This window comes from Streptomyces sp. M41, from assembly GCF_043673425.1.
GTDB lineage: Bacteria > Actinomycetota > Actinomycetes > Streptomycetales > Streptomycetaceae > Streptomyces.
This window is the reverse complement of the sequence record NZ_JBIMKE010000013.1, coordinates 115,344-172,034: the sequence shown is the minus strand read 5'-3', so window position 1 is coordinate 172,034 and position 56,691 is coordinate 115,344. Positions and strand designations below refer to the sequence as shown.

Genomic DNA, 56,691 nt, shown 5'->3' with positions numbered 1-56,691 from the left:
AACAGATCATCCGGACCCCCGCACCGGCCGAGCCGTACGACCTGGTCTTCCTGGACCCGCCGTACGCCGTCTCGGACGACGATCTTCGCGAGATTCTCCTCACACTCCGCTCAGGGGGCTGGCTCGCGCCTGACGCACTCGTCACCGTGGAGCGCAGCACCAGGGGCGGGGAATTCCGGTGGCCCGACGGTTTCGAGGGGCTCCGGGCCCGTCGTTACGGCGAGGGAACGTTTTGGTACGGTCGCGCCGCCGCTACGTGCGACAACGCCTCCGCGTGCGAAGACGCACGATGACCGGACCCGAGAGCGAGGGATCACAAGTGCGCCGCGCCGTCTGTCCCGGGTCGTTCGACCCGATCCACAACGGACACCTCGACATCATTTCCCGCGCCTCCAAGCTGTACGACGAGGTCTATGTCGCCGTCATGATCAACAAGGCCAAGAAGGGCCTGTTCGAGGTCGACGAGCGGCTCGATCTGATCCGTCAGGTCACGGCCGAGTACGGCAACGTCCGCGTCGAGGCCTTCCACGGCCTTCTCGTCGACTTCTGCAAGCAGCGCGACATCCCGGCCATCGTCAAGGGCCTGCGCGCCGTCAGCGACTTCGACTACGAGCTGCAGATGGCGCAGATGAACAACGGCCTGTCGGGCGTCGAGACGCTTTTCGTGCCGACCAATCCCACTTACAGCTTCATGTCCTCCTCCCTGGTCAAGGAGGTGGCCACCTGGGGCGGCGACGTTGCGCACCTGGTGCCGCCGGTGGTTTTGGAGGCCCTCAACAAGCGTCTGCGCCAAAGCTGAACGGGCGGCTACAGTCGTCCCGTCCGTCTCCATCACAGCTGTAGAGAGTGGCGAGCACACGGTGGACGTGCAGAAGAAGCTCGACGAGATCGTCGCGTCGATCTCAGGTGCCCGGTCGATGCCCATGTCGGCCTCGTGCGTGGTCAACCGCGCCGAACTGCTCTCGATGCTGGAAGAGGTCCGTGCGGCCCTGCCCGGTTCCCTCGCCCAGGCCCAGGAGCTGATCGGCGGCCGTGAGCAGATGGTCGAACAGGCCCGCCAGGAGGCCGAGCGGATCATCCAGGGCGCGCACGCCGAGCGCGGCTCGCTGATCTCCGACACCGAGGTCGCCCGCCGCTCCCGGGCCGAGGCCGACCGCATCCTCGGCGAGGCCCGCCAGGAGGCCGAGGAGATCCGCGCGGAGGCCGACGACTACGTCGACTCCAAGCTCGCCAACTTCGAGGTCGTCCTCACCAAGACCCTCGGCTCCGTCGGCCGGGGCCGCGAGAAGCTCCTCGGCACCGGCCCCGGCACCGACGAGAACGGCTACGAGGACGAGGACGCCCCCGAGCGCAGCCACGACCCGCAGACCCTGCGCCGCAGCGCCGACGAATACGTCGACGTCAAGCTGGGCGCCTTCGAGGCGGTCCTGGCCAAGACCCTGGAGGCGGTCGGCCGCGGCCGGCAGAAGCTGCACGGCCGGATCGCCTCCGACGACCTCGGCTCCCTCTCCGACGACCCGAGCACCCTGCAGCACTCCAGCGACGCCGACTACCTCGCCGACCTCGCCGCCCTAGCGGAACGGGACGCCCCGGCGGCCCCGGCCGAGCCGCCGGCCGTACCGGAGCAGCAGCGCTACGACCATCAGGCCGTGCAGCCGGCGTACGGGTACCAGCAGCAGGGCGCGGACCCGTACGGCTACCAGCAGGGCTACGGCGGCCAGCAGGACCCGTACGGCTACCAGCAGGCCGACCCCTACGCCTACCAGGGCTACGCCCCCCAGCAGGCCGCCTACGACCCGAACCAGGCCCAGCAGGCTCAACAGACCCAGCAGGCCCAACAGGCCCAGCCGTCCGGTCAGGGCTACGCCCTCGACGAGACCAGCCTCTTCGACACCAGCATGATCAGTGCCGAGCAGCTGAGGGCGTACGAGCAGGGCCGCGGCCAGTAGGGGAGCCACCGGATTGGGCCGTGAGCGCAAGGTCCAGTATCCTGGCTCTTCGGTCGCGCGTACGTCCGCGATCACCGCTGCCCGCAAAGCACCGATGGGCAGTGAACCCCCTGAGCTCAGCAGATCGAAAGCAGGAATGGCGTGACAGCCCGCCTCGACCACCGCAACCCTCTCGTGTTCGACACACACGAGCTGGGCCGGCGGCCCGGTGCGCTGCAGCGCCTGACCCGCGAGGTCGACGCTCCCAAGGACCTCGGTATCCAGGGAGTCGTCGGAGTGCCGGAAGGCGCCCCGGTGGAGCTCGAACTCCGGCTCGAGTCGGTCATGGAAGGGGTGCTTGTCACAGGCACCGCCCGTGCACAGGCCGAGGGGGAGTGCGTAAGGTGTCTGGAGCCGCTTCAGCTCGACGTCGAAGCGGAATTCCAGGAGATGTTCTCGTACCCTGACGCCGACGACCGGGGCCGCCATCACAGCGCGGAACCCGGCGACGACGCCGAGGACGACGAGGACAGGCTCTTTCTCGAGGACGGCCTGTTCGACCTCGAACCCGTGCTGCGCGATGCGGTGGTGCTCGCACTGCCGATGCAGCCGGTGTGCCAGGAAGACTGCCCTGGACTGTGCGCCGAGTGCGGAGCACGTCTCGCGGACGACCCGGACCACCATCATGACGCCGTCGACATCCGTTGGGCGGCACTGCAGGGACTCGCCGGTTCACTCGGAGACGGCGAGAAGGACGAGATGAGCGGCGCCGAACCGGGCGTCGACGAGAAGCAGGAGAAGTAGCCGTGGCTGTTCCGAAGCGGAAGATGTCGCGCAGCAACACGCGCCACCGCCGGTCGCAGTGGAAGGCTGCGGTCCCCACCCTGGTTGCGTGCGAGCGCTGCCACGAGCCCAAGCAGCAGCACATCGCGTGCCCGTCTTGCGGCACCTACAACAAGCGCCAGGTCCTCGAGGTCTGAGCGGCTGGTGAGAGGCACTGTGTCCACGCCGAAGAAGAACGCAACGGACAACCAGGCCTCGTCCCACACGCTGTTGGAAGGGCGGCTCGGGTACAAGCTCGAGTCCGCCCTTCTGGTGCGTGCGCTGACCCACCGCTCCTACGCGTACGAGAACGGCGGTCTGCCCACCAATGAGCGCCTGGAGTTCCTCGGGGACTCCGTGCTCGGCCTGGTGGTCACGGACACGCTGTACCGCACCCACCCCGACCTGCCCGAAGGCCAGCTGGCCAAGCTGCGGGCCGCGGTGGTCAACTCGCGTGCGCTGGCGGAGGTCGGCCGTGGACTCGACCTGGGCGCCTTCATCCGGCTCGGCCGTGGTGAAGAGGGCACGGGCGGCCGGGACAAGGCATCCATCCTCGCCGACACCCTGGAAGCGGTGATCGGCGCGGTCTATCTCGACCAGGGACTGGACTCGGCGGCGGAGCTGGTGCACCGCCTCTTCGACCCCCTGATCGAGAAGTCCTCGAACCTCGGAGCCGGCCTGGACTGGAAGACCAGTCTCCAGGAGCTCACCGCGACCGAGGGGCTCGGCGTGCCCGAGTACCTGGTCACGGAGACCGGCCCCGACCACGAGAAGACCTTCACTGCTGCCGCCCGCGTCGGAGGCGTCTCGTACGGCACCGGCACCGGCCGCAGCAAGAAGGAGGCGGAGCAGCAGGCAGCCGAATCCGCGTGGCGGGCCATCAAGGCCGCCGCGGAGGAGCGCGCCAAGAAGGCGGCTGCGAACGCCGTCGGGCCCGACGCGGACGCGTCGGCCTCCGCCTGACCGAACAGCGCGATCCGAGCGCCCGTCCCGGCCATGGGGCGGGCGCTCGGGCCATACCCGCAAGGTGTGTACGGGGGATCCGATGCCTGAGTTGCCCGAGGTCGAGGTCGTACGGCGCGGCCTGGAGCGGTGGGTCGCCCACCGTACGGTCGCCGACGTCGAAGTGCTGCACCCGCGTGCCGTACGCCGGCACATCGCGGGCTCGGACGACTTCGCGCACCGCCTCCAAGGGCACCGGATCGGCACGCCGAGCAGGCGAGGCAAGTACCTGTGGCTGCCGCTGGCGGACACCGGCCAGTCGATCCTCGCGCACCTCGGCATGAGCGGTCAGCTGCTGGTCCAGCCGCACTCCGCACCGGACGAGAAGCATCTGCGGATCCGCGTGCGCTTCGCGGACTCCCTCGCCACCGAACTGCGCTTCGTCGACCAACGCACCTTCGGCGGGCTGTCGTTGCACGACAACGCCCCCGACGGCCTGCCCGACGTCATCGCACACATCGCCCGCGACCCCCTGGACCCGCTCTTCGACGACGAGGCGTTCCACCAGGCACTGCGCCGCAAGCGCAGCACCATCAAACGGGCCCTGCTCGACCAGTCGTTGATCAGCGGTGTCGGCAACATCTATGCGGACGAGGCCCTTTGGCGCGCCCGCCTCCACTACGACCGTCCCACGGCCGGCTTCACCCGCCCGCGCACCCTCGAACTCCTGGGCCATGTACGGGACGTGATGAACGCGGCCCTCTCGGTGGGCGGGACCAGCTTCGACAGCCTCTACGTCAACGTCAACGGCGAGTCGGGCTACTTCGACCGCTCGCTGGACGCGTACGGCCGTGAAGGGCTGCCCTGCAAGCGGTGCGGTACGCCGATGCGCCGGCGGCCCTGGATGAACCGGTCCAGCTACTTCTGTCCGAAGTGTCAGCGGGCGCCGCGCGTCTCGTCGTAACGCTCCCGCGCCGCCAGCACGTCGTCCATCTGCCCCTCCACGAAGTGGATCAGGTTCAGCAGCCGCTCGGCGACGCCGCGTCCCAGGGGCGTCAGCTCGTAGTCCACCCGGGGCGGGTTGGTCGGCTGGGCGTCGCGGTGCACCAGGCCGTCGCGCTCCAGGGCGTGCAGGGTCTGGGACAGCATCTTCTCGCTGACACCGTCGACGCGGCGGCGCAGCTCGTTGAAGCGCAGCGAGCCCTCGTACAGCGCGCCGAGCGTGAGTCCGCCCCAGCGCCCCGTGACATGCTCCAGCGTGCCGCGTGACGGGCACGCCTTCGCGAACACGTTGTACGGCAGGTCCTGTGCCTCCGAGCGCTCCTGCGTGGTGTCCATGGCTGAAGCCTACTCGAACACAGCGCTAACTGACAGGTTGCACTAACCAGTAGTTAGCGCAGTGCAATCGCCCTCCAGGGCCGAGTGGCCGCTTGAAGGGCGCCGAAATGAACGAGCGCAAGCCGCCGCCCCCGCAGTAGCCTGCCGCTCGAGCCGGCCGCGGGGGGACGGCGCCTTGGGGGGAACATGTGGGATGGCCCGTTCTACCGGGTGCGCAGGGACGCATACGAGATCTGCTTCGTCCCCGACGCGGGAGAGGACCCCGAAGACGTCTGCAACGTCGACATGTGGGTGACGTTCACCGACGGGCAGCGGTGGACCGGGACCGTCTTCACCATCGACGAGGCGCGCCGCCTCATGGACCACCACGCGAACACCGGCGAGTGCCTCGGCGGGCGCTACTTCTACTGCTGGGACAACCTCATCGTCCGCGACCCCGGCATCCCCGCCATGGTCGAGGTCATCGACCAGCTCGTCACCACCGGCGACTACAGATCGGCACTGCGTCCCGTGGGCCTCGCCGAGGACTGACGACCGAGGGCCCGAAGCGCGCGGACGCGCCCGGGCCCCGGGCTGTGTTCGGTGGTGGCTCAATAGCCGAAGTCCTGCGTCCACCAAGGCCCGCCGGCGCCGAGGTGCACACCTACGCCCAGGGTCTTGAAGTCGCAGTTCAGGATGTTTGCCTTGTGGCCCGGGCTGTTCATCCAGGCTTTCATCACCGCGGCGGCGTCGGCCTGGCCGCGGGCTATGTTCTCGCCGCCCAGGTCGGTGATGCCGGCCTTCGCGGCCCGGTCCCAGGGGGACGCCCCGCTCGGATCGGTGTGGTCGAAGAAGTCCCGCTTCGCCATGTCCTCGCTGAAGTCCTGGGCCAGGTCGGCGAGCGAACTGTTGGCGGCGACCGGGCTGCATCCCACCTGGGCGCGCTCGGCGTTGACCAGCTTCAGCACCTCGGCCGCGGCAGCCGCCTCGGCGGACACGGTCACGGGCGCTTCGGCCGTCTTCTCCACCGGCTTCTGCGGCTTCTCTGGGGTCTTCGTGGCCGTACGCGAAGGAGTGTTCTCCTTGGGCTTCTCGCTGGGCGTGGCCGACGGCGTCTTCGACGGGGTCTTCGTCGGCGCGGCCGAGGAGGTCGACGGGGCCGGCGAGGCGGGCCGCTGGACGTCGCGGCTCGCCGGGGCGCCGCCCTCCTGGCGCTCGGCGCTGCCGGACGTGCCGCCCTGCTCGCTGGGGGAGTTGGTGGGCGAGTCGGCGGCCCGCACCCTGTCCGGGCTGGAGCCCCCGCCGAGCTGGTAGTTGTCGATGCCGGGCACCACACCCGTGGCCACCGCGACCGTGCCGATCGCGACCGCGGCGGAGACGCCGAGCAGCCCGGTCTTCACCGGCGCGGCGGCCTTCTTCTTGCGGCGGCGCGAGCGGCCCCCGGGGTGCCCGGACCCGCCGTCGGGCCGGAAGCCCTCGCTGCGGAAGGACGCGGTCACCGCCGTGTCGTCGCCGGGGAACGTCGTCGGGCCGGTGATCCGGTCGTAGCCCTCGTCCTCGGCGAAGAGGTAGGCGTCGCTCTTCGCGTAGGCCTCCGCGTACGCCTCGGGGTTGAGGTAGGGAGCGATGCCCATGGTCGGGCGCTCGTTCGGGTACGAGTTCAGAGGGTCGTGGCGCTCCGTGGAGGAGCCGTCCGTATGTGTGACCCCCGTGGCGCGGCCCGTGGCGGCGCGTCCGGCGGCGGAGCGTCGGTGGCGTCCCATGTCCTGGCCTTCCTCGTCCGTGCAGTCTCAACGTCCTCACAGAACTCACACGATCGAGTGAGTTTCATATGAGATTCATTGGGTGGGGACGGTACCGCATGGCGCGAGGGGAGGAAGTGTCCCGAGAGACATTGGCCCGTTAGGTTGCACTCATGAGCGAGGATGTGCGGTTGGTCGCCTGGGTGCGTGGACGCGTCCAAGGTGTGGGTTTTCGCTGGTTCACGCGGGCCAAGGCGCTCGAGATCGGCGGCCTGAGTGGTTTTGCTCTCAATTTGGCGGACGGCCGGGTCCAGGTGGTCGCGGAGGGTCCTCGAAAGGGCTGCGAAGGACTCCTCGACTGGCTCCAGGGAGCCGACACGCCCGGGCGTGTGGACGGTGTCACCGAGATCTGGGACACACCACGCGGGGGTTACGACGGCTTTGCCATCCGGTGAGCCGGTTCGGTGAACCCGCCCCGGTGTGAGCGCGGGAATCTGCCACCGGCAACCGCCGGGAGCAGAAATGGGCAGGTGGTTGCCAAGAAGCGCGCGTAGTGGCAGGCTCCGCACCTAAGAATGATCGCCACGCCCCGAGGGGCCCGCAGGAGTCGTCGCACCGCCGCTCGTAGGCCGTGTGCCCCCGGGTTTCCCGCCGATACGGGGCGTGATCGTGTTGACCGTCAAACTTTTTGGTGAGACGCTGAAAGCCCCGCGCACCTTAGCTGTTTGGCGTGGCTGAACGGCAGCACAACTCCAGGCCTGCCAAGCAACCGCGGGTGCGAATCCCTCACGACCCACACCGCATCGGTCGGTCACTCATTGTGGAGGACCATCCATCATGGCAAAGGCGCTTCTCGGTTACGTCGGCGGCTCCGACCCTCGACTCCTCGCCGAGATGCGACGGCTCCAGCAGCGCGTCCAGGACCTGGAATCCGAGCTCGGACGGATCCAGGCGGAGAACGACGCGCTGACGGCTGCCGCTTCTCACGACAGGATCATGGAGAGCATCGACGCACACCAGGCGGAGCCTGCGCTCACCTGATCACTGCATCGCTCCACGACAGCACCAGCAGTGGTTGCGCTGCCCGTATCAAAGGTTGAGTTCAACCGCTAAGTTGTCAGACGGCCGCCGTATTCAGCCGTCAGAGTTGCAAGGGACGCTTCGGCGTCCCTTCTTTCTTGCCCCCGGCTCCGGGCTTACTGGCCCGCGCATCCTTTCACCCTCTTCAACGTCTGATGTGCCCTGCGCGTTCACCGGCGAAACCGTGCGTTCATGGAGCGAGACATCGGCGGAAGGTAGAGTCCAGCGGCGTGCACCTCAAGGCCCTGACCCTCCGAGGGTTCAAGTCGTTCGCCTCGGCGACCACGCTCCGCTTCGAGCCGGGCATCACGTGCGTCGTCGGACCGAACGGTTCGGGGAAGTCCAACGTCGTGGACGCGCTCAGCTGGGTCATGGGTGAGCAGGGCGCCAAGTCGCTGCGCGGCGGCAAGATGGAGGACGTCATCTTCGCCGGCACCACCGGCCGCCCGCCGCTGGGCCGGGCCGAGGTGTCGCTGACCATCGACAACTCCGACGGGGCGCTGCCCATCGAGTACGCCGAGGTCACCATCACGCGCATCATGTTCCGCAACGGTGGCAGCGAGTACCAGATCAACGGCGACACCTGCCGGCTGCTCGACATCCAGGAACTGCTGTCCGACTCCGGCATCGGCCGCGAGATGCACGTGATCGTCGGCCAGGGCCAGCTCGACTCCGTCCTGCACGCCGATCCCATGGGCCGCCGCGCCTTCATCGAGGAGGCCGCGGGCGTCCTCAAGCACCGCAAGCGCAAGGAGAAGGCCCTTCGCAAGCTGGACGCGATGCAGGCCAATCTCGCGAGGGTGCAGGACCTCACCGACGAGCTCAGAAGGCAGCTCAAGCCGCTCGGCCGGCAGGCCGCGGTCGCGCGCCGGGCCGCGGTCATCCAGGCCGACCTCCGCGACGCCCGGCTCCGCCTGCTCGCCGACGACCTCGTAACGCTGCGGGAGGCGCTGCAGGCCGAGGTCGCCGACGAGGCCGCGCTGAAGGAGCGCAAGGAGGGCACCGAGCAGGAGCTGAAGAAGGCTCTCCAGCGTGAGGCCCTCCTGGAGGACGAAGTACGGCAGCTCTCGCCGCGCCTCCAGCGGGGCCGGCAGACCTGGTACGAGCTGTCCCAGCTCGCCGAGCGGGTGCGCGGCACCATCTCGCTGGCCGACGCGCGCGTGAAGAGCGCGACGTCCGCGCCGCCGGAGGAGCGCCGGGGCCGCGACCCCGAGGACATGGAGCGAGAGGCCGCCCGGATCCGCGAGCAGGAGGCCGAGCTGGCAGCGGCCCTGGAGGCGGCCGAGCGTGCCTTGGAGGACACGGTCGCCCACCGTGCCGAACTGGAACGCGAGCTCGTACAGGAAGAGCGGCGCCTGAAGGATGTCGCCCGCGCGATCGCCGACCGCCGCGAGGGCCTGGCGCGGCTGAACGGGCAGGTCAACGCGGCTCGTTCGCGCGCGGCCTCCGCCCAGGCAGAGATCGACCGGCTGGCCGCCGCCCGCGACGAGGCCCAGGAGCGGGCCGTCGCCGCACAGGAGGAGTACGAGGCCCTCAAGGCCGAGGTCGACGGCCTGGACGCCGGCGACGCCGAGCTCGCCGAGCAGCACGAGGCGGCCAAGCAGCGGCTCACCGAGGCCGAGGCAGCCCTTACGGCGGCCCGTGAGGCCGCCACCGCGGCGGAACGGGGCCGCGCGGCCACGCAAGCCCGCCACGAGGCGCTGGCGCTCGGGCTGCGGCGCAAGGACGGCAGTGGGGCGCTGCTCGGGGCGAAGGACCGGCTCACAGGGGTGCTGGGTCCGGCGGCGGAGCTGCTGACGGTGCAGCCGGGCTACGAGGTGCCGCTGGCGGCGGCCTTCGGAGCGGCGGCGGATGCGATCGCTGTGACATCGCCGTCGGCAGCGGCGGAGGCGATCCGGTTGCTGCGCAAGCAGGACGGGGGAAGGGCGGCCCTGCTGCTGGCGAGTGAGTTCGAAGGCGCGCGGACCGCAACGCCGGACAGGGGCGCGGGGAACCGCGCGCCCAGCCACGATGAGCACGCGGACGCCGGACTTCAGGGATCGGCGCCACCCGCGGCGAACTTCGTCCACGGCCCCACCGACCTCATGCCCGCAGTACGTCGTCTCCTCCACGGCATCGTCGTCGTAGGCACCCTTGAGGATGCCGAAGACCTCGTCTACGCCCACCCCCACCTCACCGCCGTGACCGCCGAGGGCGACCTCCTCGGCGCGCATTTCGCGCATGGCGGGTCCGCCGGAGCGCCGAGCCTCCTCGAAGTTCAGGCCTCCGTCGACGAGGCCGCCGCAGAGTCGGCGGAGCTGGCGGTGCGTTGCGAGGAGCTGGCTCAGGCTCAACAAGCGGCGGCCGACCGACGCAAGGAGTGCGCCGTACACGTCGAGGAGCTGGGGGAGCGGCGCCGGGCGGCCGACCGGGAGAAGTCATCCGTGGCCCAGCAGCTCGGTCGGCTCGCGGGCCAGGCGAGGGGCGCGGCGGGCGAAGCGGAGCGTTCCGTGGCCGCCGCCGCACGGGCGCAGGAGGCGCTCGACAAGGCCCTCCAGGACGCCGAGGAACTCGCCGAGCGGCTCGCCGTGGCCGAGGAGATGCCGGTCGAGGAGGAGCCCGACACCTCGGTACGGGACCGTCTCGCCGCCGACGGTGCCAACGCACGGCAGACCGAGATGGAGGCCCGGCTCCAGGCGCGCACGCACGAGGAGCGGGTCAAGGGGCTCGCCGGACGTGCCGACTCCCTCGACCGGGCCGCCCGTGCCGAACGCGAGGCACGCGCGCGTGCCGACCAGCGGCGGGCCCGGCTGCGCCACGAGGCGGCTGTCGCGGAGGCCGTGGCCGCCGGCGCCCGCCAGCTGCTCGCGCACGTCGAGGTCTCCCTCGCCCGGGCCGACGAGGAGCGCACCGCCGCCGAGGCCGCCAAGGCCCGCCGCGAGCAGGAGTTGGCCCGGGCCCGTGACGCGGGCCGCGATCTCAAGGCCGAGCTCGACAAGCTGACCGACTCCGTCCACCGCGGGGAGGTCCTCGGCGCCGAGAAGCGGATGCGGATCGAGCAGCTGGAGACCAAGGCGCTGGAGGAGCTGGGCGTGGAACCCGCCGGGCTCGTCTCCGAGTACGGGCCCCACCAGCTCGTACCGCCGTCCCTGGCCGCCGAGGGCGAGCAGCTCCCCGAGGACCCGGAGCACCCGCGCAACCAGCCGAGGCCGTTTCGGCGGGGCGAGCAGGAGAAGCGGCTCAAGGCCGCCGAGCGGGCCTACCAGCAGCTCGGCAAGGTCAACCCGCTGGCGTTGGAGGAGTTCGCGGCGCTGGAGGAACGGCACAAGTTCCTCAGCGAGCAGCTGGAGGACCTGAAGAAGACCCGCGCCGATCTGCTCCAGGTCGTCAAGGAGGTCGACGAGCGCGTCGAGCAGGTCTTCACCGAGGCCTACCGGGACACGGCCCGGGAGTTCGAGGGCGTCTTCAGCCGGCTGTTCCCCGGGGGTGAGGGACGGCTGATCCTGACCGATCCCGACAACATGCTCACCACCGGCGTGGACGTCGAGGCCCGCCCGCCGGGCAAGAAGGTGAAGCGGCTCAGCCTGCTGTCCGGCGGCGAGCGGTCGCTGACGGCCGTGGCGATGCTGGTGTCGATCTTCAAGGCCAGGCCGAGCCCGTTCTATGTCATGGACGAGGTCGAGGCCGCGCTCGACGACACCAATCTCCAGCGGCTGATCCGGATCATGCAGGAGTTGCAGGAAGCCTCGCAGCTGATCGTGATCACGCATCAGAAGCGCACGATGGAGGTCGCCGACGCGTTGTACGGCGTCTCCATGCAGGGCGACGGTGTCTCCAAGGTGATCAGCCAGCGGCTTCGCTGACGTCGTTCCGCCGGCACTGCCTCGCACTTCACGTTCTCTTCAAGAAGTGAACACACGTCACCTCGTCGCGTCTCCAAACTCACAGCACTTCACCTATTGACTTCGATACTTGAAGGCATAGTCTCTGCAACGTTGCTTTTACCTTCAGGTATCACCACTTGGAGGGGCTGACCCCCCACCCGGCAGCGTTGCCGGCGCCCGAGGAGTACACGTGACCAGCACAGCGCAGGCACCCACGCCAGGAGCCAGGACGGCTCATCCCGAGCATCTCGGGCACGTCGTCTTCATCACCGCGGCTGCCGCCATGGGCGGCTTCCTGTTCGGCTACGACAGCTCGGTGATCAACGGAGCGAACGGCGGCATCCAGGCCCGGTTCGACCTCAGCTCCGGCGCGACCGGAACCGTCGCCGCCTGCGCCCTGCTCGGCAGCGCCGTGGGAGCGGCCGTCGCCGGCCGCATAGCCGACCGCATCGGCCGTATCCGCGTCATGCAGATCGCGGCCGTGCTGTTCGCCGTGAGCGCCGTCGGCTCCGGCCTGCCCTTCGCCGCGTGGGACCTCGCGGCCTGGCGGGTCCTCGGCGGCATCGCCATCGGCATGGCCTCCGTCATCGGCCCGGCCTACATCGCCGAAGTCGCCCCTCCCGCCTACCGCGGCCGGCTCGCCTCGTTCCAGCAAGCCGCCATCGTCATCGGCATCGCCGTCTCCCAGCTCGTGAACTGGGCCATCCTGAACATGGCCGACGGCGAGGAGCGAGGCACGGTCGCGGGCCTGGAAGCCTGGCAGTGGATGCTCGGCGTGATGCTCGTGCCCGCGATCGTCTACGGGCTGCTCTCCTTCGCCATCCCCGAGTCCCCGCGCTATCTGATCAGCGTCGGCCGTATCACCGACGCCAAGAAGGTGCTCGCCGACGTCGAGGGCGACATCGACCTGGACAGCCGTGTCGCTGAGATCGACCAGGCCATGCGCAGCGACCACAAGTCCACCTTCAAGGACCTGCTGGGCGGCAGGTCCGGCCTCCTGCCGATCGTGTGGATCGGTATCGGCCTCTCCGTCTTCCAGCAGCTGGTCGGCATCAACGTCATCTTCTACTACTCGAACCTGCTGTGGCAGTCCGTCGGCGTCGACCCGTCGAGCTCGTTCTTCTACTCGTTCGAGACCTCGATCATCAACATCATCGGCACCGTGATCGCGATGATCTTCGTCGACCGCATCGGCCGCAAGCCGCTCGCCCTCATCGGCTCCATCGGCATGGGCATCGCCCTCGCGGCGGCGGCCTGGGCGTTCTCCTTCCAGAGCGGCAACGACCCGCTGCCGACCGCGCAGGGCTATGTGGCGCTGATCGCCGCCAACGCCTTCGTCCTCTTCTTCGCCCTGTCCTGGGGCGTGGTCGTCTGGGTCATGCTCGGCGAGGTCTTCCCGAACAAGATCCGCGCCGCCGCCCTGGGCGTGGCCGCGTCGGCCCAGTGGATCGCCAACTGGCTGATCACGATCACCTTCCCGGACCTGGCGGACTGGAACCTGTCGCTCACCTACGTCATGTACGCGGTGTTCGCCTTCCTCTCCATCCCCTTCATCCTCAAGTTCGTGCCCGAGACCAAGGGCAAGAAGCTGGAGGAGATGGGCTGACCGGCCCCCGGACCCGGGGGGAAGGGCCAAGTCCCCGCTGCCCCTCTCCCCGTAACCACGCCGCCGCCCCGGCTCGGCCACTGCCGGAGCCGGGGCGGCGGTGTCGTGTACGGCCGGTCAGTCGCCGAGCCCTGGCAGCACCCGCTCGCAGAACAGCCTGAGGCTCCGCCACCCCTCTTCCACCGGCATCCCGCCCGACAGCGGGTGCAGGACGTAGTTGTCGAACCCCAGGGCCACGCACTCGTCGGGCGTGACGATCCGGTACACGCCCTCGGCGCGCAGCTCCGGCACGCTCGTGGCCGCCGACTTCACCGCCGAGCGGATCTCGCCGGACTGCCAGGAGGCGTACGTCCGTGCCTCGTGCAGGAAGTGCCGGCCGTACTGCGCCCAGGCCCGGTCGGGGTCCTCGGCGATGTGCAGCAGCGGTGTCTCGGCGGCCGGCATCATCGTCCAGCCCTCGGTGCCGTACTCCACCAGCCGCTCCTTGTAGTACGCCTCCAGCTCCGGCAGATGCGCGCTGGGGAAGAACGGCAGGCCGAGCCGGGCGGCCCGGCGCGCGGCGGCCTTCGAGGAGCCGCCGACCAGCAGCAGGGGGTGCGGGTCGGTGAACGGGCGCGGAGTGATCCGTACCGTACGGCCCCGGTACTCGAAGGGCTCGCCCGTCCACGCCTTCAGCAACGTCTCCAGCAGCTCGTCCTGGAGCCTGCCGCGCCGCTTCCAGTCCACGTCGAACAGGGCGTACTCCTCGGGGCGGTACCCGATGCCCGCCACCGTCACGAGTCGTCCGCCGCTCAGCAGATCCAGTACGGCGATGTCCTCGGCGAGGCGCAGTGGGTCGTGCAGCGGGCCGATGATCGCGGAGACCGTGACGGCGATGGTCCGGGTCGCGCCGAAGACCGCGGAGGCGAAGGCGAAGGGGGACGGCAGCCAGTTGTTCTCGGCGCCGTGGTGCTCCTCCGTCTGCACGGTGGTGATGCCGCGCTCGTCGGCGTAGGCCGCCATCTCCAGGGCGGCCCGGTAACGGGCGGCGAGCGAGGCGGGGGTCGCGTCGGGCTCGACGAGGTTGAAGCGTACGACCGTGACGGGCATAGGGGTCCCCCTTCACCGGGCGGGTGTGAAAGCGGACGTTAGCTGACGGTGTGTCAGACATCCAGAGGGGTGTCGCCGGACTCCATGGCCGATACTGGACGCGTTATGGACATCGTCATCCTTGCTGTAGTCATCGCCGTGGTCGTGCTCGGCGCGCTCGGCGGGCTCATCGTCGGCAGCCGGCGCAAGAAGCAGCTGCCTCCGCCGCCCCCGGCCGCCCCCGACATCACTGCCCCTCCGGCCGAGCCGCACGTCGGCGACGAGGCCGAGACACCGCGCGACGAAGAGCGCCGGACCATAGAGGAGGTGGACCTGCCCGACGGCTCGACCGGGGTCGCCGTCGAGGAACCGCCCGTCGTCGAAGAGCTCCCGCCGACCGCGATCGAGGTGCCGGAGCCCACCGCCGGCCGCCTGATCCGGCTGCGCGCCCGGCTCTCCCGCTCCCAGAACGCGCTCGGCAAGGGGCTGCTCACGCTCCTGTCGCGCGAGCACCTCGACGAGGACACCTGGGAGGAGATCGAGGACACGCTGCTCACCGCCGACGTCGGTGTGGCGCCCACCCAGGAGCTGGTCGAGGGCCTGCGCGAGCGCGTGAAGGTGCTCGGCACCCGCACGCCCGCCGAGCTGCGCGGCCTGCTGCGCGAAGAGCTGCTCAAGCTGGTCGGCACCGAATTCGACCGCACGGTCAAGACCGAACCGGAGACCAGCAAGCCCGGCATCGTCATGGTCGTCGGCGTCAACGGCACCGGCAAGACCACCACCACCGGCAAGCTCGCCCGTGTCCTCGTCGCCGACGGCCGCAGCGTCGTCCTGGGCGCCGCGGACACCTTCCGTGCCGCCGCCGCCGACCAGCTCCAGACCTGGGGCGAGCGGGTCGGCGCCTACACCGTGCGCGGTCCCGAGGGCGGCGACCCCGCCTCCGTCGCCTTCGACGCGGTGAAGGAGGGCAAGGAGATGGGCTCGGACGTCGTCCTCATCGACACCGCCGGGCGTCTGCACACCAAGGCCGGCCTCATGGACGAGCTCGGCAAGGTCAAGCGGGTCGTGGAGAAGCACGCGCCGCTGGACGAGGTGCTGCTCGTGCTGGACGCCACGACCGGGCAGAACGGCCTCGTGCAGGCCCGGGTCTTCGCCGAGGTCGTCGACATCACCGGCATCGTGCTCACCAAGCTGGACGGCACGGCCAAGGGCGGCATCGTCGTCGCGGTCCAGCGCGAGCTGGGCGTGCCGGTGAAGCTGGTCGGGCTGGGCGAGGGCGCCGACGACCTGGCGCCGTTCGAGCCGGAGGCGTTCGTCGACGCCCTTATCGGGGAGTGAAACACCTACACCCACAAAGGGACATTTCACCTACGGATTTCCGTATGTGGTCGCTCGGAGAAGCGCCCGCCTCCCAAGGTGCAGTTGGGGGACGGGCGCTTCGCTGGTTGCGCCTAGGTCGTGTCCTACGCGCGCGACCTGTGTGCGACGTAGGCCAGCGTGCCCAGCAGCAGTCGCGCCGCCGGCGGCTTCGTCGCCGTGTCCAGCGCCGGTGGCCGCAGCCAGCGGACCGGGCCCAGACCGCCCCGGTCGGACGGCGGCGCCGTGATGTGCGCGCCCGGGCCGAGGCCGCGCAGATCCAGGTGGGTCGGGTCGTCCCAGCCCATGCGGTAGAGCAGTCCGGGGAGCTCGGCGGCGGCCCCGGGGGCGACGAAGAAGTGGGCGCGGCCCTCGGGGGTGGCGGTGACCGGGCCGAGGGGGAGTCCCATGCGCTCGAGCCGGGTCAGCGCGCGGCGGCCGGCGGGCTCGGCCACCTCGATCACATCGAACGCCTGCCCGACCGGCAGCATCACCGCCGCGCCCGGGAACTCCGCCCACGCCTTGGTGGCCTCGTCGAGGGTGGCCCCGGCAGGGATGCGGGGAGCGAAGCCCAGGGGGTGTGCGCCGGGATTGCGGCAGTCGGAACGGCCGCACGAGCAGGCGCCCGCGGCGGCACGCGCGCCGGGCACCACGTCCCAGCCCCACAGTCCGGTGAACTCGGCGACGGCGGTGCACTCCGAGGAGCGACCGCGTCGACGCGAGCCGGACCGGATCTCCCGGATGCCGCCGATCGTGAAGCCCATGCCCCCTCCAACGGGTCCAGCGCGCCGGTGGTTACGACGCGGATGCGTCATGTGACCCTGCGTGTCCTTGGGCGGCCGGTTACCCGCCGGCGTGGCTCGGTCAACGCGGCGTTCGGGAGCACTCCGGTCGCCAACTCCGCGACATGCGCCCCCGAGTGCTTCGTTCCGCCCACTTCGGGCCGTCCTATGTCAAGTGAATCGCGCGGAGGCGAGCGTTAGTTCATTCGAAGGGGTGGCGAATGGTGGCGTTTCCGGGATCGCCGTGGCTGGGGCCGTGATCGTAGGATTACCGTGTGTGCATGAACCCCGGGGGCACATGCACTCGTGGGTATGCCGGAGGCAAGTCGGCATTCCGTTCGAAGGGTGACAAGTGCCGGACGGGCGACGGTGGTTACCGGCATTCTGATAGGGCTTGGCGCACTCGGTGACAAGTGGTCCAAGGGATGGGGGCGTTCCAGTGAGCGGCAACAGCGGAAGCGGTACGAGCGCCGGCGGCGCGTCGCACGCTGACAAGCGCCCGAACGAGCTGCTCACCTCCTGGTTCGTGCGCAGCGGCTGGTCGAAGGGCGAGCTCGCCCGCCAAGTCAACCGCAGGGCCCGCCAGTTGGGCGCCAATCACATCTCCACCGACACCTCACGCGTACGCCGCTGGCTGGACGGCGAGAACCCCCGCGAGCCGATCCCGCGGATCCTGTCCGAGCTGTTCTCCGAGCGGTTCGGCTGCGTCGTCTCCGTCGAGGACCTCGGCCTGCGCGCCGCCCGTCAGTCACCCTCCGCGTCCGGTGTGGACCTGCCCTGGACGGGCCCGCAGACGGTGGCCCTGCTCAGCGAGTTCTCGCGCAGCGACCTGATGCTGGCGCGGCGCGGCTTCCTCGGGAGCTCGCTGGCCCTGTCCGCGGGCCCGGCCCTCATCGAACCGATGCAGCGCTGGCTCGTCCCCGCCCCGCCCACCCCGTACCAGGAGCCCACGCCCGTCCCGTCCTCACGCGCGCGTGGCCGGCTCTCCAAGCCCGAGCTGGACCTCCTGGAGTCCACGACCGTGATGTTCCGGCAGTGGGACGCCCAGTGCGGCGGCGGACTGCGCCGCAAGGCCGTGGTGGGCCAGCTGCACGAGGTGACCGACCTGCTCCAGGAACCCCACCCCGAGGCCACCACCCGCAAGCTGTTCAAGGTCGCCGCCGAACTGGCCGAGCTGGCCGGCTGGATGTCCTACGACGTGGGGCTCCAGCCCACCGCGCAGAAGTACTTCGTCCTGGCCCTGCACGCCGCCAAGGAGGCCGGCGACCGGCCGCTCGGCTCGTACGTCCTCTCGAGCATGAGCCGCCAGATGATCCACCTCGGCCGGCCCGACGACGCGCTGGAGCTGATCCACCTCGCGCAGTACGGCAGCCGGGACTGCGCGAGCCCGCGCACCCAGTCGATGCTGTATGCGATGGAGGCCCGCGCCTACGCCAACATGGGCCAGCCCGGCAAGTGCAAGCGGGCCGTCCGGATGGCCGAGGACACCTTCGCCGAGGCCGACGAGTGGGACGAGCCGGACCCCGACTGGATCCGCTTCTTCTCCGAGGCCGAGCTGTACGGCGAGAATTCCCACTCCTTCCGCGACCTCGCCTATGTAGCCGGCCGCAGCCCCACCTACGCCTCGCTCGCCGAGCCGCTGATGCAGCAGGCCGTGGACCTGTTCGCGAAGGACGCCGAGCACCAGCGGTCCTACGCGCTGAACCTCATCGGCATGGCCACGGTCCATCTGCTGCGGCGCGAGCCCGGGCAGAGCGCGGTCTACGCCGAGCAGGCCATGCACATCGCCAAGAAGGTGCGCTCCGAGCGTGTCAACACCCGTATCCGAAAGACGGTCGACACGGCCGCACGCGACTTCGGGGATCTCGCCGAGGTCGTGGACCTGACGGACAAGCTCGCCGTGGAACTGCCCGAGACCGCGGAGGCGGTCTGAAGCCCAGGGACACCCTGGGAACCCCAGAACCCCGGCCGCGGCCGGCCCTCCCGAACTGCCCGACTCGGCTCCCCCATGCCAGGTCATCGGAAGGCCGACCGCGGCCGGTCTCTTTCCTTCGTTCAGTGAAGGTTGCGCCACGATAACGATCAGGCAGCCGCATATCCGGCAGTTCATCGACGCGTAACACAGAAGGCGCCCTTGTCACGGCGGCGAAACAACGAGGGGCTTCGACGGAAACCGCGCTGCGCCAATCTCATGGCGCATAACCGGCCCGCCCCTCATTCCGCTCAGGCTTCGCCCGCACGGGGCCGTACCAATGACGAGGAGACGCCGATGGCACCAGCCATCATGATGGCGGCAGACAAGGTAGAGCTGTCGCCCGCCAACACAGGTTTCATGCTCATCTGTTCCGCCCTGGTGATGCTCATGACCCCGGGCCTGGCCTTCTTCTACGGAGGCATGGTCCGCGTCAAGAGCACCCTCAACATGCTGATGATGAGCTTCATCAGCCTGGGAATCGTCACCGTCCTGTGGGTGCTGTTCGGCTTCTCGCTCGCATTCGGCGATTCGCACGGCGGCCTCATCGGCTGGTCCTCCGACTTCGTCGGCCTCAGCGGAATCGGCAAGACCGAGCTGTGGGACATCTACAACATCCCCGTCTATGTCTTCGCCGTGTTCCAGCTGATGTTCGCGATCATCACGCCCGCCCTGATCAGCGGCGCGCTCGCGGACCGCGTGAAGTTCTCCGCGTGGGCGCTGTTCATCACCCTGTGGGCGATCATCGTCTACTTCCCGGTCGCCCACTGGGTCTGGGCGCCGAGCGGTGGCTGGGCCTTCAAGCTCGGTGTGATCGACTTCGCCGGTGGTACCGCGGTCCACATCAACGCGGGTGCCGCGGCGCTCGGCGTGATCCTGGTCATCGGCAAGCGGGTCGGCTTCAAGAAGGACCCGATGCGTCCGCACAGCCTGCCGCTGGTCATGCTCGGCTCCGGCCTGCTGTGGTTCGGCTGGTTCGGCTTCAACGCCGGCTCCTGGCTCGGCAACGACGACGGCGTCGGCGCGCTGATGTTCGTCAACACGCAGGTCGCCACCGCCGCCGCCATGCTGGCCTGGCTCGCCTACGAGAAGATCCGCCACGGCGCGTTCACCACCCTCGGTGCCGCCTCCGGCGCGGTCGCCGGACTCGTCGCCATCACCCCGGCCGGCGGCGCGGTCTCCCCGCTCGGCGCGATCGCCGTCGGCGCCATCGCCGGTGTCCTGTGCGCCATGGCCGTCGGCCTGAAGTACAAGTTGGGCTACGACGACTCCCTCGACGTCGTCGGCGTCCACCTGGTCGGCGGTATCGCCGGCTCCCTGCTCATCGGGTTCTTCGCCACCGGCGGCGGCCAGTCCGACGTGGCCGGTCTCTTCTACGGCGGCGGCATGGCCCAGTTCTGGAAGCAGTGCGCCGGAGTCTTCGCGGTCCTCGCCTACTCCCTCGTCGTCTCCGCGGTCCTCGCCTTCATTCTCGACAAGACGATCGGCATGCGGGTCACCGAGGACGAGGAGGTCGCCGGCATCGACCAGGCCGAGCACGCCGAGACCGCATACGACTTCAGCGGCGCCGGTGGCGGTGCCGCCCGGACCGCCGCCGCCCCGGCCCCCGTGGCCGCCGCCGCGAGCAAGAAGGTGGACGCATGAAGCTCATCACCGCAGTCGTCAAGCCGCACCGGCTCGACGAGATCAAGGAAGCCCTCCAGGCCTTCGGAGTGCACGGTCTGACGGTCACCGAGGCGAGCGGCTACGGCCGCCAGCGCGGTCACACCGAGGTCTACCGCGGTGCCGAGTACACCGTCGACCTGGTCCCGAAGATCCGGATCGAGGTCCTCGCCGAGGACGACGACGCCGAGCAGCTGATCGACGTCATCGTCAAGGCCGCCCGAACCGGCAAGATCGGTGACGGCAAGGTCTGGTCCCTCCCGGTCGAGACGGCCGTACGGGTCCGGACCGGCGAGCGCGGACCGGACGCGCTCTGACACGGAGGAACAGGAGCAACTGGGTGTCGGGTACGGACGTGCACAACGAAACAGAGGACTCGGGACCCAGCGGCTACGCGGCGGCCCGGCTGCGCCTCCTCACCGAGGAGGCGCGGTCCGGGCCGCCGCGCCGTTCCGCCCTCGCGGAGCTGACCGACGACTGGCTGACCGGCCTGTTCGCCGCCGGCGCCGAAGAGGTGCGCGGCGTGTCCCTCGTCGCGGTCGGCGGCTACGGCCGTGGCGAGCTGTCCCCGCGCAGCGATCTGGACCTGCTCCTGCTGCACGACGGCACCGACGGCAAGGCGGTGGCCGCCCTCGCCGACCGCCTCTGGTACCCCGTGTGGGACCTCGGTCTCGCCCTCGACCACTCCGTGCGCACGCCCGCCGAGGCCCGCAGGACGGCGGGCGAGGACCTCAAGGTCCAGCTCGGCCTGCTGGACGCCCGGCACATCGCGGGCGACCTCGGCCTGACCGCGGGACTGCGGACGGCGGTCCTCGCCGACTGGCGCAACCAGGCGCCCCGCAGGCTCCCCGAACTCCAGGAGCTGTCCGCCGAACGCGCCGAGCGTCAGGGCGAGTTGCAGTACCTCCTGGAACCCGACCTGAAGGAAGCCCGAGGCGGTCTGCGGGACGCCACCATCCTGCGTGCCGTCGCCGCGTCCTGGCTGGCGGACGCCCCGCGCGAGGGCCTCGCCGACGCCCGGCGCCGGTTGCTCGACGTCCGCGACGCCCTGCACCTGACCACCGGACGGGCGACGGACCGGCTCGCACTCCAGGAGCAGGACCAGGTCGCCGCCGAGCTCGGGCTGCTCGACGCGGACACCCTGCTGCGGCAGGTGTACGAGGCGGCGCGGGTCATCTCGTACGCGAGCGATGTGACATGGCGCGAGGTGGGGCGCGTACTGCGGGCGCGAGCCGTGCGGCCGAGGCTGCGCGCCATGCTGGGCGGCGGGAAGCCGGGCGTCGAGCGCTCACCACTGGCGGAGGGCGTGGTCGAGCAGGACGGCGAGGTGGTGCTCGCCCGCACCGCGCGCCCCGACCGCGACCCCGTGCTCCCGCTGCGCGCCGCGGCCGCCGCCGCACAGGCCGGCCTCCCGCTCTCCCTGCACGCGGTACGGCGCCTCGCCGCCACCGTGCGCCCCCTGCCCACGCCCTGGCCCGCCGAGGCACGCGAGCAGCTCGTGACCCTGCTGGGCTCCGGGCGCCCCACGATCGACGTGTGGGAGGCCCTGGAGGCCGAGGGGCTGATCACCCACTTCCTGCCCGACTGGGAGCGGGTGCGCTGCCGCCCACAGCGCAACGCCGTGCACATCTGGACCGTCGACCGGCATCTGATCGAGACGGCCGTGCGCGCCTCCGAGTTCACCCGCCGCGTCCACCGCCCCGACCTTCTGCTGGTCGCCGCGCTGCTGCACGACATCGGCAAAGGCTGGCCCGGCGACCATTCCGTGGCCGGCGAGATCATCGTCAAGGACATGGCCGCCCGCATCGGCTTCGACCGCGACGACGTCACGGTGCTCTCCACCCTCGTACGCCATCACCTGCTGCTCGTCGAGACGGCCACCCGGCGCGACCTGGAGGACCCGGCCACCGTGCGGTCGGTCGCCGAGGCGGTCCGCACCGAGGGCACGCTGGAGCTGCTGCACGCCCTGACCGAGGCGGACGCCCTGGCCACCGGCCCGGCCGCCTGGTCCTCATGGCGCGGTTCGCTCGTCGCCGACCTGGTGAAACGGGTGGCGGCCGTGCTGGCGGGGGACGCCCCCGGCGAGCCCCAGGCCGCCGCGCCCACCGCCGAGCAGGAGCGGCTCGCCATCGAGGCCGCGGCGACGGGCGGCCCGGTGCTGTCGCTGCGCGCGCATCCCGAGCCGCCCGCCGAGGGGCAGCCCCCCGGGGACCCCGAGCCGCTCGGTGTGGAGCTCCTCATCGCCGTACCGGACCAGCCGGGCGTGCTGCCCGCGGTGGCCGGCGTCCTCGCGATGCACCGCCTGACCGTGCGCACCGCGGAACTGAGCGCCCTCGACCTGCCCGCCGGTGTCGACGGCTGCGTCCTGCTGCTGAACTGGCGGGTCGCCGCCGAGTACGGCTCCCTGCCGCAGGCCGCCCGGCTGCGTGCCGACCTCGTACGCGCCCTGGACGGCACCCTGGACATCGCGGGCCGGCTCACCGAGCGGGACGCCGCCTATCCGCGCCGCCGGGGCGTGGTCGCGCCGCCGGCCAGGGTGTCGGTGCATCCGGCCGCCTCCCGCCTGGCCACGGTGATCGAGGTCCGGGCCCAGGACGCGCCCGGGCTGCTGTTCCGGATCGGGCGAGCACTGGAGGACGCGAGCGTGCGGGTGCGCAGCGCACATGTCAGCACGCTCGGTGCGAACGCCGTCGACGCGTTCTATGTCACAGGCCCCGAGGGGGCGCCGCTGCCCCGCGACGAGGCGGCGTCCGTGGCCAGGAAGCTGGAGGAGACCTTGCGGGCCTGACCCGGGGGATCCCGGCAACCTGTGCCGCCGGGATACCCTGGAGGGCGATTGTCAGCAGCCACCGACCCCGAGGACCGCGAGCGCCGTGTTCGACACTCTCTCCGATCGCCTTTCAGCGACTTTCAAGAACCTGCGCGGCAAGGGACGGCTCTCCGAAGCGGACATCGACGCCACAGCGCGCGAGATCCGCATCGCGCTCCTCGAAGCGGATGTGGCCCTTCCTGTCGTCCGCACGTTCATCAAGAACGTCAAGGAGCGTGCCCTCGGCGCCGAGGTCTCCAAGGCGCTGAACCCCGCCCAGCAGGTTCTGAAGATCGTCAACGACGAGCTCGTCACCATTCTCGGTGGGGAGACCCGGCGTCTGCGCTTCGCCAAGCAGCCGCCCACCGTGATCATGCTGGCCGGTCTCCAGGGCGCCGGTAAGACCACCCTCGCGGGCAAGCTCGGCCGCTGGCTGAAGGAGCAGGGCCACTCGCCGCTGCTCGTCGCCTGTGACCTCCAGCGTCCGAACGCCGTCAACCAGCTGAGCGTCGTCGCCGAGCGCGCCGGTGTCGCGGTCTACGCGCCCGAGCCGGGCAACGGCGTCGGTGACCCGGTCAAGGTCGCCAAGGACTCCATCGAGCACGCCAAGGCCAAGGTCCACGACATCGTGATCGTGGACACCGCCGGCCGCCTGGGCATCGACCAGGAGATGATGCAGCAGGCCGCCGACATCCGGGACGCGGTCTCGCCGGACGAGATCCTGTTCGTCGTCGACGCGATGATCGGTCAGGACGCGGTCAACACCGCCGAGGCCTTCCGCGACGGCGTCGGCTTCGACGGCGTGGTGCTCTCCAAGCTCGACGGTGACGCCCGCGGTGGTGCCGCCCTGTCGATCCGGCAGATCACCGGCAAGCCGATCATGTTCGCGTCGAACGGCGAGAAGCTCGACGACTTCGACGCCTTCCACCCGGACCGGATGGCCTCCCGCATCCTCGACATGGGTGACCTGCTCACCCTGATCGAGCAGGCGGAGAAGACCTTCGACCAGGCCGAAGCCCAGAAGATGGCCGAGAAGCTGGCCTCCAAGAAGGGCCAGGACTTCACCCTCGACGACTTCCTGGCCCAGATGGAGCAGGTCAGGAAGATGGGCTCCATCTCCAAGCTGCTCGGCATGCTCCCGGGCATGGGCCAGATCAAGGACCAGATCAACAACCTCGACGAGCGTGACGTCGACCGTACGGCCGCGATCATCAAGTCGATGACCCCGGCCGAGCGCCAGGAGCCGACGATCATCAACGGCTCGCGGCGCGCCCGTATCGCCCGCGGTTCCGGCGTCGAGGTCGGCGCGGTCAAGAACCTGGTCGAGCGGTTCTTCGAGGCCCGCAAGATGATGTCCCGCATGGCCCAGGGCGGCGGCATGCCGGGCATGCCGGGGATGCCGGGCATGGGCGGCGGTCCCGGCCGTACCAAGAAGCAGCCGAAGAAGGCCAAGGGCAAGCAGCGCTCCGGCAACCCGATGAAGCGCAAGCAGCAGGAGCAGGAGGAGGCCGCGCGCAGGGCCGCCGCCGCTCAGGGCGGTGCTCCGGGCGGTGCGTTCGGGCTGCCGGGCCAGCAGGCCGGGCAGGACTTCGAGCTGCCGGACGAGTTCAAGAAGTTCATGGGCTGACGGGCCCCGCCTGCCCGGGCGGACGGTTCCCGCGCCAAGCGTCTGAAGAGGGCGCCCTTCCTTCGCGGAGGGGCGCCCTCAGCGCGTGCCACCGCCAGACATCTGCCGTAACGTCCAGATATGAGCAATGCCGCGCCACCTCGCAAGGCCCCTGACCGGCCGTGGCGCACCGAGGGCACGCCGGAGGAGCCGCCCGGGCGGCCCGGTGGCCGACGGCTACGCGGTCGCTGGTGGGGCCTGCTCCTCACCGCGGTGATCGTGTTCCTGCTCGCCTATGTGGGACTGACGTATTTCGACCGGGGCAGCGAGCCGACGATCTCCTACACGGAGTTCAGCCGACAGGTCGAGGCCGACAACGTCTCCAAGATCTACTCCAAGGGCGACGCGATCCAGGGCGAGCTCAAGAACGCCCGGGACAACCCCGACGGCGACGGCGACTACACCAAGTTCCGTACCCAGCGCCCCGCCTTCGCCGACGACGAGCTCTGGCGCCAACTGAGCGGCAACGACGTCACGGTGACGGCGCAGCCGGTCGTGCAGGAGCGCAGCGTCCTGTCCAATGTGCTGTTCTCCCTGATCCCGATCGCGCTTCTGATCCTGGTCTGGGTCTTCATCGCGCGGCGCATGGGAGCGGGCATGGGCGGCGCGGGCGGCATGCTCGGCCGCAAGGCGCCGCCCAAGCCGGTCGAGCTCCAGGCGGGCACGGAACGCACGACCTTCGCCGACGTGGCCGGCATCGACGAGGTCAAGGGCGAACTCGACGACGTAGTCGACTTCCTGGAACACCCCGACGCCTACCGCAGGATGGGCGCCAAGATGCCGCGCGGCGTGCTGCTCGCGGGCTCGCCCGGCACCGGCAAGACCCTGCTGGCGCGTGCGGTGGCGGGCGAGGCGGGAGTGCCGTTCTTCTCGGCCTCCGCCTCCGAGTTCATCGAGATGATCGTCGGTGTGGGCGCCTCCCGGGTGCGGGAGCTGTTCGCCGAGGCCCGCAAGGTGGCGCCGTCGATCATCTTCATCGACGAGATCGACACCATCGGCCGGGTGCGCGGCGGCGGCGCGTCGGTCAGCGGCCACGACGAGCGCGAGCAGACCCTGAACCAGATCCTCACCGAGATGGACGGCTTCTCCGGCTCGGAGGGCGTGATCGTCATCGCCGCGACGAACCGCGCCGACATCCTCGACCCGGCACTGACCCGGCCCGGCCGCTTCGACAGGGTGGTCAGCGTCGCGCCCCCGGACCGCGGCGGACGCGAGGCGATCCTGCGGATCCACACCCGCGGCATCCCGCTCGCCACGGACGTCGACCTGACCCAGCTGGCCCGTACGACCCCCGGCATGACCGGTGCGGATCTGGCCAACCTCGCCAACGAGGCCGCGCTCCTCGCGGTCAAGCGCAAGCAGGAGCAGGTGACCGCCGCGGACCTGTCGGAGGCGCTGGAGAAGGTGCAACTGGGGGCGGAGCGCACCCTGGTGATGCCCGAGGAGGACCGGCGCCGCACCGCCTACCACGAGAGCGGTCACGCCCTCCTCGGCATGCTCCAGCCGGGCGCCGACCCCGTCCGCAAGATCACCATCGTGCCGCGCGGCCGGGCGCTCGGCGTGACGATGTCGACCCCCGAGGTGGAACGGTACGCGCACTCGGAGGGCTATCTGCGGGGCCGCATCATCGGCGCCCTCGGCGGCATGGCCGCGGAACAGGTGGTCTACGGCGTCGTCACCACGGGCGCCGAGAACGACCTCGAACAGGTCACCAACATCGCGCGCGGGATGGTGGCCCGCTGGGGCATGAGCGAGCGCGTGGGCCGGCTGTCCGCCCTGCCGAGCGACGCCCAGCAGGCGTACGGGCTCTCGGCCGCCCCGCACACCCTCGACGTGATCGACGCCGAGATGCGCCGGATCGTCGACGCGTGCTACGAGGAGGCCTGCCGCAAACTCCGTGACCACCGTGGGCAGTTGAACGCGCTGGCCGAGGCGCTGCTGGAGAACGAGACGCTGGAGGAGGCGGACGCGTACCGGATCGCGGGGATCACACGACTGACGAAGGACGACACCCACTGACGACACGCAGGCAGGACCCCCGAGAGCTCCCCGGCCCCGTCGGTCGCCGCCCCCGGTTTCAGGGCACGCGCGCGATCAGGTACCGGAAGACGTTCGGCATCCACACCGTCCCGTCCTGTCGCTGATGCGGATGCAGTGCCTCCGCCACCTCCTTGTCCACCTGCGCCTGATCGGTCGCCATGATCGCCCCGTCGAACAAGCCCGTCGACAGCAGCCCGCGTACGGCACTGTCGACATCCGCGTATCCGAAGGGGCACGCCACCCGCCCGGAGCCGTCCGGCCGCAGGCCCGCGCGCGTGGCGACCTCCTCCAGGTCGTCCCGCAGGGCGGGGCGCCAACTGCCCGTACCGCGCAGGGGATCGGCCAGCTTGGTGGCGACCCGCAGCACCGACGAGGTGGCGCAGCGCTCCGGCGGGCCCCAGCCGGCGAGCACCACCGCAGCCCCTCGCTCCGCGAACGGCACCGCGTCCGCGAGGGTCTCACCGAGCCCCTCCGAGTCGCCCGCGAGGCATCCGATCGGCTCGAACGCCGTCACCAGGTTGTACGCGGACGTGCGTGCGTCCGCCGCGTCGCGAGGCGAGCCTTCGACGAGCCGGGTGCCGGCACGCGCGCGCGTGTCCCACGCCTCGGGCAGCAGCCGCCCGCGCGCGAGAGCCAGCCGTTCCGGTGCGCGGGACTCGACGCCGGTGACGGCCGCGCCTCTGGCCGCCGCCATCAGGAGGGCCAGCCCACTGCCGCAGCCGAGGCCCAGCAGCCGGGTGCCGGGACCCACCTCCAGTCGCTCGTGGACGGCCTCGTAGAGCGGAACCAGCATCCGCTCCTGGATCTCGGACCAGTCACGCGCGCGTGCACACAGATCCACGCGGGGTGCCGCCCCCGCGCGAGGTAGGTGCTGCCGCACGAGCGTAGGTGTCATCGAAAGCGCCCCAATCCGCCGAGAGTTGTCTCTGTGCCCGATTCCGTGGCCCCCGTGACATGCGCTCAGGCTTTCCCGTATGCCAGGAAACTCCGCACCCGACGCCGCGTCCAGAGGTCGCGGCCCCCTGCTTGTGGCTTCCCCGCGCGCGTGGCCGGAATTCACATTCCGGCAACATGGACCCGTACCATCTCGCCATGACCAAGGCACCCGTTCTCACGCCCCGGGCGGACGACTTCCCGCGGTGGTACCAGGATCTGATCAACAAGGCCGAGCTGGCCGACAACGGTCCGGTGCGCGGCACCATGGTCATCCGACCGTACGGATACGGGCTGTGGGAGCGGATGCAGGCCGAGATGGACGCCCGCATCAAGGAGACGGGAACCCAGAACGCGTACTTCCCGCTGCTGATCCCGCAGTCGTACCTCACACGCGAGGCGGACCACGTCGAGGGCTTCGCACCGGAGCTCGCGGTCGTCACGCACGGCGGCGGCAAGGAGCTGGAGGAGCCGGCGGTCGTCCGCCCCACCTCCGAGATGATCATCAACGACTACTTCTCGAAGTGGGTGCAGAGCTACCGCGACCTGCCCCTGCTGATCAACCAGTGGGCGAACGTGGTCCGTTGGGAACTGCGCCCCCGGCTCTTCCTGCGCACGACCGAATTCCTGTGGCAGGAGGGGCACACCGCGCACGCCACCCGAGAGGACGCCCGCGACTTCGCCTCGCACATCCACCGCAAGGTCTACGAGGACTTCATGGTGAACGTCCTCGCGATGGACGTGCTGCCCGGCCGCAAGACGGTCAAGGAGCGCTTCGCCGGAGCCATCAACACCCTCACGCTCGAAGGGATGATGGGCGACGGCAAGGCCCTCCAGATGGCCACCAGCCATGAGCTGGGCCAGAACTTCGCCAAGGCCTTCAACACCTCCTACCTCTCGCAGGAGGGCACCCAGGAGCTCGTCTGGCAGACCTCCTGGGGCTCGACCACCCGCATGATCGGCGCGCTCGTGATGATGCACGGCGACGACCACGGCCTCAGGGTTCCGCCGCGTCTGGCGCAGACCCAGGTCGTCGTCCTGGCCATCAAGGGCGACGAGGCGGTTCTGGCCAAGGTCCGCGAGATCGGCGACCAGCTGAAGGCGATCGGCATCCGCGTCCACGTCGACGACCGCACCGACACCCCCTTCGGCCGCCGCGCGGTCGACTGGGAGCTCAAGGGCGTGCCCGTACGGATCGAGGTCGGGCCCCGTGACCTGGAGAGCGGCACCGCGATGCTGGCCCGCCGCATCCCGGGAGGCAAGGAGCCGGTCGCGCTGGACGCCCTGGCCGGCCTGCTCCCCAAGGTCCTCGAAGAGGACCAGGCGCTGCTGCTGACCCAGTCCCGTGAGCGCCGCGAGTCCCGTACGTCGGAGGTGTCCAGCGTCGAGCAGGCCATCGACGCGGCGACCGCCGGCGGGTGGGCGCGTATCCCGTGGGCGACCCTCGGCGAGGAGGGCGAGGCCCGGCTGGCCGAGCACGCCGTGACCGTACGGTGTCTGGTCGCCGAGGACGGGTCGGTGCCGGACGCCGATGACGCGCCCGGTAACGTCGCGGTCGTGGCGCGCGCCTACTGAGACGACGCCCCGCGCGGCGAGAGCGGCCGAAACGCCTCTTGCGCTTCCGCGGAGCACGGAGACACCGGCGGGTGGACGCCGCCTACGCGCCGGTGCGTACGTATCACTACGCACCGGCTTGGTAGGAGCTGCGAGGCTTCTCCGCAGATCGGCCCACCCGCCCTCGTCGTGGCGCATCATTCGCAACTGACGGGTACGTGCAAATTATTTGGGATGCCCCGGAATCGGAACACAGCGGCACTCCGGCTCGTTGTCATTACGTGAGCACGACACAGACACCACCTGTTCTCGCCGCAGAGCTGGCACAGGCGTGGGCCGACATTCAGCGGTACCACCCCGAGCTGCCGGATCTCGCCGCGCCAGAGTCCCTGATCGGGGAGTCGTCGTCCGCGTGCGGTCACGAGCTCTCCTTCGAGCGACTGCTCCATGAGGCAGTCCATGGCATCGCCGCCTCGCGCGGCATCCGCGACACCTCCCGCGCCGGCCGCTACCACAACCGCAGATTCCTTGTCATCGCCGAGGAGCTGGGCCTGGACCACCCGGAGGAACCGCACCCCAGCAGCGGTTTCTCCCTGGTCACCCTCAACCCCGAGGCCAAGCGGCGCTACCGCCCGACCATGGAACGGCTCCAGCGCGCCCTGAAGGCCCACACCGCGGCGACCTCGGCCGACACCAGCAGGACCTTCCGGGGCCCGGCCGCCCGCCACGGCTCCTCCGGAGGCGGCGTCCGTGTCAAGGCGGTCTGCGACTGCGGCCGTAACGTCCGGGTCGTCCCGTCGGTGCTGGCGCAGGCGCCGATCGTGTGCGGCGGGTGCGGGAAGCCGTTCCGGATCCCGGAGGTCGTGGGAGCGGCGTAGCGACGCCACGCGTGGGACACCGGCATCTCGTGGCTGTCGGTGCAGGTACGCGGGCATCGCCGCCGGGGTGCTGTTGCGCAGCCGTATTCGCGTAGCTGCGAGTAGTCGTGCCGCTGGGGCGGCACGGGTGGGCGCAGCGGCACCCCGTCACGCCGGGCCGCGCAAGGCCCCGAGGGCACCCCATGCGCCGGGTGCCCCATCAGGCATGCCCAGCCACCCTCCCGCCCCCTCGGCCAAAGGCGGCCCGTGGGGTATGGCACAATGGCTAGCTGTACTCGACAGTCGCACAGGACCCCTCTCTCCTCCGGCTGACGCGTCCATCGGGCACTCGGGTACCGCAACCCCACGCGGCATCTCTCGCCGTGCCCAACCACGTCAAATCCAGGAGAACCCACTCCCGTGGCAGTCAAGATCAAGCTGAAGCGTCTGGGCAAGATCCGTTCGCCTCACTACCGCATCGTCGTCGCCGACTCCCGCACCCGCCGTGACGGCCGTGCGATCGAGGAGATCGGCAAGTACCACCCGACCTACAACCCGTCGGTCATCGAGGTGGACGCCGACCGTGTGGCGTACTGGCTGGGTGTCGGCGCGCAGCCGACCGAGCCCGTCCTCGCCATTCTGAAGAAGACCGGCGACTGGCAGAAGTTCAAGGGCGAGCCCGCCCCGGCTCCGCTGCTCGTCGCCGAGCCGAAGAAGGCGCGCCCGTCGTTCGAGGCCCTCAGCGGCGAGGACGAGGGCAAGGGTGAGGCGATCACCCAGAAGAAGAAGGCGGAGAAGAAGGACGAGGCCGCCGCCGAGTCCGAGTCGGCCGAGGCCTGAGCATGCTCGAGGAGGCTCTCGAGCACCTCGTGAAGGGCATCGTCGACAACCCTGACGATGTGCAGGTCGCCTCGCGCAACCTGCGCCGCGGGCGCGTGCTGGAGGTCCGGGTCCACCCCGACGACCTTGGCAAGGTGATCGGCCGCAACGGCCGCACCGCGCGCGCTCTGCGCACCGTCGTGGGCGCCATCGGCGGTCGCGGTGTCCGCGTCGACCTCGTCGACGTGGACCACGTCCGCTGACGCCGAACGCAGCACCGGCTCGGGCCGGGGAGGGCCACTGGGCCGTCCCCGGCCCGACGTCGTGACGAGTAGGAGATCTTCGAAAGTGCAGCTCGTAGTCGCGCGGATCGGCCGCGCCCATGGCATCAAGGGCGAGGTCACCGTCGAGGTCCGTACCGACGAGCCGGACCTGAGGCTCGCGCCCGGCGCCGTCCTGCTCACGGATCCCGCCGCGGCGGGCCCGCTCACCATCGAGACCGGCCGGGTGCACAGCGGCCGTCTCCTGCTCCGCTTCGAGGGCGTCGCCGACCGCACCGCGGCCGAGGCCCTGCGCAACATCCTCCTGATCGCCGAGGTCGACCCGGAGGAGCTGCCCGAGGAAGCGGACGAGTACTACGACCACCAGCTCATGGACCTGGACGTGGTGACCGCGGACGGCGTGGAGATCGGCCGGATCACCGAGATCTCGCACCTGCCCTCCCAGGACCTCTTCATCGTGGAGCGGCCCGACGGCAGCGAGGTGATGATCCCGTTCGTCCAGGAGATCGTCGCCGAGATCGACCTGGAGGAGCAGCGGGCGGTCATCACCCCGCCGCCGGGCCTGATCGACGACCGCGCGGAGATCGCCTCGACCCGTGACGCGGAGGCGGAGAGCTGATGCGGCTCGACGTCGTCACGATCTTCCCCGAGTACCTGGACCCGCTGAACGTCTCCCTCGTCGGCAAGGCACGCGCGCGTGGACAGCTGAACGTCCAGGTGCACGACCTGCGCGAGTGGACGTACGACCGGCACAACACCGTCGACGACACCCCGTACGGCGGCGGACCGGGCATGGTCATGAAGACCGAACCCTGGGCTGACGCGCTCGACTCCGTCCTGGCGGACGGCTACGAGACGGGTGCGCACGCGCCCACCCTGATCGTCCCCACGCCCAGCGGCCGGCCCTTCACCCAGGAACTCGCCGTCGAGCTCTCCGAGCGCCCGTGGCTGATCTTCACGCCGGCCCGCTACGAGGGCATCGACCGCCGCGTCATCGACGAGTACGGCACCCGGATGCCCGTCCACGAGGTGTCCATCGGCGACTACGTCCTCGCCGGCGGCGAGGCGGCCGTCCTCGTCATCACGGAGGCCGTGGCCCGGCTGCTGCCCGGGGTCCTGGGCAACGCCGAGTCGCACCGCGACGACTCCTTCGCACCGGGCGCCATGGCCAACCTCCTGGAAGGCCCCGTCTACACCAAACCGCCCCAGTGGCGCGGCCGGGGCATCCCGGACGTGCTGCTCAGCGGCCACCACGGCAAGATCGCCCGCTGGCGGCGCGACGAGGCGCTGCGGCGTACGACGGCCAACCGGCCGGACCTGATCGAGCGCTGCGACCCCGGGGCCTTCGACAAGAAGGACCGCGAGATGCTCTCCATCCTGGGCTGGATGCCCGACCCGGACGGGGAGCCCTTCGGCCGATTTTGGCGCAGGACCGACGGCGTGGAAGAATAGGCCGCTGTTGTGCGCCGTCCGGCGTGCGCCCCTGCCACAGGGGGACACGACGCCCGCCCCGCCGAGCACGACTCTCATCCAGAACATCTAGTTCCCGTTGATGACCTGTGGCATCAGCGAAGAAAGCAGACGAAATGTCTCACCTGCTCGACTCCGTCGACTCCGCGTCGCTGCGCAGCGACGTCCCGGCCTTCCGCCCGGGCGACACGGTCAACGTCCACGTCCGCGTCATCGAGGGCAACCGCTCCCGTGTGCAGCAGTTCAAGGGCGTTGTGATCCGCCGTCAGGGTGCCGGCGTGCGCGAGACCTTCACGGTCCGCAAGGTCTCCTTCTCCGTCGGCGTCGAGCGCACCTTCCCGGTGCACACCCCGATCGTCGAGAAGATCGAGCTCGTCACCCGCGGTGACGTGCGTCGCGCCAAGCTGTACTACCTGCGCGACCTGCGCGGCAAGGCCGCGAAGATCAAGGAGAAGCGCGAGAGCTGAGCGCGTTCGGGGGCTCGCCCCCGCGGGGTCCACAGCGGGGCCGGATAACATCTGGCCCCGATGGACACCGAAGCACAGCCGACGGAGCGCGACCGCTCCTCCCGCCCTTCCGACTCCGAGGAGACCTCGGACCCAGAGGGGCAGGAGGGACGGTCGCGTTTCGCGTTGGTGTCGCGACTCGCGCACTGGCTGCCGGGCGGCCGGATCAGCCTGACCCTGCTGGTCCTCCTCGTGTTTGCGCTGTTGCTCAACCGGTTCGTGGCACAGCCGTTCCAGATCCCCAGCGGATCCATGGAGTCCGGATTGAGGGTCGGCGACCGTGTTCTCGTAAATAAGTTGGCGTACCGTTTCGGTGCCGAGCCGCGGCGCGGCGATGTTGTCGTGTTCGACGGAACCGGGTACTTCGGGGATGCCGACTACATCAAGCGCGTTGTGGGTGTGGGGGGAGACCGCGTGGTCTGCTGCGACAGGGAGGGGAGGATCCAGGTGAACGGCCGGTCGGTCGACGAGTCGACGTACCTGTATCCCGGCGACGTGCCGTCCACGGTGCGCTTCGACGTCGTCGTGCCCGGCGGCACCCTGTTCGTCCTCGGCGACCACCGCAGCGAATCCAGCGACTCCCGCGACCGGCTGGGCTCGCCCGGCGGCGGCATGATCCCGGTCGACGACGTGATCGGCCGCGCCGACTGGATCGTATGGCCGAGCGCCCACTGGACCCGCCTGGAGCGGCCGGACGCCTACGCGCGCGTGCCGGCCGGGAAGGGGCCCCATGGGTAACCGTGGCAAGCCCCGCGGCGTGCCCAGCAGCGCCGCCGACAATCTGCTGCCCACCGGCGCCCGGCGCGCCGCCAGCCCCGCGGGCGGCCGTACCCGCGCGGAGCGCCGAAAACTCCAGCGCAAGGTCAAACGACGCCGCAGGCGTTCCGCGATGAAGGAGATACCCCTCCTCGTGGGCGTCGCGGTCCTCATAGCGCTCGTGCTGAAGACCTTCCTCGTCCAGGCCTTCGTGATCCCCTCGGGATCCATGGAGCAGACGATCCAGATCGGCGACCGCGTCCTGGTCGACAAGCTCACCCCCTGGTTCGGCTCGAAGCCGCAGCGCGGGGACGTCGTCGTCTTCAAGGACCCCGGCGGCTGGCTGCGGGACGAGCAGACGACCGTGAAGAAGGAAGACCCCGTCGTCATCAAGCAGGTCAAACAGGCGCTCACCTTCATCGGTCTGCTGCCCTCGGACGACGAGAAGGACCTCATCAAGCGCGTCGTGGGGGTCGGCGGCGACCGGGTGAAGTGCTGTGACACACAGGGGCGGGTCACCGTCAACGGCGTTCCCCTGAACGAGGACTATCTGTATCCCGGCAACGCCCCCTCCAACTCGCAGTTCGACGTCACCGTCCCGCAGGGGCGGCTGTGGGTCATGGGCGACCACCGGGCCGACTCCGCGGACTCCCGCTCGCATCAGAACCAGGGCTACGGCGGCACCGTCTCCGAGGACGAGGTCGTCGGACGGGCCATGTGGATCGCCTGGCCGCTGGGCCACTGGACCTCCTTGGACGAACCGAAAACCTACGCTTCGGTGTCCGACTCGGCGGTGGGGTCGACCGCCGCTCCCCAGCTGTCGCATAGGGTTGCTTCCGACGATTCGAACGGAACGATCCAGCTCCCGACCCCTGCGGAACTCCCGCTCGTTATGGGAGTAGTGGGCCTGCACCGCGGATGGGGCAGGCAGCGGCACAGAGTGAGGAGTTGGCGTGGGGGATGTGGCGGTTGGCGCACGATCCGGGCACGACGGCGAGGAGCACCGCGGACGCCCCGTGGACGCAGCCGACCCGGCCGCGGACGACGCCGTGACCTCCGGGAATGAGCCCGGAGCGGGCGGTGACGGCGCTGGGCCGGGCGGGCAGCCCCCGGCCGACGGCCAGGGGCCGGGCGGGACGTCCCCCCAGCCGAAGAAGCAGCGTTCCTTCTGGAAGGAGCTGCCCATCCTGATCGGCATCGCGCTCGTCCTCGCGCTGCTGATCAAGACGTTCCTGGTACAGGCGTTCTCGATCCCCTCCGACTCGATGCAGAACACCCTCCAGCAGGGTGACCGCGTCCTGGTCGACAAGCTCACCCCCTGGTTCGGTTCCGAGCCCGAGCGCGGCGAGGTCGTCGTCTTCCACGACCCCGCCAACTGGCTCGCGGGCGAACCCACCCCCGACCCGAACGCCCTCCAGACCTTCCTCAGCTGGATCGGCCTGATGCCGTCCGCGGAGGAGAAGGACCTCATCAAGCGTGTGATCGGCGTCGGCGGCGACACGATCGAGTGCAAGAACACCGGCCCGCTGACGGTGAACGGCAAGGCGCTGAACGAGCCGTACGTCTACCCCGGCAACACGCCGTGCAGCATGGACGACCAGGGTGGCCAGTTCAAGGTGAAGGTCCCCGAAGGCCACATCTGGGTCATGGGCGACCACCGCCAGAACTCTCGCGACTCGCGCTACAACCAGGCCGACAAGAACCACGGCATGGTCCCGGTCGACGAAGTGGTCGGCCGCGCCGTCGTCATCGCCTGGCCGGTCAACCGCTGGGACAACCTGCCGGTTCCGGACACCTTCGAGCAGAACCTGGACGCCCGCTCCGCCGCCCTGACGGTCGCCCCGCAGGGGCTCGCGCTGGCCGGCGCGGTGCCGCTGGTCCTCTGGCGTCGCCGGCGGGACGAGGCGGCGGCCCGGACCCGCTGAGCGCCTTGGGCGCCGCCTTCCTGGGCGGCTCCCCGTCGGGCGGCCCCGGCCGGGATCGGGGGATGCGGGTGGCCCGGGTGGGTGTCCCGGATCTGCGTGGCCTTGGGAAAGCTTTGCCGAGCCGGTGGGCCCCGGGGCCTCAGGAGGGGCTGCCGGGTTTCGGTACCGCCGGGTAGGGTGCGGAGCCATGGGTGGCGAGAGCACGACACGTACGGCGACGCGCAGCGGTGGCGCGAGCAGTGGCCCGGCGGGCAGCCGGACCGGACAGCGGCTGTCCGGGCTGGCCGTGGCGCTGGGCCTGGTGCTGTTCCTCGGCGGATTCGCCTGGGGAGCGGTGATCTACCGGCCGTACACCGTGCCCACCACTTCGATGGCGCCGACGATCGGCGCGGGGGAGCGGGTGCTGGCCGAGCGCGTCGACGGTGACGAGGTGCGCCGCGGTGACGTCGTCGTCTTCACCGACAAGAACTGGGCGAGCAACGTCCCTGTCGTCAAGCGCGTGGTCGCCGTCGGCGGCGACACGGTCGCCTGCTGCACGGACGGCGACCTGACCGTCAACGGCAAGCGGGTCGACGAGCCCTACCTGGCCGAGGACGGCCTCGCCGAGCTCCAGAACTTCCCGACCGTGACGGTGCCCGAGGGCCGGCTCTTCCTCCTTGGCGACGAGCGCAGCGGCTCCCTGGACTCCACGGCCCATCTCACGGATGCTGCCAGCGGCACCGTGGCGCGCAGTGCCGTGTCCGCCCGGGTGGACGCCGTCGTCTGGCCCATGGACGGGATGCTTCAGCGCCCCACCGGCTTCGAGAGCCTCGGCGCGCTGTCGTCCCCCGGCCCGCTGCCGACGATCGTCACCCTGATCGTCGTCGGCGCCGTGCTGGTCCTGGGCGGCGGGGCGTACGGCCCGGTCGCCAAGCGGCTGGACAGCCGGTCGCGCAGCCGGACGGAGCCCACGGGTGCCCCCTGAGACGGCGGGCCTGGGGGAGAGCCCGCGGTGCGGGGAGAGCCCCTACGGCGACTCGTACGAAGGTGGGCTGCGCAAGGTCGCCCGCGTGGTGCTGCTGGATCCGCAGGACCGCATTCTGCTGCTGCACGGCCATGAGCCGGAGGACCCGGCCGACGACTGGTGGTTCACCCCGGGTGGCGGGGTCGAGGGCGACGAGAGCCGTGAAGAGGCCGCACTGCGGGAACTCGCCGAGGAGACCGGCATCACGGAGGTGGAACTCGGGCCCGTGCTGTGGCGGCGGATGTGCTCCTTCCCGTTCGCGGGCCGACGCTGGGACCAGGACGAGTGGTACTACCTGGCCCGTACGACGCAGACGGAGACCCGGGCCGTGGCCCTCACCGAACTGGAGCGGCGCAGCGTCGCCGGAGCGCGCTGGTGGACGTGTCAGGAACTTGCCCGAGCACATGAGACGGTGTATCCGACCAGACTCGCCGAGCTGCTGCGCAGGCTGCTCGACGACGGTCCCCCCGCCGGGCCCGTGACCCTTGACTCCGAAATTGTCTAGGTGCGGGCGGGACTGGCGCACAATGGTGGGATCGCACGGCTGAAGGGGAACATGCCATGAGCGCCGAGGACCTCGAGAAGTACGAGACCGAGATGGAGCTCAAGCTCTATCGGGAGTACCGCGATGTCGTCGGTCTGTTCAAGTACGTGATCGAGACCGAGCGGCGTTTCTACCTGACCAACGACTACGAGATGCAGGTGCACTCGGTCCAGGGTGAGGTGTTCTTCGAGGTGTCCATGGCAGATGCCTGGGTGTGGGACATGTACCGGCCGGCTCGGTTCGTGAAGCAGGTCCGGGTGCTCACATTCAAGGACGTGAACATCGAGGAACTGAACAAGAGTGATCTCGAGCTTCCGAGCGGGTGACGTTCACTCACCGGGGTGAGGAAGTTTTCCACAGCGGCCGACTTGTCCACCAAGATCCAATAGCCCGCTGAACGGGCTTCATCGTTGGCGCCGGAGGTGGTGCCGACATGAACGCACGCAGTGCACTCGGCAAGTACGGCGAGAACCTCGCCGCGCGTCGGCTGGTCGAAGCCGGGATGACGGTTCTGGAGCGCAACTGGCGCTGCGGCAGGACCGGAGAGATCGACATCGTCGCCAGGGACGGCGACGTTCTGGTCGTCTGTGAGGTCAAGACCCGCAGGACCGGTGGCTTTGAGCATCCGATGGCCGCGGTGACGCCGGAGAAGTCCCGACGCCTGCGCGGCCTCGCGGAACGCTGGATCCACGCGCACGGCGGGGCGCCACCCGGAGGAGTCCGCATCGACCTCGTCGGCGTCGTCCTGCCCGCACGGGGCGCGCCCGTGGTCGAGCACGCGCGGGGGGTGGCCTGACATGGGGTTCGCGCGTACCTGCTCGGTGGCCCTGGTGGGCGTCGAGGGTGTGGTGGTCGAGGTCCAGGCGGACCTGGAGCCGGGGGTGGCGGCGTTCACGCTGGTGGGGCTGCCGGACAAGAGCCTGACGGAGAGCCGGGACCGCGTGCGGGCCGCCGTGGTGAACTCGGGGTGTGAGTGGCCGCAGAGGAAACTGACCGTCGGCCTCAGCCCAGCCTCGGTGCCCAAAGCGGGCAGCGGATTCGACCTGGCCGTCGCCTGCGCCGTCCTCGGCGCCTGCGAACGGATCGATCCACGGGTGCTCGCCGACATCGTGATGATCGGGGAACTCGGTCTGGACGGGCGCGTACGCCCCGTGCGGGGCATCCTGCCCGCCGTGCTGGCCGCGGCGGACGCCGGCTATGAACAGGTCGTCGTCCCCGAGTGCGCCGCGGCCGAGGCGTCGCTGGTGCCGGGGGTGTCCGTACTGGGCGTGCGCAGCCTGCGGCAACTGATCGCCGTCCTCGCCGACGAGCCCGTCCCCGAGGAGGAGCCTCACGATCTGGGTCGTCCGGATCCGCTGCTCGCCGGCTTGCGGGTGCCGGGGACCGGCGCGGCCACGAGCATGCACAGCCTCGGTGCCTCCCCAAGCGAGCGCGGCCACGACCTCGCCGACGTGGTGGGCCAGATGTCGGCGCGTACTGCCGTGGAGGTCGCCGCGGCGGGCGGGCATCACCTGTTCCTCGAAGGACCGCCCGGCGCGGGCAAGACCATGCTCGCGGAGCGGCTGCCGGCCATCCTGCCCCGGCTCGGCAGGCAGGAGTCGCTCGAAGTGACCGCGGTGCACTCGGTGGCCGGGCTCCTGCCGCCGGGCAAACCCCTGATCGACGTGGCCCCCTACTGCGCCCCGCATCACTCGGCGACGATGCAGGCACTGGTGGGCGGCGGGCCGGGCATCCCACGGCCCGGAGCGGTGTCGCTCTCCCATCGGGGCGTGCTCTTCCTGGACGAGACGCCCGAGTTCAGCGGCCAGGCCCTCGACGCCTTGCGACAACCGCTGGAAGCCGGACACGTCGTGATCGCACGCAGCGCGGGAGTCGTGCGCTTCCCGGCGAAGTTCCTGATGGTGCTCGCGGCCAACCCCTGCCCCTGCGGCCGTTTCTCCCAGACGGACGCCATGTGCGAGTGCCCGCCCTCGGCGATCCGCCGCTACCAGGCGCGACTGTCCGGGCCGCTGCTCGACCGGGTCGACCTACGGGTGGAGGTGGACCGAGTGACGCGTGCGCAGCTCACCGAGCGCGGGGCCCGGGGCGAGAGCACCGCGACGGTGGCCGACCGGGTGCGGACGGCCCGGGAACGCGCCTCGGCCCGGCTCGACGGCACCCCGTGGCGGACCAACAGCGAGATCCCCGGACGTGAGCTGCGCAGCCGCTGGTACGCCGCGGCCGGCGCCATGGACGAGGCGGAGCGGAACCTGGAACGCGGCGTACTGACCGCCCGTGGACTCGACCGTGTGCTGCGCGTGGCCTGGACCGTCGCAGACCTCGTCGGCCACGACCGGCCCGACGCGACAGACGTTGCCCTGGCCCTGCAACTGCGGACCGGCGTGCCGCGGGGCGTGCCCATGGCCATCGGAGCGATGACATGACCGGGGGTGAGGATCCGCACGACGAACTGCTCGGACGGGTCTTTCTGAGCCGGGTCGTCGAGCCTGGCGACGAGGTGGCCGGGCGATGGGTCCGGGAGCGCGGGGTGGCGGACGTGGTGCGGCGGATCCAGGAGGGGGCGGAACCCCTGCCGGGGGTGAGCTACAAGCGGTGGGACGGGCTGCGGGCCAGGGGCCTGCGGGCCGAGCCCACGCGGGATCTCGACCTCGCCCGGTCGGCCGGGGTGCGGTTCCTCTGCCCGGGCGACGTCGAGTGGCCGGGGCAACTCGACGATCTCGGGGACGCCCGGCCCCTCGGGCTGTGGGTGCGGGGCCGGGCGAGCCTGCGGATGTGGGCCCTGCGTTCCGTGGCCGTCGTCGGAGCCCGCGCCTGCACCGAGTACGGCGCCCACATGGCGGCCGTCCTCGCCGCCGGGCTCGCGGAGCGCGGGTGGGTGGTCGTGTCCGGCGGCGCCTATGGCGTGGACGGCGCCGCCCACCGCGGTGCGCTCGGCGCCGGCGGCGCTACCGTCGCCGTGCTCGCCTGCGGGGTCGACCGGCCCTACCCGCGCGGGCACACCCAGCTGATCAACAGGATCGCCGACCAGGGACTCGTGATCGGGGAGCTGCCACCGGGCGATCACCCGACCCCCAGCAGATTCATCGTGCGGAACCGGGTGATCGCCGCGCTCACCAGGGGCACGGTCGTCGTCGAGGCGGCCCACCGCAGCGGGTCACTGGTCACCGCCCGGGCCGCCCAGCGGTTGGGCCGGCACACCATGGCGGTGCCCGGGCCGGCCACCAGTGGACTCTCCGCCGGTGCGCATGAACTCCTGCGCGGCGACGCCGTGCTGGTCACCGATGCCGCGGAGGTCGTCGAACTCGTCGGCGACATGGGAGAGCTGGCGCCCGAGCGGCGCGGGCCCGTCCTGCCGCGCGATCTGCTGGAGCCGGGCGCCCGCCGTGTGCTGGCCGCCCTGCCCGGCCGCCGTGCGGCGAGGGTGGGCGAGGTCGCGCGCGGCGCACAGACCAGCGAGGACGACGCGATCGCGCGGCTGTACGAACTCCGCTCACTTGGTTACGTCGAACGACACGACGACGGCTGGAAGTTGACACGCCAGGCAATCATGTCCGCTCGATCCGATCGGAGTCGATGCTGACCGAGCGTGTTCGGCCGTACGGGGGAACACGGACGCCCTTGTGAATTCCCCCAGTTGGGGTGTTCGGGTGATCACGTAGAGCGACCGCCGTGCCCCGGCGGGGCGTCCAGCGGAACGTATCTGCGTACGCCTTGTGCTCCGCCCTTCGCGCACCGCGACACCGCAGTCACGCTACGCTCACGAGGATTCCGGCGCAGAACGGCACCTCGACCCCCGAACGGCACCAGAACGACGTCAGACCGGCAGCTCCCCCAGGCAGCCGCACTTCACGGCAGAACGGCACAAGGCAACGAATGCCCCAGCACACCTCCGGGTCCGACCGGGCGGCGATCCCCCCAGCCGCCCGTGACGGTGGCAGCGTGCGACCGCCCGCTCCCTCGACGCTCGACGAGCTGTGGCGGTCGTACAAGGCGACGGGGGACGAGCGGTTGCGCGAGCAGCTGATCCTGCACTACTCGCCGCTCGTCAAGTACGTGGCGGGCCGGGTCAGCGTCGGTCTGCCGCCCAACGTCGAGCAGGCGGACTTCGTGTCCTCGGGGGTGTTCGGGCTGATCGACGCGATCGAGAAGTTCGACATCGACCGGGAGATCAAGTTCGAGACGTATGCGATCACCCGCATCCGGGGCGCGATGATCGACGAGCTGCGGGCCCTGGACTGGATTCCACGGTCCGTACGGCAGAAGGCGCGCAACGTGGAGCGGGCGTACGCGACCCTGGAGGCGCGGCTGCGGCGGACGCCGTCGGAGGCGGAGGTGGCCGTCGAGATGGGGATCGCGGTGGACGAACTCCACGCGGTCTTCAGCCAGTTGTCGCTGGCCAACGTGGTGGCGCTGGAGGAGTTGCTGCACGTCGGGGGCGAGGGCGGCGACGGACTGAGCGTCATGGACACGCTGGAGGACACCGCCGCGGACAACCCCGTTGAGGTCGCCGAGGACCGGGAGCTGCGACGGTTCCTGGCGCGCGCGATCAACACGCTGCCCGAGCGGGAGAAGACCGTGGTGACGCTGTATTACTACGAGGGGCTGACCCTCGCCGAGATCGGCAATGTGCTGGGTGTGACCGAGAGCCGGGTGAGCCAGATCCACACCAAGTCGGTGTTGCAGCTGCGGGCGAAGTTGGCCGGCTTCGGCCGCTGACAGAGCGGGGCGCGCGCGGGGTTCCCCGAGAGACTCCCGTCCTCGGTGACGCGTCCGTACAGTGGTTGACGTGCCAAGGATTCGAGCGGCCTCCGTGGCCGAGCACCGGTCGATGCAGCGAGCCGCCCTGCTGGACGCGGCCCGTTCCCTGTTGTCCGAAGGCGGGACGGAAGCGCTGACCTTCCCGGCTCTCGCCGAGCGGACGGGGCTCGCGCGGTCGTCCGTGTACGAGTACTTCCGGTCACGCGCCGCCGTGGTCGAGGAGCTGTGCGAGGTCGACTTTCCCGTGTGGGCCGCGGATGTCTCGGCTGCGATGGAGCGGGCGTCGACGGCCGAGGGCAAGGTCGAGGCCTATGTGCGGCAGCAGCTCGCCCTGGTCGGGGACCGGCGGCACCGGGCCGTGGTGGCGATCTCCGCGAGCGAGCTGGACGCGGGGGCCCGGGAGAAGATCCGGGCGGCCCACGGCGGGCTGGTCGCGATGATCGTCGAGGCGCTGGGGGAGATGGGGCACGCGGAGCCCCGCCTGGCGGCGATGTTGCTGCAAGGCGTCGTGGACGCGGCCGTGCGGCGGATCGAGCTGGGTGCGGCGGAGGAGCCGTCGGTCATCATCGAGGCCGCCGTGGGGATGGCCTTGCGGGGGGTTCGCGGCTGACGGCCGAATCGGACAGGGCCGGGCCTGGGCGTGAGTGGGCCTGGGCGGCCTGGGTCGCTTGGGGTTGGACGGTGGCGCCCGGCGCTGATTCGAGCGAGTTCGTGCTCCCCCGGCCGGCCGGGGGAGGGGCGCGGAGTCCGGGAGGAGGGGGTGCTGCTTATGGGTGCAGGAGCGCCTCAGTGGAGGCTGCGACTCAGTGGCGGGAGTGCCTCAGCGGACCGGCTCGGGGGAAAGATCGGCTTAGCGGCCGGCGGGTCTCAGTGGCGGGACTGGCCTGGTGGTGGGCGTTGGGGGAAAGGTCGGCGTAGCGGCGGGATTGGCCTGGCGGCGAGAGCAGCTCAGCGTAGCTACCGGCCTGGTGGTGGGGACCGGCTCGGCAGCGCAGGGGCGCTCTGACCATGGAGCCAGCCTGGCGGCGTGATCGGCTCAGCAGTGCATTGGCCCAGCGACGCGTCTGGCCCAGCGGCGCCTCCGGCCTGACGGTGGGGTCCGGCTCGGCGGAGGGATCGGCTAGCGGCAGGGCGGACCTGGCGGCGGGATCGGTGTAGCGGCGGGACTGGCCTGCGTTGCGGATTGGCCTGGCGAGGCATCGGCTTTTAGGGATGGGACCGCCTGTCGGCGGGATCCGCTCACGGCGGCATCGGCGTATCGACGGGACTGGCCTACGACGGGAGGGCCTGGCGGTGGGACTCGCGTATCGGCGGAACGGGCCTGGCGATGGGACGGGCCCATCGATGGGATCGGCCGGGCATCGGCAGCGGCATCGGCCTGCCGACGGCAGCAGCGGCCTACCGGCGGCATCGGCCTGCCGGTAGGACCGGCCCGTGGCGGCCGGGGGCGGCCCAGTGAGGCTGGCGACCGGCCCGAGAAGACGTCTGCCTCGGCTTGCGCGGCTCCGACGCGGCCCGGCGTGATGGACGCCGACGCCGCCGCCCGTCACGGAAGTGGAACCCCCAGTACCGGCAGCAGTCTCGACGGCCCCCTGCTCAATAGCCATGGTGGGAGCAAGGACAACGGGTCCAGGTAAACGTCGCCCCTCCGCAGCCCCCAGTGCACGCACGTGTCTCCGCAGTGCGACCCGGTCGGCTCCACCGTCCCCACGACCTCCCCCGCCGCCACCTCGTCCCCCTTCTGCACGGACGCCCGCAACGGCTCGTATGTCGTCCGCACGGGTGGATCTCCCGTCCCCTTCAGCTCCACCGACACGACCCCCTTGCCCGCGACCCGGCCCGCGAACGACACCCGGCCCGCCGCCACCGCCCGTACGGGCGCGCCGGCCGGGGCCGCCAGATCCACGCCCCGGTGGCCGGGACCGTACGGTGTCGCAGGGGGTTCCCAAGTGCGGAGGATCGGTGGGCGGGAGCCCACCGGCCATGCTCGGCCGACCGCCGGCACCGTGGGATCCGGGACCGGCGGGGTCGGCGCGCCGGTGGCGGTCAGGGTCAGTCGGGGGGCCGGTGCCAGGAGGACCGCGGCCGTCAGGAGCAGCAGGAACAGCAGCCGTCCGCCCACCCGGGACGGCCGCCACACAGCCTTGCCCGTTCGCGCTCTTCTGCCCGTCCCCGCAGCGCCTGCCGTCCCCGCTGCCCTTGCCGCCGCGGCCGTCCCCGGCGCGCCCGGCGCCTCCGCCCATCGCTTCTCTCGCATACGAGAACCGTCCCGCACCCCCGCCGATCATGGCCGGTATCTGTGGACAACCCCCCGGTTGTGGACAGCGGCGTCACCCGGTGCCTCGCGGGTCCCGTACACTTCTTCTGGCGATCCGGGTCACCGGGTCGACTTCGCACGCCCCGATACGACAACCGGAGACGGTCCGTATCAGCGCCCCTCGGTCCTTCGTGGCACGGCGCATGTGGGCGTCAGGCGCGGAAGCCGTCCGGCATCCGCGGCACAACCGAGAACATTCAAGGAGATACGGCCATGGCCGTCGTCACGATGCGGGAGCTGCTGGAGAGCGGCGTCCACTTCGGTCACCAGACCCGTCGTTGGAACCCGAAGATGAAGCGCTTCATCTTCACGGAGCGCAACGGCATCTACATCATCGACCTGCTCCAGTCGCTGTCGTACATCGACCGCGCCTACGAGTTCGTCAAGGAGACCGTCGCCCACGGCGGCACGGTCATGTTCGTCGGCACGAAGAAGCAGGCGCAGGAGGCCATCGCCGAGCAGGCCACCCGCGTCGGCATGCCCTACGTCAACCAGCGCTGGCTGGGCGGCATGCTCACCAACTTCTCGACCGTCTACAAGCGCCTTCAGCGTCTGAAGGAGCTCGAGCAGATCGACTTCGAGGACGTCGCCGCGTCCGGTCTGACCAAGAAGGAGCTTCTCGTGCTCTCGCGCGAGAAGGCCAAGCTGGAGAAGACCCTCGGCGGTATCCGCGAGATGCAGAAGGTGCCCAGCGCAGTCTGGATCGTGGACACCAAGAAGGAGCACATCGCCGTTGGTGAGGCCCGGAAGCTCAACATTCCGGTCGTCGCGATCCTCGACACCAACTGCGACCCCGACGAGGTCGACTACAAGATCCCGGGCAACGACGACGCGATCCGCTCCGTCACCCTGCTCACCCGTGTGATCGCCGACGCCGTCGCCGAGGGCCTCATCGCCCGTTCCGGCGTGGCGACGGAGGGCAAGGGCGAGAAGGCCGCGGGCGAGCCGCTCGCCGAGTGGGAGCGCGACCTGCTCGAGGGCGAGAAGAAGGCCGACGAGGCCCCGGCCGCCGCCGAGGCCGAGAAGCCGGCCGAGGCTCCGGCCGCCGAGGCCCCCGCTGCCGAGGCCCCCGCTGCCGAGGCCCCGGCCGCCGAGGGCGAGCAGGCCTGACACCCGTCGGCGTCGACGGCGGGAGCGGCATGAAATCCGCTCCCGCCGTTCACCCGTAGGTCGACGGAAGGTCGGCGGCACCGGCTACTCCATGGGAGCCGCAGACTCCGTAGATCTTCGATCTTCCAGACTTCGAGAAAGATTCACAGACTCATGGCGAACTACACCGCCGCTGACGTCAAGAAGCTCCGTGAGCTCACCGGCGCCGGCATGATGGACTGCAAGAAGGCGCTGGACGAGGCCGAGGGCAACGTCGAGAAGGCCGTCGAGGCGCTTCGCATCAAGGGCCAGAAGGGCGTCGCCAAGCGCGAGGGCCGCTCCGCCGAGAACGGCGCTGTGGTCTCGCTCATCGCCGACGACAACTCCTCCGGTGTCCTCGTCGAGCTGAAGTGCGAGACGGACTTCGTCGCCAAGGGTGACAAGTTCCAGGCCGCCGCCACCGCGATCGCCGAGCACGTCGCCAAGACCTCCCCGGCCGACATCGAGGCCCTGCTCGCCTCCGAGATCGAGGCCGGCAAGACCGTCCAGGCGTTCGTCGACGAGGCCAACGCCAACCTCGGCGAGAAGATCGTCCTGGACCGTTTCGCCCAGTTCGACGACGGCTTCGTCCTCGCGTACATGCACCGCACGATGCCCGACCTGCCCCCGCAGATCGGTGTCCTCGTCGAGCTGGACAAGCCGAACGCCGAGGTCGCCAAGGGCATCGCCCAGCACATCGCCGCCTTCGCGCCGAAGTACCTCTCCAAGGAGGACGTGCCGGCCGAGGTCGTCGAGTCCGAGCGTCGCGTCGCCGAGGAGACCACCCGCGCCGAGGGCAAGCCCGAGGCCGCCCTGCCGAAGATCGTCGAGGGTCGCCTCAACGGCTTCTTCAAGGACGCCACGCTGCTCGGCCAGCCGTACGCGCTCGACAACAAGAAGTCCGTCCAGAAGGTCCTGGACGAGGCCGGTGTCACCCTGAAGCGCTTCACGCGCATCAAGGTCGGCATCTGAGTCCGTACCGCGATCGACGCCCGACCCCGATAGGGTCGAAGGCAGTCGTCCGCGGACGCCGTCACCACGCACGCGCGCGTGACGGACGACAGCAGATCTGACGAGGAGGCCATTGCCGCGCATGGGATGCGAAACACACCCCAACCGGCAGTGGCCTTCTTCGTATGTGCACCACGTAACAAAGGCGGGATCTCGATGACCACCAAGGCCCAGAAGAGCGACGACGGCAAAGTACGCGGCCGGTTTCTGCTGAAGCTGTCCGGAGAGGCCTTCTCCGGTGGCGGGGGCCTCGGCGTCGACCCGGACGTGGTGCACAAGATCGCCCGCGAGATCGCCGCCGTCGTGCGCGACGGAGCGGAGATCGCGGTCGTCATCGGCGGCGGCAACTTCTTCCGCGGTGCCGAGCTCCAGCAGCGCGGCATGGACCGGGCCCGCTCCGACTACATGGGCATGCTCGGCACCGTGATGAACTGCCTCGCCCTCCAGGACTTCCTGGAGAAGGAAGGCATCGACAGCCGGGTCCAGACCGCCATCACCATGGGCCAGGTCGCCGAGCCGTACATCCCGCTGCGCGCCGTGCGCCACCTGGAGAAGGGCCGCGTGGTCATCTTCGGCGCCGGTATGGGCATGCCGTACTTCTCCACCGACACCACCGCCGCCCAGCGCGCCCTGGAGATCGACGCCGAGGCGCTGCTCATGGGCAAGAACGGCGTGGACGGGGTCTACGACGCCGACCCCAAGACCAACCCCGACGCGGTCAAGTTCGACTCCCTCGGCTACGGCGAGGTCATCACGCGCGACCTCAAGGTCGCCGACGCCACGGCGATCACCCTGTGCCGCGACAACAAGCTGCCGATCCTCGTCTTCGAGCTTCTGACGGAGGGCAATATCGCGCGCGCCGTCAAGGGTGAGAAGATCGGCACGCTCGTGGGTGAGCAGGGCAGTCAGGGCTGACGCCCGAGAACCACCCCGTCCGGGGGACGGACGGGACGGACCCGGACCGGGGGATGGACAATGTCCTGCCGGTCGGGAACCGTGCAGGAAGAAGACGCGACGCAGCCGGCCGCCGCCCCCCACCCAGGAACCGCAGCCGGGCCTTTACTCAAGACACGCAGGAGCAAGTGGTGATCGAAGAGACCCTCCTCGAGGCCGAGGAGAAGATGGAGAAGGCCGTCGTGGTCGCCAAGGAGGACTTCGCCGCGATCCGCACCGGCCGTGCGCACCCGGCGATGTTCAACAAGATCGTGGCCGACTACTACGGTGCGCCGACGCCGATCAACCAGCTGGCTTCGTTCTCCGTGCCGGAGCCGCGCATGGCCGTCGTGACCCCGTTCGACAAGAGCGCGCTGCGCAACATCGAGCAGGCGATCCGGGACTCCGACCTCGGCGTCAACCCGAGCAACGACGGCAACATCATCCGGGTGGTGTTCCCCGAGCTCACCGAGGAGCGCCGTCGCGACTACATCAAGGTCGCCAAGGGCAAGGCCGAGGACGCGCGCGTGTCCATCCGCTCGGTCCGCCGCAAGGCCAAGGACGCCATCGACAAGCTGATCAAGGACGGCGAGATCGGCGAGGACGAGGGCCGGCGTGCGGAGAAGGAGCTCGACGACACCACGCACAAATACGTCGCTCAGGTGGACGAGCTCCTGAAGCACAAGGAAGCGGAGCTGCTCGAGGTCTGATGAACGACTCTTCCTGGAGGTCGCCGACCGGGGCCGGGCAGGCCGGGTACTGGGCGCCCACCGAGCGCGGATCTGTCCAGGGGGCTGCCCCGGCGGGTCCCGCGTACGATGCGCCTGAGGCGCAGCAGACTCGCCCCATGCCCATCGTGCCCGAGGTACCCGCGTACGGCGGAGACCAGGATGACGACCGGGGGGCCGCTCGGCTGAGCGGCCCCTTGTTCCGCGACCAGCCACCGCAGACGCGGTCCTACGACTCGCCGCAGGTGCGGCCTTACGACTCGCCGCAGGCGCGGCCCTTCGAGGCGGCGCCGCAGAATCCGGAGCCCATGCCCGACGCCCCGCAGCCGGCGCCCCAGCCGCAGAAGAAGAGCGCGGGGCGCGACCTGGGTGCGGCCATAGGGGTCGGCGTCGGGCTCGGCGTGGTGATCGTCGCGTCGCTGTTCGTCGTCAAGGCCGTGTTCGTCGGCGTGGTCGCGGTCGCCGTCGTCGTGGGTCTGTGGGAGCTGACCAAGCGGCTCGAGGAGCGCAAGGGCATCAAGGCGCCACTCGTCCCGCTCGCTGTCGGCGGTGCGGCCATGGTCGTCGCCGGATACGTCCGGGGTGCCGAGGGTGCCTGGGTGGCGATGGCGCTCACCGCGCTGGCCGTACTGGTCTGGCGGATGACGGACCCGCCCGAGGGCTACCTCAGGGACGTCACCGCGGGCGTCTTCGCGGCGTTCTACGTCCCGTTCCTGGCCACGTTCGTGGCGATGATGCTCACCGCCGACGACGGGGCCTTCCGGGTCCTCACGTTCCTGCTCCTGACGGTGGTCAGCGACACCGGCGCCTACGCCGTCGGGTGGCGCTTCGGCAAGCACAAGCTGGCTCCGCGGATCAGCCCGGGCAAGACCCGGGAGGGGCTGCTCGGCGCGGTGAGCTTCGCGATGGTGGCGGGCGCGCTGTGCATGGAGTTCCTGATCGACGACGGAAGCTGGTGGCAGGGCCTGCTGCTGGGTCTCGCCGTCGCGGCCAGCGCCACGCTGGGTGACCTCGGCGAGTCGATGATCAAGCGGGACCTGGGCATCAAGGACATGGGCACGTTGCTGCCGGGGCACGGCGGGATCATGGACCGGCTGGACTCGTTGCTGCCCACTGCGCCCGTGGTGTGGCTGCTTATGGTGATCTTCGTCGGATCGGCCTGACCGGACCGTGACAGGAAACCCCCGCTCGTCGCGAGCGGGGGTTTCTTCTGCGAGGGCGCACTGCGATGGTGCCCCCCGCTCCCAAGTGGGACGATTCCGGTGTACGTACGTCATCGAAGGCATCCAAAAGGGGGTCGTCATGACCGCCATCCGAGAAGTCGTCGACGTCGACTGCACGCCGGACGAGCTCTACGCGTACGTCACCGACCCGTCCCACCTGCCGGAATGGCAGCTGAGCGCGGTCTCGGCGGAACGGCTCGACGAGGGGCCCGTCCAGACCGGCTCCCGGATCCGGGTCACCCGCCGGATCGGGAACCGCCAGGTCCCGATGACCGTGGAGTTCGACGAGCTGGACCCCCCGCACAGCTGGGATCTGCACGGCGTGGACGGCCCGGTCCGCCCCCGCACCCACGGCGAGATAGAGCCCCTAGACGACGGGCGCCGCTCCCGCCTCACGATCGACATCGACTTCGAAGGGCACGGTCTGGGCAAGGCCCTGATCCCCCTGGTCGTCCGTCCACAGGTTCGCAAGGAACTGCCCCGCGACGAACAACTCCTCAAGACCAGGTTGGAGCGCCCGGGCGGCTGAGGGCGGACGACGAGGACCGGTGCGGCGGACACGCGGGCCGGGCCACGCACACAGGGCACGTGTGTGCCGTCAGACCCGCGCTCCTCGCCCGGCCAGATCGATGATCTTCCCTGGTCGGAGACCGCAGCCGTAGCCCACGTCGACCATGGCTCGGTAGCGCTCGCTCGGGCAGGGCGGCTCGGACCTCTCATGCCTGCCCGAGCCGTGCCCGGCCCGCTGCTCACACCTCTCCCGGCTCACCCTCTTCGGCGTCCGCTACCGGATTGGCCACGCCCAGCAGGGCGAGACAGACGTACAGCACCGTGTCCTCCAGGGCAGGGACCTCACCGATGCGCCCTTGGCGCAGACAGCGGCAGACAGCTTCGTATGTGGCGTCTGCGGCGGCCATGTAGGTCTCAGGGGGGACACGGCGGCGGCCGGGAATCTTGGCGTGCCAGGCGCGCATCGTCTGGGCGAACCAGGAGCGGCAGGAGTCCTGGTGCTCCCGCGCTCGGCCGCCGGCCGCCGCCGTCTCCAGGAAGAACGCCACGGCGAAGTCCGGCTCTTCGGCGATCAGCTCGAGATAGGCACGGATAGAGGCACGAAACGTCGCCACTGGAGAGAGCGACTGCGCCGACGAGCGCGCGAACGACGCCTCGAGCCGCTTGACCATCAGCTCACGGCCTATGTCCGCCGCGGCGATAAAACACTCTTCCTTGTCCGCGAACAGCTCGTAGAACGTCTTGCGCGACACGCCCGCCCGTGCCGTCACATCGGCCACGGTCGCGGCGATGTAGCCCTTTTCAGCCACCACGACCGTCATCGCATGGAGCAGCCGCTGGCGCTGCGAGCCCGTCACGAGCTCACGCGCGAGCCCGTGCGGCCCGCGAGGAAGGTCGGTCAGACTCGGCTGCAGCAGCGGCCGGAATGAATCTTTCATGGGTGAGAAACATTTTGGTACACGTTATATACGCGAGTGTTTCTGATGTTGTGTCACATGGTCCGGAAGCAGTAGCCCACTCCCGAAGTAGGAGCCCACCCCATGAGAAAACCGACTGCCCCCTCGGCGTTGACCGTCTTGCTGGCGGCCCTCGCAGGGACCGTTGCCGTTGCCCCGTCCCCTGCGCAAGCAGCCACCGCGCCCGCGACCTTCACGGTCGACTCCACCGAAGACGCCGTGGATGCCAACGCGTCCGACGGGGTCTGCCGCACCGCCACCGGAACCTGCACCCTGCGCGCGGCTGTCATGGCCGCAAACGCCCGGCCCGGCAGCACGATCGAGTTACCGGCCGCCCGTTACCGGCTGACCATTCCGCCCAATCCCGACCATCTCAACGGGCGCACCGCCGACCCGACCACAGGCGATCTGAACATCCTCGAGCCGACCACCGTCCTGGGAGCCGGGGCGCGGACGACCATCATCGACGCCGACCACATCGATCGGGTCTTCCGCATGGGTGCCGACACCTCGCTGTCCGACCTCACCCTCACGGGAGGAGACGCCAAGCAGCGGGAAGTACCCATTACCGACCCCGGCGGAGGTGGCATCGCCAACAGCAAGAAGATGACGCTGCGCCGGGTGACCGTGACGGGGAACCGTGCCGGCTACGGAGGAGGCATCTTCAACATCCCCGGCTCCCATCTGACGCTGATCGAGAGCACCGTCAGCCGCAACACAGCGGGTGAGGCCGGAGGCATCCGGTTCGACGACACCGGTACCGTGGTCAATTCCACGATTGCCGACAACCGTGTGACCGACGACTGGGACCGTCCGGGCAGCCTGTCCGGCTATGGCGGCGGCATCGACATACGAGGCCGCGGCCTGGTGGACATCCGCAATTCCACGATCACCGGCAACACCGCCACCGACGGCGGCGGCGGGATCAATATCGCCCCCGCCTACCTGGACAGCCTGCCCGGGCCCATCACCGACCCCATCAACCTGCCGCTGGGTCACCTCGCCCTGCAGAACACCATCATCGCCGAGAACACGATCGGCCAGGCCACCAGCGACTGCAAGCGCGTCTTCGCCACCATCGAGTCCCGGGGCAACAACCTCGACAGCGGAAACAGCTGCCACCTCACGGCCGAAGGCGATCTCCCCAGCCGTGATCCCCACCTCGCGCCCCTCGGTGACAACGGCGGACCGACAGACACCGTGGCACTGCTGCCCGGCAGCCCCGCCCTCGACACCGCCTCCGGCTCCGACTGCCCCTCCGCAGACCAGCGCGGCGTCCTGCGGCCTCAAGGGCCGGCGTGTGACATCGGGGCCTTCGAGTACCGGAAGTGATTCCGTCTGCCGAGGATGTGAGCCCACATGTGGCTACTCGGACGCGCGGTGGACGAGCACCCGCTCATAGATCACAAGGAACGGCGCCACAATCCGGAGGCCTCCGCAGGCGTTGCGCTACGGGTTGTGATCAGCACCACGCCAGCCATAAGAGCGCCGATGTAAGCGAGCCCGGTGACCCACGACGGGATAGGGGCTAGGTGGAAAAGCTTGCTGGGCTTGCCCATGGTGAGGCCGTTCCCTTCTCTTGGGAGCATGGGCCACCCGCATGTGTGTGAGAGCGCGCGCGGGTGGCCTGGAACGTTCGCCGAGATCGGCCAGGATGCCCGACTCACCGGTAGCTACGAGCGGCGGCGACGCCTCTGCGGGACATGCTGATCATGCGAACGGGGACAGCCCCTTGCCCTCTAGATGGCGAGCAACGAGTCAAGGCATGCGTCCGGCGTGGCCAGATCAGCACGGAAGAACGAGTCCTCGCCGAGCGGCCCACCGCTGACGATGACCATCCATGCCGCCCGTCGCTCAATGACTCGGTCACCGTCGACCTTGAAGACGGTCGTGACGCCGCGCTCGGCCAGCCACTTCATCAGTTCAAGCACGTCCACTCGACCCCCTCCGGAGCGATCATCCCATCCCTAGGGCGTGCCCCCTGGGCCGTGCGAGGCCGACCATCGACGCCCGGCGGCGATCACGCGTGACCACCCCCACCCCGCTCCGTCCCGGGCCCCCACAGTTGATCTGCCACACTGGAAGGGTTATGCCTGCACCCGGAGAACTCACTTTCGTCGCCCCCCGCGGAGCCAAGAAGCCGCCGCGGCATCTTGCTGATCTCACGCCCGGTGAGCGTAAGGACGCCGTCGCTGCGATCGGGGAGAAGCCGTTTCGTGCCAAGCAGCTCTCGCAGCACTACTTCGCGCGGTACGCGCACGAGCCGGAGCAGTGGACCGACATCCCCGCCGGGTCGCGCGACAAGCTGCGGGAGGAGCTGTTTCCCGAGCTCATGAGCGTCGTACGGCATCTGTCGACCGACGAGGGCACCACGCGCAAGACGCTGTGGCGGCTGTTCGACGGGACGCTCGTCGAGTCCGTGCTGATGCGGTATCCGGACCGGGTCACCATGTGCATCAGTTCGCAGGCGGGGTGCGGGATGAACTGCCCGTTCTGTGCGACCGGGCAGGCGGGGCTGGACCGGAATCTGTCGACCGCCGAGATCGTCCATCAGATCGTGGACGGGATGCGGGCGCTGCGGGACGGGGACGTGCCCGGCGGGCCCGCTCGGCTGTCCAACATCGTCTTCATGGGGATGGGGGAGCCGCTCGCCAACTACAACCGGGTCGTGGGGGCGATCCGGCGGCTGACCGATCCCGAGCCCGACGGGCTGGGGCTGTCCCAGCGCGGGATCACCGTGTCGACCGTCGGGCTGGTCCCGGCCATCCACCGGTTCGCCGACGAGGGCTTCAAATGCCGGCTCGCGATCTCGCTGCACGCCCCCGACGACGAGCTGCGCGACACCCTCGTCCCCGTGAACACCCGGTGGAAGGTGCGCGAGGTGCTGGACTCCGGGTTCGAGTACGTCGCCAAGTCGGGGCGCCGGCTGTCCATCGAGTACGCGCTGATCCGGGACATCAACGACCAGGCCTGGCGTGGTGACCGGCTCGGGCGGCTGCTCAAGGGCAGGCCCGTGCATGTGAATCTGATTCCGCTGAACCCGACGCCCGGATCGAAGTGGACCGCCTCCAGGCCGGAGGACGAGAAGGCGTTCGTCGAGGCCATCGCCGCGCACGGGGTACCGGTGACGATCCGGGACACCCGTGGTCAGGAGATCGACGGGGCGTGCGGTCAGCTCGCCGCGACCGAGCGGTAGTCTGACCGTCGTAAGAACATCTTCATATTCCGACAGGGGAGCGCCACAGCGCTGAGAGTGCGGCACCGGCCGCAGACCCTCCGAACCTGGCCCAGGTCATTCTGGGTAGGGAGATCGGTCACCACTCGAGCTGTTGCGCCCTGCCCGGAGCCCTCAGGGGACCCGGGCGGGGCCGCGTCTCTTCCTGGTCACCCCAGGAGGAACTAGTGAGCATCACCAAGAAGGCCACGGCCCTCGCCGTCGGGCTCGGTCTCGTCGCGCTGCCCGCGCTGAGCGCCTGCGGGTCGTCCGACGGGGACGGCGGCGACGCCGGCGGCGGCGGTTCCAAGACCGTCACGCTCGTCAGCCACAACTCGTGGGCCGTGTCCAAGGACGTCCTCGCCGCGTTCGAGAAGCAGTCCGGCTACCAGGTCAAGGTCCTGGAGGACGGCGACGCCGGGCAGGCCGTCAACAAGGCCATCCTCACCAAGGACAACCCGCAGGGCGACGTCTTCTTCGGCGTCGACAACACCCTGCTCTCGCGGGCTCTCGACAACGGGCTGTTCCAGTCGTACGAGCCCAAAGGCTACGACACGGTCCGCCCCGAGTTCCGGGTCGACGAGGACGAGCACCGGGTCACACCCGTGGACACCGGCGACATCTGCGTCAACTACGACAAGGCGTACTTCAGCGAGCACAAGCTGACCCCGCCCACCTCGTTCGACGACCTGATCAAGCCCGCGTACAAGGATCTCCTCGTCACCGAGAACGCCTCCACCTCCTCGCCCGGCCTCGGCTTCCTGCTCGGCACCGCCGCCCGGTACGGGGACGACAAATGGCAGGACTACTGGAAGAAGCTGAAGGCCAACGGCGTCAAGGTCGTCGACGGCTGGGAGCAGGCCTACAACGAGGAGTTCTCCGGGTCCGCCGGCGGCAAGAAGGCCAAGGCCGACCGGCCGCTCGTCGTGTCGTACGCCTCCTCGCCGCCCGCCGAGGTGATCTACGCCGACCCCAGGCCGAAGACCGCGCCGACGGGTGTCGCGAGCGGCACCTGCTTCCGGCAGGTCGAGTACGCGGGCCTGCTCAGCAACGCCGGCAACGCCGAGGGCGGCAAGGCGCTCCTGGACTTCCTGCTGACCAAGACGTTCCAGGAGGACATGCCGCTGAACATGTTCGTCCACCCGGTGCGCGAGGGCGCACAAGTGCCGCCGGAGTTCGCGAAGTACGGCCCGCAGGCCAAGGATCCCGAGACCATGGACCCGGCGAAGATCGCCGACAACCGTGACGACTGGGTCAAGTCGTGGACCTCGCTCGTACTGAAGTAACCCCCGGTGAGGGCGCCCCGCGGACGGGCGCCCCCCGCAGGGGACGCGCGCGGAGCGCGGCGGTGCGGCTCGGCCTCGTCGCCGTGCCCGTCGCGTTCTTCGCGGTCTTCTTCGCCTACCCCGTCACCGCGATCGTCGCGCGCGGTCTGAAGGCCGACGGGGTCTGGCAGTTCGGACGGCTCTTGGAGGTGCTCGGGCAGCCCGATATCCGGCACGTCCTGTGGTTCACCACCTGGCAGGCGCTCGCCTCCACCGCGCTGACCCTGCTGATCGCGCTGCCGGGCGCCTATGTCTTCGCCCGCTTCGACTTCCCCGGCAAGCAGATCCTGCGGGCCGTGGTGACCGTGCCGTTCGTGCTGCCGACGGTTGTCGTCGGTACGGCGTTCCTCGCGCTGGTCGGCCGCGGCGGACTCCTCGACGAGCTGTGGGGCGTACGGCTCGACACGACCGTGTGGGCGATCCTGCTCGCGCATGTCTTCTTCAACTACGCCGTCGTCGTACGGACGGTGGGCGGGCTGTGGGCACAGCTCGACCCGCGGCAGGAGGAGGCCGCGCGGATGCTCGGGGCGTCCCGCCTCACGGCCTGGCGTACCGTCACCCTGCCGGCGCTCGCCCCCGCCGTGGCCGCCGCCGCGCTCATGGTCTTCCTGTTCACCTTCACCTCCTTCGGCGTGGTCCAGATCCTGGGCGGCCCGGCCTTCTCCACCCTCGAGGTGGAGATCTACCGGCAGACCTCCGAGATCTTCGACCTGTCCACCGCCGCCGTACTGACGGTCATCCAGTTCCTGGCGGTGGGCGCGATCCTCGCCGTGCACGCCTGGACCGTACGGCGGCGGGAGAGCGCGCTGCGCCTGGTGGACGCGTCCGTGACCGCGCGGCGTCCACGCGGGGCGGGACAGTGGGCGCTGCTGGCCGCAGTCCTGGCCGTCGTCGTGGTGCTCCTGCTGCTGCCGCTGGCCGTGCTGGTGCAGCGCTCGCTCGACGCGCCCGATTTCGGCTACTACCGGGCGCTGACCGATGCCGACGGCGGTGTCTTCCTCGTCGCCCCGATCGAGGCGATCGGCAATTCGCTGCAGTACGCCGTCGTCGCCACCGCCATCGCCGTGCTGATCGGCGGTCTGGCCGCGGCGGCGCTCACCCGGCGGGACGCGGGCCGGTTCGTACGCGGCTTCGACGCACTGCTGATGCTGCCGCTCGGGGTGTCCGCGGTGACGGTCGGCTTCGGATTCCTGATCGCCCTGGACGAGCCGCCGCTGGACCTCAGGAGCACCTGGATCCTGGTGCCGCTGGCCCAGGCGCTGGTCGGGGTGCCGTTCGTCGTGAG

55 protein-coding genes and 1 riboswitch (2 of these 56 running past the window's edge) are annotated in these 56,691 nt (G+C 70.2%); of the genes, 47 read left to right on the top strand and 8 right to left on the bottom strand.

The window, feature by feature from the left end:
• From rsmD to mutM, 7 genes are all read left to right on the top strand, one after another.
• Window positions 1-293 carry the 3' end of a 16S rRNA (guanine(966)-N(2))-methyltransferase RsmD gene (gene rsmD / locus ACHBTE_RS18580; RefSeq protein ID WP_394725038.1) on the top strand. 346 nt of this gene lie to the left of the window's left edge, so only the last 293 of its 639 coding nucleotides appear in the window; its start codon lies off the left edge, out of view; its stop codon occupies window positions 291-293.
• Between the two features lie 26 nt (window positions 294-319).
• The gene (coaD, locus tag ACHBTE_RS18575; protein ID WP_394725025.1) at window positions 320-799 is read left to right on the top strand and encodes a pantetheine-phosphate adenylyltransferase; all 480 of its coding nucleotides are present in this window, start codon (window positions 320-322) and stop codon (window positions 797-799) included.
• A gap of 61 nt (window positions 800-860) precedes the next feature.
• The gene (locus ACHBTE_RS18570; RefSeq protein WP_394725024.1) at window positions 861-1,949 is read left to right on the top strand and encodes an ATP synthase F0 subunit B; all 1,089 of its coding nucleotides are present in this window, start codon (window positions 861-863) and stop codon (window positions 1,947-1,949) included.
• 141 nt (window positions 1,950-2,090) lie between these two features.
• A complete protein-coding gene (locus tag ACHBTE_RS18565) occupies window positions 2,091-2,732 on the top strand; it encodes a YceD family protein (protein ID WP_394725023.1) in 642 nt (213 codons plus the stop codon).
• Window positions 2,733-2,734: 2 nt separating this feature from the next.
• Window positions 2,735-2,908, top strand: a complete 174-nt coding sequence (gene rpmF, locus ACHBTE_RS18560) for a 50S ribosomal protein L32 (RefSeq protein WP_003951102.1) — start codon at window positions 2,735-2,737, stop codon at window positions 2,906-2,908.
• A gap of 19 nt (window positions 2,909-2,927) precedes the next feature.
• Window positions 2,928-3,713 carry a ribonuclease III gene (gene rnc / locus ACHBTE_RS18555; RefSeq protein ID WP_394725037.1) on the top strand — a complete coding sequence of 262 codons (786 nt, stop codon included), beginning with the start codon at window positions 2,928-2,930 and terminating at the stop codon, window positions 3,711-3,713.
• A gap of 82 nt (window positions 3,714-3,795) precedes the next feature.
• On the top strand, window positions 3,796-4,656 hold the full coding sequence (gene mutM / locus ACHBTE_RS18550; RefSeq protein ID WP_394725021.1) for a bifunctional DNA-formamidopyrimidine glycosylase/DNA-(apurinic or apyrimidinic site) lyase: 861 nt from the start codon (window positions 3,796-3,798) through the stop codon (window positions 4,654-4,656).
• On the opposite strand, the gene ACHBTE_RS18545 is transcribed toward mutM, so the two are convergent.
• A complete protein-coding gene (locus ACHBTE_RS18545) occupies window positions 4,629-5,030 on the bottom strand; it encodes a winged helix-turn-helix transcriptional regulator (protein ID WP_394725020.1) in 402 nt (133 codons plus the stop codon). The genes mutM and ACHBTE_RS18545 overlap by 28 nt on opposite strands.
• 186 nt (window positions 5,031-5,216) lie before the next feature.
• Between ACHBTE_RS18545 and ACHBTE_RS18540 the strand changes: the two genes are divergently transcribed.
• Window positions 5,217-5,561 carry a hypothetical protein gene (locus tag ACHBTE_RS18540; protein WP_394725019.1) on the top strand — a complete coding sequence of 115 codons (345 nt, stop codon included), beginning with the start codon at window positions 5,217-5,219 and terminating at the stop codon, window positions 5,559-5,561.
• 59 nt (window positions 5,562-5,620) lie between these two features.
• On the opposite strand, the gene ACHBTE_RS18535 is transcribed toward ACHBTE_RS18540, so the two are convergent.
• Window positions 5,621-6,772, bottom strand: a complete 1,152-nt coding sequence (locus ACHBTE_RS18535) for a CAP domain-containing protein (RefSeq protein WP_394725018.1) — start codon at window positions 6,770-6,772, stop codon at window positions 5,621-5,623.
• Between the two features lie 152 nt (window positions 6,773-6,924).
• Here ACHBTE_RS18535 and ACHBTE_RS18530 point away from each other — a divergent pair, with 152 nt between their 5' ends.
• The 4 genes from ACHBTE_RS18530 (at window position 6,925) to ACHBTE_RS18515 (ending at window position 13,300) form a co-directional block, all read left to right on the top strand.
• On the top strand, window positions 6,925-7,206 hold the full coding sequence (locus tag ACHBTE_RS18530; protein ID WP_394725017.1) for an acylphosphatase: 282 nt from the start codon (window positions 6,925-6,927) through the stop codon (window positions 7,204-7,206).
• A gap of 382 nt (window positions 7,207-7,588) precedes the next feature.
• Window positions 7,589-7,792: a hypothetical protein gene (locus tag ACHBTE_RS18525; RefSeq protein ID WP_030048901.1), complete on the top strand. Its 204-nt coding sequence runs from the start codon at window positions 7,589-7,591 to the stop codon at window positions 7,790-7,792.
• 269 nt (window positions 7,793-8,061) lie between these two features.
• On the top strand, window positions 8,062-11,673 hold the full coding sequence (gene smc / locus ACHBTE_RS18520) for a chromosome segregation protein SMC (RefSeq protein ID WP_394725016.1): 3,612 nt from the start codon (window positions 8,062-8,064) through the stop codon (window positions 11,671-11,673).
• Between the two features lie 211 nt (window positions 11,674-11,884).
• Window positions 11,885-13,300: a sugar porter family MFS transporter gene (locus ACHBTE_RS18515; RefSeq protein WP_394725015.1), complete on the top strand. Its 1,416-nt coding sequence runs from the start codon at window positions 11,885-11,887 to the stop codon at window positions 13,298-13,300.
• Window positions 13,301-13,417: 117 nt separating this feature from the next.
• Here ACHBTE_RS18515 and ACHBTE_RS18510 read toward each other — a convergent pair whose 3' ends face one another.
• Complete coding sequence (locus tag ACHBTE_RS18510) at window positions 13,418-14,389, bottom strand: LLM class flavin-dependent oxidoreductase (protein WP_394725014.1); 972 nt, start codon at window positions 14,387-14,389, stop codon at window positions 13,418-13,420.
• A 105-nt stretch (window positions 14,390-14,494) separates the two neighbouring features.
• Between ACHBTE_RS18510 and ftsY the strand changes: the two genes are divergently transcribed.
• Window positions 14,495-15,706, top strand: a complete 1,212-nt coding sequence (ftsY, locus tag ACHBTE_RS18505) for a signal recognition particle-docking protein FtsY (protein ID WP_394725013.1) — start codon at window positions 14,495-14,497, stop codon at window positions 15,704-15,706.
• A gap of 125 nt (window positions 15,707-15,831) precedes the next feature.
• On the opposite strand, the gene ACHBTE_RS18500 is transcribed toward ftsY, so the two are convergent.
• Window positions 15,832-16,488: a bifunctional DNA primase/polymerase gene (locus tag ACHBTE_RS18500; protein ID WP_394725012.1), complete on the bottom strand. Its 657-nt coding sequence runs from the start codon at window positions 16,486-16,488 to the stop codon at window positions 15,832-15,834.
• A gap of 457 nt (window positions 16,489-16,945) precedes the next feature.
• Between ACHBTE_RS18500 and ACHBTE_RS18495 the strand changes: the two genes are divergently transcribed.
• The 6 genes from ACHBTE_RS18495 to ftsH all read left to right on the top strand — a co-directional run bounded on the left by ACHBTE_RS18495 (window position 16,946) and on the right by ftsH (window position 26,634).
• A complete protein-coding gene (locus ACHBTE_RS18495) occupies window positions 16,946-18,439 on the top strand; it encodes a hypothetical protein (protein WP_394725011.1) in 1,494 nt (497 codons plus the stop codon).
• A 336-nt stretch (window positions 18,440-18,775) separates the two neighbouring features.
• Window positions 18,776-20,122: an ammonium transporter gene (locus ACHBTE_RS18490; RefSeq protein WP_394725010.1), complete on the top strand. Its 1,347-nt coding sequence runs from the start codon at window positions 18,776-18,778 to the stop codon at window positions 20,120-20,122.
• A complete protein-coding gene (locus tag ACHBTE_RS18485) occupies window positions 20,119-20,457 on the top strand; it encodes a P-II family nitrogen regulator (protein ID WP_003997576.1) in 339 nt (112 codons plus the stop codon). Before ACHBTE_RS18490 ends, ACHBTE_RS18485 begins: the two co-directional genes overlap by 4 nt.
• Window positions 20,458-20,480: 23 nt before the next feature.
• On the top strand, window positions 20,481-22,928 hold the full coding sequence (locus ACHBTE_RS18480) for a [protein-PII] uridylyltransferase (RefSeq protein WP_394725009.1): 2,448 nt from the start codon (window positions 20,481-20,483) through the stop codon (window positions 22,926-22,928).
• An 85-nt stretch (window positions 22,929-23,013) separates the two neighbouring features.
• On the top strand, window positions 23,014-24,576 hold the full coding sequence (gene ffh, locus ACHBTE_RS18475) for a signal recognition particle protein (RefSeq protein WP_394725007.1): 1,563 nt from the start codon (window positions 23,014-23,016) through the stop codon (window positions 24,574-24,576).
• 120 nt (window positions 24,577-24,696) lie between these two features.
• Window positions 24,697-26,634, top strand: a complete 1,938-nt coding sequence (ftsH, locus tag ACHBTE_RS18470) for an ATP-dependent zinc metalloprotease FtsH (RefSeq protein WP_394725006.1) — start codon at window positions 24,697-24,699, stop codon at window positions 26,632-26,634.
• A gap of 58 nt (window positions 26,635-26,692) precedes the next feature.
• Here ftsH and ACHBTE_RS18465 read toward each other — a convergent pair whose 3' ends face one another.
• Window positions 26,693-27,550, bottom strand: coding sequence for an SAM-dependent methyltransferase (locus tag ACHBTE_RS18465; protein ID WP_394725005.1), 858 nt, complete (start codon window positions 27,548-27,550; stop codon window positions 26,693-26,695).
• Between the two features lie 197 nt (window positions 27,551-27,747).
• Here ACHBTE_RS18465 and proS point away from each other — a divergent pair, with 197 nt between their 5' ends.
• The 18 genes from proS (at window position 27,748) to ACHBTE_RS18375 (ending at window position 42,671) form a co-directional block, all read left to right on the top strand.
• Window positions 27,748-29,163, top strand: a complete 1,416-nt coding sequence (gene proS, locus ACHBTE_RS18460; RefSeq protein ID WP_394725004.1) for a proline--tRNA ligase — start codon at window positions 27,748-27,750, stop codon at window positions 29,161-29,163.
• Between the two features lie 260 nt (window positions 29,164-29,423).
• Window positions 29,424-30,020: a hypothetical protein gene (locus ACHBTE_RS18455; protein ID WP_394725003.1), complete on the top strand. Its 597-nt coding sequence runs from the start codon at window positions 29,424-29,426 to the stop codon at window positions 30,018-30,020.
• A 399-nt stretch (window positions 30,021-30,419) separates the two neighbouring features.
• Window positions 30,420-30,839, top strand: a complete 420-nt coding sequence (gene rpsP / locus ACHBTE_RS18450; RefSeq protein WP_393450567.1) for a 30S ribosomal protein S16 — start codon at window positions 30,420-30,422, stop codon at window positions 30,837-30,839.
• A gap of 2 nt (window positions 30,840-30,841) precedes the next feature.
• Window positions 30,842-31,081 (top strand): RNA-binding protein, encoded by a 240-nt coding sequence (locus tag ACHBTE_RS18445; RefSeq protein ID WP_003973401.1) that lies wholly within the window; start codon window positions 30,842-30,844, stop codon window positions 31,079-31,081.
• Window positions 31,082-31,166: 85 nt separating this feature from the next.
• Window positions 31,167-31,718, top strand: coding sequence for a ribosome maturation factor RimM (gene rimM / locus ACHBTE_RS18440; RefSeq protein ID WP_394725002.1), 552 nt, complete (start codon window positions 31,167-31,169; stop codon window positions 31,716-31,718).
• Window positions 31,718-32,551 (top strand): tRNA (guanosine(37)-N1)-methyltransferase TrmD, encoded by an 834-nt coding sequence (gene trmD / locus ACHBTE_RS18435; RefSeq protein ID WP_394725001.1) that lies wholly within the window; start codon window positions 31,718-31,720, stop codon window positions 32,549-32,551. The genes rimM and trmD overlap by 1 nt, the downstream gene beginning before the upstream one ends.
• A gap of 134 nt (window positions 32,552-32,685) precedes the next feature.
• Window positions 32,686-33,036 carry a 50S ribosomal protein L19 gene (rplS, locus tag ACHBTE_RS18430; RefSeq protein WP_394725000.1) on the top strand — a complete coding sequence of 117 codons (351 nt, stop codon included), beginning with the start codon at window positions 32,686-32,688 and terminating at the stop codon, window positions 33,034-33,036.
• Window positions 33,037-33,096: 60 nt separating this feature from the next.
• Window positions 33,097-33,813 carry a signal peptidase I gene (gene lepB / locus ACHBTE_RS18425; protein ID WP_394724999.1) on the top strand — a complete coding sequence of 239 codons (717 nt, stop codon included), beginning with the start codon at window positions 33,097-33,099 and terminating at the stop codon, window positions 33,811-33,813.
• Window positions 33,806-34,897 (top strand): signal peptidase I, encoded by a 1,092-nt coding sequence (gene lepB / locus ACHBTE_RS18420; protein WP_394724998.1) that lies wholly within the window; start codon window positions 33,806-33,808, stop codon window positions 34,895-34,897. The genes lepB (ACHBTE_RS18425) and lepB (ACHBTE_RS18420) overlap by 8 nt, the downstream gene beginning before the upstream one ends.
• A complete protein-coding gene (lepB, locus tag ACHBTE_RS18415; protein WP_394724997.1) occupies window positions 34,785-35,756 on the top strand; it encodes a signal peptidase I in 972 nt (323 codons plus the stop codon). Before lepB (ACHBTE_RS18420) ends, lepB (ACHBTE_RS18415) begins: the two co-directional genes overlap by 113 nt.
• Before the next feature lie 187 nt (window positions 35,757-35,943).
• A complete protein-coding gene (gene lepB / locus ACHBTE_RS18410; protein ID WP_394724996.1) occupies window positions 35,944-36,720 on the top strand; it encodes a signal peptidase I in 777 nt (258 codons plus the stop codon).
• Between the two features lie 10 nt (window positions 36,721-36,730).
• A complete protein-coding gene (locus ACHBTE_RS18405; RefSeq protein ID WP_394725036.1) occupies window positions 36,731-37,264 on the top strand; it encodes an NUDIX hydrolase in 534 nt (177 codons plus the stop codon).
• Between the two features lie 56 nt (window positions 37,265-37,320).
• Window positions 37,321-37,629 (top strand): DUF2469 domain-containing protein, encoded by a 309-nt coding sequence (locus ACHBTE_RS18400; protein ID WP_003993268.1) that lies wholly within the window; start codon window positions 37,321-37,323, stop codon window positions 37,627-37,629.
• A gap of 107 nt (window positions 37,630-37,736) precedes the next feature.
• Complete coding sequence (locus ACHBTE_RS18395; protein WP_394724995.1) at window positions 37,737-38,099, top strand: YraN family protein; 363 nt, start codon at window positions 37,737-37,739, stop codon at window positions 38,097-38,099.
• 1 nt (window position 38,100) lies between these two features.
• Complete coding sequence (locus ACHBTE_RS18390; protein ID WP_394724994.1) at window positions 38,101-39,726, top strand: YifB family Mg chelatase-like AAA ATPase; 1,626 nt, start codon at window positions 38,101-38,103, stop codon at window positions 39,724-39,726.
• Entirely contained in the window at window positions 39,723-40,883 is a 1,161-nt protein-coding gene (gene dprA / locus ACHBTE_RS18385; RefSeq protein ID WP_394724993.1) for a DNA-processing protein DprA, read from the top strand. Before ACHBTE_RS18390 ends, dprA begins: the two co-directional genes overlap by 4 nt.
• 293 nt (window positions 40,884-41,176) lie before the next feature.
• Window positions 41,177-42,019: an RNA polymerase sigma factor WhiG gene (gene whiG, locus ACHBTE_RS18380; protein WP_394724992.1), complete on the top strand. Its 843-nt coding sequence runs from the start codon at window positions 41,177-41,179 to the stop codon at window positions 42,017-42,019.
• A 94-nt stretch (window positions 42,020-42,113) separates the two neighbouring features.
• On the top strand, window positions 42,114-42,671 hold the full coding sequence (locus ACHBTE_RS18375; protein ID WP_394725034.1) for a TetR/AcrR family transcriptional regulator: 558 nt from the start codon (window positions 42,114-42,116) through the stop codon (window positions 42,669-42,671).
• Between the two features lie 936 nt (window positions 42,672-43,607).
• Here ACHBTE_RS18375 and ACHBTE_RS18370 read toward each other — a convergent pair.
• The gene (locus ACHBTE_RS18370; RefSeq protein ID WP_394725033.1) at window positions 43,608-44,168 is read right to left on the bottom strand and encodes a murein hydrolase activator EnvC family protein; all 561 of its coding nucleotides are present in this window, start codon (window positions 44,166-44,168) and stop codon (window positions 43,608-43,610) included.
• A gap of 423 nt (window positions 44,169-44,591) precedes the next feature.
• Between ACHBTE_RS18370 and rpsB the strand changes: the two genes are divergently transcribed.
• The 6 genes from rpsB to ACHBTE_RS18340 all read left to right on the top strand — a co-directional run bounded on the left by rpsB (window position 44,592) and on the right by ACHBTE_RS18340 (window position 49,930).
• Window positions 44,592-45,488, top strand: a complete 897-nt coding sequence (gene rpsB / locus ACHBTE_RS18365; protein ID WP_394724990.1) for a 30S ribosomal protein S2 — start codon at window positions 44,592-44,594, stop codon at window positions 45,486-45,488.
• 153 nt (window positions 45,489-45,641) lie between these two features.
• On the top strand, window positions 45,642-46,478 hold the full coding sequence (tsf, locus tag ACHBTE_RS18360) for a translation elongation factor Ts (RefSeq protein ID WP_394724988.1): 837 nt from the start codon (window positions 45,642-45,644) through the stop codon (window positions 46,476-46,478).
• Between the two features lie 195 nt (window positions 46,479-46,673).
• Window positions 46,674-47,432: a UMP kinase gene (pyrH, locus tag ACHBTE_RS18355; RefSeq protein WP_394724986.1), complete on the top strand. Its 759-nt coding sequence runs from the start codon at window positions 46,674-46,676 to the stop codon at window positions 47,430-47,432.
• Between the two features lie 170 nt (window positions 47,433-47,602).
• On the top strand, window positions 47,603-48,160 hold the full coding sequence (gene frr, locus ACHBTE_RS18350; protein WP_147994035.1) for a ribosome recycling factor: 558 nt from the start codon (window positions 47,603-47,605) through the stop codon (window positions 48,158-48,160).
• Window positions 48,160-49,341 (top strand): phosphatidate cytidylyltransferase, encoded by a 1,182-nt coding sequence (locus ACHBTE_RS18345; protein WP_394724985.1) that lies wholly within the window; start codon window positions 48,160-48,162, stop codon window positions 49,339-49,341. The genes frr and ACHBTE_RS18345 overlap by 1 nt, the downstream gene beginning before the upstream one ends.
• Window positions 49,342-49,480: 139 nt before the next feature.
• On the top strand, window positions 49,481-49,930 hold the full coding sequence (locus ACHBTE_RS18340; RefSeq protein WP_394724984.1) for an SRPBCC family protein: 450 nt from the start codon (window positions 49,481-49,483) through the stop codon (window positions 49,928-49,930).
• A gap of 220 nt (window positions 49,931-50,150) precedes the next feature.
• Here ACHBTE_RS18340 and ACHBTE_RS18335 read toward each other — a convergent pair whose 3' ends face one another.
• Window positions 50,151-50,849 (bottom strand): TetR/AcrR family transcriptional regulator, encoded by a 699-nt coding sequence (locus tag ACHBTE_RS18335; RefSeq protein ID WP_394724983.1) that lies wholly within the window; start codon window positions 50,847-50,849, stop codon window positions 50,151-50,153.
• Window positions 50,850-50,951: 102 nt separating this feature from the next.
• On the opposite strand from ACHBTE_RS18335, the gene ACHBTE_RS18330 reads away from it, so the two are divergent.
• Complete coding sequence (locus ACHBTE_RS18330; RefSeq protein WP_394724982.1) at window positions 50,952-52,199, top strand: choice-of-anchor Q domain-containing protein; 1,248 nt, start codon at window positions 50,952-50,954, stop codon at window positions 52,197-52,199.
• Window positions 52,200-52,606: 407 nt separating this feature from the next.
• On the opposite strand, the gene ACHBTE_RS18325 is transcribed toward ACHBTE_RS18330, so the two are convergent.
• Entirely contained in the window at window positions 52,607-52,804 is a 198-nt protein-coding gene (locus ACHBTE_RS18325; RefSeq protein ID WP_394724981.1) for a hypothetical protein, read from the bottom strand.
• 152 nt (window positions 52,805-52,956) lie between these two features.
• Between ACHBTE_RS18325 and rlmN the strand changes: the two genes are divergently transcribed.
• The 3 genes from rlmN to ACHBTE_RS18310 all read left to right on the top strand — a co-directional run.
• Window positions 52,957-54,063 carry a 23S rRNA (adenine(2503)-C(2))-methyltransferase RlmN gene (gene rlmN, locus ACHBTE_RS18320; RefSeq protein ID WP_394724980.1) on the top strand — a complete coding sequence of 369 codons (1,107 nt, stop codon included), beginning with the start codon at window positions 52,957-52,959 and terminating at the stop codon, window positions 54,061-54,063.
• A 24-nt stretch (window positions 54,064-54,087) separates the two neighbouring features.
• A riboswitch (TPP riboswitch) is annotated at window positions 54,088-54,193 on the top strand.
• Window positions 54,194-54,269: 76 nt separating this feature from the next.
• Complete coding sequence (locus ACHBTE_RS18315; protein ID WP_394724979.1) at window positions 54,270-55,367, top strand: thiamine ABC transporter substrate binding subunit; 1,098 nt, start codon at window positions 54,270-54,272, stop codon at window positions 55,365-55,367.
• Window positions 55,343-56,691, top strand: partial view of an ABC transporter permease gene (locus ACHBTE_RS18310; protein ID WP_394724978.1) — the 5' portion only. Its footprint extends 355 nt past the window's final position; only the first 1,349 of its 1,704 coding nucleotides appear in the window; the start codon lies at window positions 55,343-55,345; its stop codon lies beyond the right edge, outside the window. Before ACHBTE_RS18315 ends, ACHBTE_RS18310 begins: the two co-directional genes overlap by 25 nt.

Bases quoted from the DNA above. Each gene is read 5' to 3' on its own strand.
- mutM (WP_394725021.1), top strand. From the start codon at position 3,796: ATGCCTGAGTTGCCCGAGGTCGAGGTCGTACGGCGCGGCCTGGAGCGG.
- ACHBTE_RS18545 (WP_394725020.1), bottom strand. From the start codon at position 5,030: ATGGACACCACGCAGGAGCGCTCGGAGGCACAGGACCTGCCGTACAAC.
- ACHBTE_RS18540 (WP_394725019.1), top strand. From the start codon at position 5,217: ATGTGGGATGGCCCGTTCTACCGGGTGCGCAGGGACGCATACGAGATC.
- ACHBTE_RS18535 (WP_394725018.1), bottom strand. From the start codon at position 6,772: ATGGGACGCCACCGACGCTCCGCCGCCGGACGCGCCGCCACGGGCCGC.
- ACHBTE_RS18530 (WP_394725017.1), top strand. From the start codon at position 6,925: ATGAGCGAGGATGTGCGGTTGGTCGCCTGGGTGCGTGGACGCGTCCAA.
- ACHBTE_RS18525 (WP_030048901.1), top strand. From the start codon at position 7,589: ATGGCAAAGGCGCTTCTCGGTTACGTCGGCGGCTCCGACCCTCGACTC.
- ACHBTE_RS18510 (WP_394725014.1), bottom strand. From the start codon at position 14,389: ATGCCCGTCACGGTCGTACGCTTCAACCTCGTCGAGCCCGACGCGACC.
- ftsY (WP_394725013.1), top strand. From the start codon at position 14,495: ATGGACATCGTCATCCTTGCTGTAGTCATCGCCGTGGTCGTGCTCGGC.
- ACHBTE_RS18500 (WP_394725012.1), bottom strand. From the start codon at position 16,488: ATGGGCTTCACGATCGGCGGCATCCGGGAGATCCGGTCCGGCTCGCGT.
- ACHBTE_RS18490 (WP_394725010.1), top strand. From the start codon at position 18,776: ATGGCACCAGCCATCATGATGGCGGCAGACAAGGTAGAGCTGTCGCCC.
- ACHBTE_RS18485 (WP_003997576.1), top strand. From the start codon at position 20,119: ATGAAGCTCATCACCGCAGTCGTCAAGCCGCACCGGCTCGACGAGATC.
- ftsH (WP_394725006.1), top strand. From the start codon at position 24,697: ATGAGCAATGCCGCGCCACCTCGCAAGGCCCCTGACCGGCCGTGGCGC.
- ACHBTE_RS18465 (WP_394725005.1), bottom strand. From the start codon at position 27,550: ATGACACCTACGCTCGTGCGGCAGCACCTACCTCGCGCGGGGGCGGCA.
- proS (WP_394725004.1), top strand. From the start codon at position 27,748: ATGACCAAGGCACCCGTTCTCACGCCCCGGGCGGACGACTTCCCGCGG.
- ACHBTE_RS18445 (WP_003973401.1), top strand. From the start codon at position 30,842: ATGCTCGAGGAGGCTCTCGAGCACCTCGTGAAGGGCATCGTCGACAAC.
- trmD (WP_394725001.1), top strand. From the start codon at position 31,718: ATGCGGCTCGACGTCGTCACGATCTTCCCCGAGTACCTGGACCCGCTG.
- rplS (WP_394725000.1), top strand. From the start codon at position 32,686: ATGTCTCACCTGCTCGACTCCGTCGACTCCGCGTCGCTGCGCAGCGAC.
- lepB (WP_394724999.1), top strand. From the start codon at position 33,097: ATGGACACCGAAGCACAGCCGACGGAGCGCGACCGCTCCTCCCGCCCT.
- lepB (WP_394724998.1), top strand. From the start codon at position 33,806: ATGGGTAACCGTGGCAAGCCCCGCGGCGTGCCCAGCAGCGCCGCCGAC.
- lepB (WP_394724996.1), top strand. From the start codon at position 35,944: ATGGGTGGCGAGAGCACGACACGTACGGCGACGCGCAGCGGTGGCGCG.
- ACHBTE_RS18400 (WP_003993268.1), top strand. From the start codon at position 37,321: ATGAGCGCCGAGGACCTCGAGAAGTACGAGACCGAGATGGAGCTCAAG.
- ACHBTE_RS18395 (WP_394724995.1), top strand. From the start codon at position 37,737: ATGAACGCACGCAGTGCACTCGGCAAGTACGGCGAGAACCTCGCCGCG.
- ACHBTE_RS18390 (WP_394724994.1), top strand. From the start codon at position 38,101: ATGGGGTTCGCGCGTACCTGCTCGGTGGCCCTGGTGGGCGTCGAGGGT.
- dprA (WP_394724993.1), top strand. From the start codon at position 39,723: ATGACCGGGGGTGAGGATCCGCACGACGAACTGCTCGGACGGGTCTTT.
- whiG (WP_394724992.1), top strand. From the start codon at position 41,177: ATGCCCCAGCACACCTCCGGGTCCGACCGGGCGGCGATCCCCCCAGCC.
- rpsB (WP_394724990.1), top strand. From the start codon at position 44,592: ATGGCCGTCGTCACGATGCGGGAGCTGCTGGAGAGCGGCGTCCACTTC.
- tsf (WP_394724988.1), top strand. From the start codon at position 45,642: ATGGCGAACTACACCGCCGCTGACGTCAAGAAGCTCCGTGAGCTCACC.
- pyrH (WP_394724986.1), top strand. From the start codon at position 46,674: ATGACCACCAAGGCCCAGAAGAGCGACGACGGCAAAGTACGCGGCCGG.
- ACHBTE_RS18345 (WP_394724985.1), top strand. From the start codon at position 48,160: ATGAACGACTCTTCCTGGAGGTCGCCGACCGGGGCCGGGCAGGCCGGG.
- ACHBTE_RS18340 (WP_394724984.1), top strand. From the start codon at position 49,481: ATGACCGCCATCCGAGAAGTCGTCGACGTCGACTGCACGCCGGACGAG.
- ACHBTE_RS18335 (WP_394724983.1), bottom strand. From the start codon at position 50,849: ATGAAAGATTCATTCCGGCCGCTGCTGCAGCCGAGTCTGACCGACCTT.
- ACHBTE_RS18330 (WP_394724982.1), top strand. From the start codon at position 50,952: ATGAGAAAACCGACTGCCCCCTCGGCGTTGACCGTCTTGCTGGCGGCC.
- rlmN (WP_394724980.1), top strand. From the start codon at position 52,957: ATGCCTGCACCCGGAGAACTCACTTTCGTCGCCCCCCGCGGAGCCAAG.